The 50417-nt window shown below is 71.5% G+C and carries 40 protein-coding genes and 1 pseudogene (1 of these 41 only partly in view); 14 read left to right on the top strand and 27 right to left on the bottom strand.

Going from position 1 to position 50417, the window contains the following annotated elements; translation table 11 throughout:
* Nucleotides 1-62: 62 nt before the first annotated feature.
* Complete coding sequence (locus AB0D31_RS07230) at nt 63-551, bottom strand: hypothetical protein (RefSeq protein ID WP_362718226.1); 489 nt, start codon at nt 549-551, stop codon at nt 63-65.
* A 329-nt stretch (nt 552-880) separates the two neighbouring features.
* Between AB0D31_RS07230 and AB0D31_RS07225 the strand changes: the two genes are divergently transcribed.
* A complete protein-coding gene (locus AB0D31_RS07225) occupies nt 881-1540 on the top strand; it encodes a class F sortase (RefSeq protein ID WP_362718223.1) in 660 nt (219 codons plus the stop codon).
* 58 nt (nt 1541-1598) lie between these two features.
* Here AB0D31_RS07225 and AB0D31_RS07220 read toward each other — a convergent pair whose 3' ends face one another.
* Nucleotides 1599-2504 (bottom strand): polysaccharide deacetylase family protein, encoded by a 906-nt coding sequence (locus AB0D31_RS07220; protein WP_362718220.1) that lies wholly within the window; start codon nt 2502-2504, stop codon nt 1599-1601.
* Nucleotides 2505-2633: 129 nt separating this feature from the next.
* A complete protein-coding gene (gene lysX / locus AB0D31_RS07215; RefSeq protein ID WP_362718219.1) occupies nt 2634-5903 on the bottom strand; it encodes a bifunctional lysylphosphatidylglycerol synthetase/lysine--tRNA ligase LysX in 3270 nt (1089 codons plus the stop codon).
* Between the two features lie 71 nt (nt 5904-5974).
* Between lysX and AB0D31_RS07210 the strand changes: the two genes are divergently transcribed.
* Nucleotides 5975-6454, top strand: coding sequence for a universal stress protein (locus AB0D31_RS07210; RefSeq protein WP_362718217.1), 480 nt, complete (start codon nt 5975-5977; stop codon nt 6452-6454).
* A gap of 44 nt (nt 6455-6498) precedes the next feature.
* Here the strand turns inward: AB0D31_RS07210 and AB0D31_RS07205 are convergent, their stop codons facing one another.
* The gene (locus AB0D31_RS07205; RefSeq protein WP_362718214.1) at nt 6499-7692 is read right to left on the bottom strand and encodes a CapA family protein; all 1194 of its coding nucleotides are present in this window, start codon (nt 7690-7692) and stop codon (nt 6499-6501) included.
* Nucleotides 7693-8021: 329 nt separating this feature from the next.
* Between AB0D31_RS07205 and AB0D31_RS07200 the strand changes: the two genes are divergently transcribed.
* On the top strand, nt 8022-8645 hold the full coding sequence (locus AB0D31_RS07200) for a sigma-70 family RNA polymerase sigma factor (protein ID WP_362718211.1): 624 nt from the start codon (nt 8022-8024) through the stop codon (nt 8643-8645).
* Here the strand turns inward: AB0D31_RS07200 and AB0D31_RS07195 are convergent.
* Nucleotides 8546-8752 (bottom strand): zf-HC2 domain-containing protein, encoded by a 207-nt coding sequence (locus AB0D31_RS07195; RefSeq protein ID WP_362718208.1) that lies wholly within the window; start codon nt 8750-8752, stop codon nt 8546-8548. The two genes, AB0D31_RS07200 and AB0D31_RS07195, sit on opposite strands and share 100 nt — an antisense overlap.
* A 122-nt stretch (nt 8753-8874) precedes the next feature.
* Here AB0D31_RS07195 and AB0D31_RS07190 point away from each other — a divergent pair, with 122 nt between their 5' ends.
* A complete protein-coding gene (locus tag AB0D31_RS07190; RefSeq protein ID WP_362718205.1) occupies nt 8875-9369 on the top strand; it encodes a hypothetical protein in 495 nt (164 codons plus the stop codon).
* 19 nt (nt 9370-9388) lie between these two features.
* Here AB0D31_RS07190 and AB0D31_RS07185 read toward each other — a convergent pair whose 3' ends face one another.
* From AB0D31_RS07185 to AB0D31_RS07170, 4 genes are read right to left on the bottom strand one after another with little or no spacing between them, the layout of a single operon-like run.
* On the bottom strand, nt 9389-10615 hold the full coding sequence (locus tag AB0D31_RS07185; RefSeq protein ID WP_362718203.1) for a histidine kinase: 1227 nt from the start codon (nt 10613-10615) through the stop codon (nt 9389-9391).
* Nucleotides 10612-12288 (bottom strand): cation acetate symporter, encoded by a 1677-nt coding sequence (locus AB0D31_RS07180; RefSeq protein WP_362718200.1) that lies wholly within the window; start codon nt 12286-12288, stop codon nt 10612-10614. Before AB0D31_RS07180 ends, AB0D31_RS07185 begins: the two co-directional genes overlap by 4 nt.
* Nucleotides 12285-12707 (bottom strand): hypothetical protein, encoded by a 423-nt coding sequence (locus AB0D31_RS07175; protein ID WP_362718197.1) that lies wholly within the window; start codon nt 12705-12707, stop codon nt 12285-12287. Before AB0D31_RS07175 ends, AB0D31_RS07180 begins: the two co-directional genes overlap by 4 nt.
* Nucleotides 12708-12752: 45 nt before the next feature.
* Nucleotides 12753-13499, bottom strand: a complete 747-nt coding sequence (locus tag AB0D31_RS07170; protein ID WP_362718194.1) for a LytTR family DNA-binding domain-containing protein — start codon at nt 13497-13499, stop codon at nt 12753-12755.
* A 71-nt stretch (nt 13500-13570) separates the two neighbouring features.
* Here AB0D31_RS07170 and AB0D31_RS07165 point away from each other — a divergent pair, with 71 nt between their 5' ends.
* Complete coding sequence (locus AB0D31_RS07165) at nt 13571-14191, top strand: zf-HC2 domain-containing protein (protein ID WP_362718192.1); 621 nt, start codon at nt 13571-13573, stop codon at nt 14189-14191.
* Nucleotides 14192-14300: 109 nt separating this feature from the next.
* Here AB0D31_RS07165 and AB0D31_RS07160 read toward each other — a convergent pair whose 3' ends face one another.
* The 7 genes from AB0D31_RS07160 to AB0D31_RS07130 form a co-directional block, all read right to left on the bottom strand.
* Nucleotides 14301-15161 (bottom strand): DNA-formamidopyrimidine glycosylase family protein, encoded by an 861-nt coding sequence (locus tag AB0D31_RS07160; RefSeq protein WP_362718189.1) that lies wholly within the window; start codon nt 15159-15161, stop codon nt 14301-14303.
* 29 nt (nt 15162-15190) lie between these two features.
* Nucleotides 15191-16525 (bottom strand): wax ester/triacylglycerol synthase family O-acyltransferase, encoded by a 1335-nt coding sequence (locus tag AB0D31_RS07155; protein ID WP_362718186.1) that lies wholly within the window; start codon nt 16523-16525, stop codon nt 15191-15193.
* A gap of 265 nt (nt 16526-16790) precedes the next feature.
* Nucleotides 16791-18782 carry a SpoIIE family protein phosphatase gene (locus AB0D31_RS07150; protein ID WP_362718244.1) on the bottom strand — a complete coding sequence of 664 codons (1992 nt, stop codon included), beginning with the start codon at nt 18780-18782 and terminating at the stop codon, nt 16791-16793.
* Between the two features lie 175 nt (nt 18783-18957).
* Nucleotides 18958-19977 carry a hypothetical protein gene (locus AB0D31_RS07145; RefSeq protein WP_362718242.1) on the bottom strand — a complete coding sequence of 340 codons (1020 nt, stop codon included), beginning with the start codon at nt 19975-19977 and terminating at the stop codon, nt 18958-18960.
* Nucleotides 19978-20102: 125 nt separating this feature from the next.
* Nucleotides 20103-21281 (bottom strand): DUF6777 domain-containing protein, encoded by a 1179-nt coding sequence (locus AB0D31_RS07140; protein WP_362718183.1) that lies wholly within the window; start codon nt 21279-21281, stop codon nt 20103-20105.
* A 137-nt stretch (nt 21282-21418) separates the two neighbouring features.
* Nucleotides 21419-23467, bottom strand: coding sequence for a S9 family peptidase (locus tag AB0D31_RS07135; protein WP_362718181.1), 2049 nt, complete (start codon nt 23465-23467; stop codon nt 21419-21421).
* A gap of 174 nt (nt 23468-23641) precedes the next feature.
* Nucleotides 23642-23815, bottom strand: a complete 174-nt coding sequence (locus AB0D31_RS07130; RefSeq protein ID WP_362718178.1) for a hypothetical protein — start codon at nt 23813-23815, stop codon at nt 23642-23644.
* Nucleotides 23816-24158: 343 nt separating this feature from the next.
* Here AB0D31_RS07130 and AB0D31_RS07125 point away from each other — a divergent pair, with 343 nt between their 5' ends.
* On the top strand, nt 24159-24752 hold the full coding sequence (locus AB0D31_RS07125) for an inositol oxygenase family protein (protein ID WP_362718175.1): 594 nt from the start codon (nt 24159-24161) through the stop codon (nt 24750-24752).
* A gap of 93 nt (nt 24753-24845) precedes the next feature.
* Here the strand turns inward: AB0D31_RS07125 and AB0D31_RS07120 are convergent, their stop codons facing one another.
* The 3 genes from AB0D31_RS07120 to AB0D31_RS07110 form a co-directional block, all read right to left on the bottom strand.
* Entirely contained in the window at nt 24846-26372 is a 1527-nt protein-coding gene (locus tag AB0D31_RS07120) for an SDR family NAD(P)-dependent oxidoreductase (RefSeq protein WP_362718173.1), read from the bottom strand.
* 269 nt (nt 26373-26641) lie between these two features.
* Nucleotides 26642-26860: a Clp protease N-terminal domain-containing protein gene (locus AB0D31_RS07115; RefSeq protein WP_362718170.1), complete on the bottom strand. Its 219-nt coding sequence runs from the start codon at nt 26858-26860 to the stop codon at nt 26642-26644.
* Between the two features lies 1 nt (nt 26861).
* Nucleotides 26862-27104: a hypothetical protein gene (locus AB0D31_RS07110; RefSeq protein ID WP_362718168.1), complete on the bottom strand. Its 243-nt coding sequence runs from the start codon at nt 27102-27104 to the stop codon at nt 26862-26864.
* Nucleotides 27105-27422: 318 nt separating this feature from the next.
* On the opposite strand from AB0D31_RS07110, the gene AB0D31_RS07105 reads away from it, so the two are divergent.
* Nucleotides 27423-28598 (top strand): DMT family transporter, encoded by a 1176-nt coding sequence (locus AB0D31_RS07105; RefSeq protein ID WP_362718165.1) that lies wholly within the window; start codon nt 27423-27425, stop codon nt 28596-28598.
* On the opposite strand, the gene AB0D31_RS07100 is transcribed toward AB0D31_RS07105, so the two are convergent.
* Entirely contained in the window at nt 28568-29818 is a 1251-nt protein-coding gene (locus AB0D31_RS07100) for a transglycosylase family protein (protein WP_362718162.1), read from the bottom strand. The genes AB0D31_RS07105 and AB0D31_RS07100 overlap by 31 nt on opposite strands.
* 230 nt (nt 29819-30048) lie before the next feature.
* Here AB0D31_RS07100 and gndA point away from each other — a divergent pair, with 230 nt between their 5' ends.
* Nucleotides 30049-31491 (top strand): NADP-dependent phosphogluconate dehydrogenase, encoded by a 1443-nt coding sequence (gene gndA / locus AB0D31_RS07095; protein WP_362718159.1) that lies wholly within the window; start codon nt 30049-30051, stop codon nt 31489-31491.
* A 640-nt stretch (nt 31492-32131) separates the two neighbouring features.
* Here gndA and AB0D31_RS07090 read toward each other — a convergent pair.
* Genes AB0D31_RS07090 through panD form a run of 3 tightly spaced genes read right to left on the bottom strand, consistent with a single transcriptional unit; the run spans nt 32132 to nt 33759 of the window.
* Nucleotides 32132-32929, bottom strand: a complete 798-nt coding sequence (locus tag AB0D31_RS07090) for an arylsulfatase (RefSeq protein ID WP_362718156.1) — start codon at nt 32927-32929, stop codon at nt 32132-32134.
* Complete coding sequence (locus tag AB0D31_RS07085; RefSeq protein ID WP_362718240.1) at nt 32926-33255, bottom strand: GNAT family N-acetyltransferase; 330 nt, start codon at nt 33253-33255, stop codon at nt 32926-32928. Before AB0D31_RS07085 ends, AB0D31_RS07090 begins: the two co-directional genes overlap by 4 nt.
* Before the next feature lie 60 nt (nt 33256-33315).
* Entirely contained in the window at nt 33316-33759 is a 444-nt protein-coding gene (panD, locus tag AB0D31_RS07080; RefSeq protein ID WP_362718153.1) for an aspartate 1-decarboxylase, read from the bottom strand.
* 645 nt (nt 33760-34404) lie between these two features.
* Between panD and AB0D31_RS07075 the strand changes: the two genes are divergently transcribed.
* From AB0D31_RS07075 to AB0D31_RS07065, 3 genes are all read left to right on the top strand, one after another.
* Complete coding sequence (locus AB0D31_RS07075) at nt 34405-35097, top strand: AbiV family abortive infection protein (protein ID WP_362718150.1); 693 nt, start codon at nt 34405-34407, stop codon at nt 35095-35097.
* Between the two features lie 937 nt (nt 35098-36034).
* Nucleotides 36035-37447: a DNA-binding protein gene (locus AB0D31_RS07070; RefSeq protein ID WP_362718148.1), complete on the top strand. Its 1413-nt coding sequence runs from the start codon at nt 36035-36037 to the stop codon at nt 37445-37447.
* Between the two features lie 215 nt (nt 37448-37662).
* Complete coding sequence (locus tag AB0D31_RS07065; protein WP_362718145.1) at nt 37663-39177, top strand: PE-PGRS family protein; 1515 nt, start codon at nt 37663-37665, stop codon at nt 39175-39177.
* Here AB0D31_RS07065 and AB0D31_RS07060 read toward each other — a convergent pair.
* Complete coding sequence (locus AB0D31_RS07060) at nt 39107-39949, bottom strand: PE-PGRS family protein (RefSeq protein ID WP_362718142.1); 843 nt, start codon at nt 39947-39949, stop codon at nt 39107-39109. The genes AB0D31_RS07065 and AB0D31_RS07060 overlap by 71 nt on opposite strands.
* 62 nt (nt 39950-40011) lie before the next feature.
* Nucleotides 40012-40716, bottom strand: a complete 705-nt coding sequence (locus AB0D31_RS07055; protein ID WP_362718140.1) for a restriction endonuclease — start codon at nt 40714-40716, stop codon at nt 40012-40014.
* A gap of 204 nt (nt 40717-40920) precedes the next feature.
* Between AB0D31_RS07055 and AB0D31_RS07050 the strand changes: the two genes are divergently transcribed.
* A complete protein-coding gene (locus AB0D31_RS07050; RefSeq protein ID WP_362718137.1) occupies nt 40921-42273 on the top strand; it encodes a hypothetical protein in 1353 nt (450 codons plus the stop codon).
* A 129-nt stretch (nt 42274-42402) separates the two neighbouring features.
* Here AB0D31_RS07050 and AB0D31_RS07045 read toward each other — a convergent pair whose 3' ends face one another.
* Nucleotides 42403-42927: a hypothetical protein gene (locus AB0D31_RS07045; protein ID WP_362718134.1), complete on the bottom strand. Its 525-nt coding sequence runs from the start codon at nt 42925-42927 to the stop codon at nt 42403-42405.
* 1003 nt (nt 42928-43930) lie between these two features.
* Between AB0D31_RS07045 and AB0D31_RS07040 the strand changes: the two are divergent.
* Nucleotides 43931-44422 (top strand): annotated as a pseudogene (locus AB0D31_RS07040) (ABC transporter ATP-binding protein); the annotation flags it as partial.
* A gap of 475 nt (nt 44423-44897) precedes the next feature.
* Nucleotides 44898-47069, top strand: a complete 2172-nt coding sequence (locus AB0D31_RS07035; RefSeq protein WP_362718131.1) for a UvrD-helicase domain-containing protein — start codon at nt 44898-44900, stop codon at nt 47067-47069.
* 84 nt (nt 47070-47153) lie between these two features.
* Here the strand turns inward: AB0D31_RS07035 and AB0D31_RS07030 are convergent, their stop codons facing one another.
* Nucleotides 47154-50417, bottom strand: partial view of an AAA domain-containing protein gene (locus AB0D31_RS07030; protein WP_362718128.1) — the 3' portion only. 2553 nt of this gene lie beyond the right edge of the window; only the last 3264 of its 5817 coding nucleotides appear in the window; its start codon lies off the right edge, out of view; it ends in the stop codon at nt 47154-47156.

Here is a 50417-nt window from a genome sequence, read left to right as displayed (position 1 = left end):
CGAGTCCTGGCCAGGACTCGGGGGCGACGGATCGTTGGGGTCCTTCCGGGAGGTTCGTCCGGTCAGACCCGTACGCCTACGCGGCGACGGCGGGCGAGGAACAGCGCGCCGCCGATCGCGGCGGTGCCGGCGAGGCCGCCGCCGATCGCCATCTCGGTGTCGGTCGGGCCCGCGGCGCCGCCGAGGCCGCCGTCCGCGCCGCGCCCTTCGAGGACGCGGAAGCTGCGGGTCGCGACCCGGTCGTTGTCGTTGCACTTGACGGCCAGGCTGTAGTTGCCGGGCGTCGTGTGGTCGTGGATCCGGGCGGTCGCGTAGTTGATGTCGCCCGACGACAGGTGGACCTCGTCGAAGGCGTTCGAGCTGACTCTGCCGCCGTTCTGGCAGCCCCTGGCGGTGATCCTCAGGGTGGCGCCCTGGTGGACCGAGGAGGGGTCGACTTCGACACTGGTCGGCCCGCCGGACGGCGGGCCACCTGCGACGGCTGCCGGGGCGGCGAACCCGACCGCGGCCCCGACCGCCAGCGCCACCGTTAGAGCGCGTGAAGCACGCATCGTTGAACCTCCATGGGAGGACGCCCCGGAGCCGTGCCCCGGGATGATCGACGAGTACGCCTCCCACATCGAACCCTCACCGCCGCTCATACAAGCCGCATTTCGGCGCTCATCCACCCTGGTGAACCGCGCGCCCCGCAGTGGCTCCGGAATCTGACGGACCCGCAGGTCACAGACCGTCAGATCATTTTCGGGGCCGTATGACCCGGATGGGTCAGGCCCGCTGGACGGCACCCGTTCGCCGCCCTCCGATCGCCGAGTGGCCGCCCCGCCCTTACGGTGCTCGAAGGCGCGCTGAGGGTGGACGGCGAAGGAGTTGACGAAGAGACATGGCGCAGGACGAGTACGGCATGGAGCGTCGCAGGCGTTCCCCGTGGGGGGCTCTTGCCCTGGTGATGCTCACCGGCCTCGCGCTGATGCGCAATGGCGCGGATGTGACGATGGGCCCGCCGCAGCCGGCCGCGGCGGCGGCGCTGACCAGCGGCGCGGGGACCGCCTCCGCGCCGCCCGCGGCCGCGGCGGTGCAGCCGCTGCCCTTCGCCCCGGCCTCCCGCGTGCGGATCGAGGCGATCAACGTGGACGCGCCGGTCATGGACGTCGGCACCGACGCCCAGGGCTGGGTGCAGGCTCCCCCGCCCGAGGACCCGAACCTCGCGGGCTGGTATCAGAACGGTGTGGCCCCGGGCATGCCCGGTACGTCGGTGATCGTCGGCCACGTCGACAACATGAAGGGCCCGGCGGTCTTCTACGGCCTCGGCTCGCTCCAGAAGGGCAACCACATCGAGGTGCAGCGCTTCGACGGCCACACCGCGGTGTTCGAGGTGTACGGCGTCGAGGTCTTCTCCAAGGCCACCTTCCCGGGCGCCCGGGTGTACGGCGACACCGGGCACCCGGAGCTCCGGGTGATCACATGCGGCGGCGGCTTCTCCAGGGCCCGCGGGTACGACGGCAACGTGGTGGCCTTCGCCCGCCTCGTGTCGGTCAAGTAGCCCCGGCAGCCCCGAAGCCGCCGGGGCCGGACCGCCCGCGGGCCACCGTCGCCGGGGCTCATCTGCGGCGCGGCGGCACCTTCAACCGGTATCCCTGCGCGAGCAGTTCGGGCAGATAGGTGTGGAGCGCCGCCACGCTCTGCGAGCGGTCGCCGCCCGCGTCGTGCGAGAGCACCACGACGCCGGGCGCCGCACCGTCGAGGACCCGGCTGATGATGGTGGGGGTGCCGGGCGTGGTCCAGTCGAGGGTGTCGACGGTCCAGGCGAGCGGCTCCATGCCCATCTCGGCCTGGATCTCGAACACATTGCGGTTCCACGCCCCGTACGGCGCGCGGAACCACTGCGGCGGCTCGCCGAGGGTCTGCTCGATGACCTCGCTGGTGCGGCCGATCTCGTCGCGGATCCGGGCGGGGGGCGTCTTGTTGAGCTGGGGGTGGGTCCAGGTGTGGTTGCCGACGACGTGCCCGTCGTCCCGCATCTCGCGCAGCAGGTCCCGGTTGTCGGTGGCCATCTCGCCGCACAGGAAGAACACCGCGCGTACGTCGTGCTGGCGCAGGGTCTTCAGGATGCCGGGGGTGTAGCGCGGATCGGGTCCGTCGTCGAAGGTGAGCACCATGGAGTGCGCGCCCAGCTGGGGCATGCTCAGGAACGGTCTGGTCCGTACCGGCGGGAGCGCGGTGTGGTACCGCGGCGGGGTGTAGGCGGTCATGGGTTCCAGGCGGTACGCGCCGGCCCGTGGCCGGGCGGCCGCGGCCTGGGGCCCGGCGGCGTTGGATCCGGCCGCCTTGGATCCGGCCGCCTTGGATCCGGCCGCCTTGGGCCCCGCGGCCGGCGCGGCGTGCGGCGTGGGCGCGGGGGCGACGGTGTCCTCGGCGGTCAGCATGCGGACCGCGGCGGCGGCTCCGAGGCAGGCGGTGACACGGAGCAGTGTCCGCCGACTGGGGACCATCTGATCCCTTTTCATGACATGCGGCTTTTGTTCGTCATGGCGGCAGATTAGGACCTGCCCGCCGTGGCGGGGCCTGCGAAACGTCAGCACCCGCGCGTCACCAGCACGAATGGAGTCATCCGGCGGTACCGCTCCCGATCCGGCTCAGCTACGGCGGACCAGCGGGAAGGGCAGGGTCTCGCGAATGGTGAGGCCGGTGAGGAACATGACGAGCCGGTCCACGCCGATGCCGAGGCCACCGGTGGGCGGCATCGCGTATTCGAGCGCGTCGAGGAAGTCCTCGTCGATCTCCATCGCCTCCGGGTCACCGCCGGCCGCGAGCAGCGACTGCGCGGTGAGCCTGCGGCGCTGCTCGACCGGGTCGGTCAACTCCGAGTAGGCGGTGCCCAGTTCGGTGCCGAACGCGACGAGGTCCCAGCGTTCGGCGAGCCGCGGGTCGGTGCGGTGCTGGCGAGTCAGCGGGGAGACCTCGGTGGGGAAGTCCTTGTAGAAGGTGGGCAGCTGGGTCTTCTCCTCGACGAGCCGCTCATACATTTCCAGGACGACGTCACCGCGCGTGCTCTCCGGGGTGTGCGGCACCCCGGCCCGGTCGCAGAGCCGGCGCAGCGCCTGCTCGTCGGTGTCGGCGCCGATCTCCTCGCCGAGCGCGTCGGAGACCGCCCCGTACAGCGTCTTGACGGGCCAGGGCCCCGAGATGTCGTACTCGACGATCTTCCCGTCCGGGCCGGCCTTGCGGGCGAGCGGGGCGCCGAAGGCGGCGGTGGCGGCGCCCTGGATCAGTTCGCGGGTGAGGTCGAGCATCATGTCGTAGTCGGCGAAGGCCTGGTAGGCCTCCAACATCGTGAACTCGGGGTTGTGCTTGTAGGAGACGCCCTCGTTGCGGAAGGTGCGGCCCATCTCGAAGACCTTCTCCACGCCGCCGACGCAGAGCCGTTTGAGGTACAGCTCGGGCGCGATGCGCAGATAGAGGTCGAGGTCGTAGGCGTTGATGTGGGTGGTGAAGGGGCGGGCGTTGGCGCCGCCGTGGATCTGCTGGAGCATCGGCGTCTCGACCTCCAGGTAGCCCCGGTCCAACAGGCCCTGGCGCAGCGCCTGGACGGCGGTGGAGCGGTGCCGGACCACGTCGCGGGCCTCTGGGCTCGCCACGAGGTCGAGGTAGCGCCGGCGCACCCGGGCCTCGGGGTCGGCGAGGCCGCGCCGCTTGTCGGGCAGCGGGCGCAGACACTTCGCGGTCATCTGCCAGCCGGTGGCGAAGAGCGAGAACTCGCCCTTCTCGGTGGTGGCGGTGGTGCCGGTGGCGGTGATGTGGTCGCCGAGGTCGACGTCGTGGGTGAACCGGTCGAGGACGGGGGCGCCCGTGCCCTCGCGGGTGAGGACGACCTGGAGGTCGCCGGACCAGTCGCGCAGCACGGCGAAGACGACGCCGCCGAAGTCGCGTACGGCCATGACGCGCCCCGCGACCGTGGCCTCCAGGCCTTCGCCGGCGGCCCTGAGCCGGGCCAGGGTGTGGGTGCGGGCCGCGATGACGACGGGGTAGGGCTCGGCGCCGTCCGCGCGTAGCCGGTCGAGCTTGCGGTGGCGTACCCGTTCCTGGTCGGTGAGTTGACGTTCCGTCACTTCGGTGGCGCCGATGCCGGTGAGCCCGAGCGCCTCGATGGAGGGCAGGCCCGCGGTGGTGACGGGCTTGGTGACGCCTTTGGGGCGGCCCTTGCCCCAGAGCTTGCGCAGGCTCGGTACGGAGACGAAGCCCTCGGCGATGCCGGAGGCGAGGCCGACCCGGGCCAGCGAGCCCGCGTCGCCGTAGCACAGGAAGCGGGGGAACCACTGCGGGTGGTACTTCACATTGGAGCGGTAGAGGGCTTCGAGCTGCCACCACTTGGAGAAGAAGAGCAGCAGTCTGCGCCACAGCCGCAACACGGGTCCGGCGCCGATGCGGGCGCCCTCCTCGAAGGCCGAGCGGAACACCGCGAAGTTGAGGGAGATCCTGCGGACCCCCAACTTCGGTACGGCGGCGCACACTTCGGCGACCATGAACTCCATCACGCCGTTGGGTGCGCTGCGGTCGCGGCGCATCAGGTCGAGCGAGATGCCGTCGGGACCCCACGGCACGAAGGAGAGCAGCGCGATCAGTTCGCCGTCGGCGTCGAAGGCCTCGACGAGCAGACAGTCGCCGTCGGCGGGGTCGCCGAGCCGGTCGAGCGCCATCGAGAAGCCGCGCTCGGTCTCGGTGTCGCGCCAGGCGTCGGCGCGGTCGACGATGCGCTGCATCTCCTCGTCGCTGAGCGCCGAGTGGCGGCGGATGCGGGTGGTGGCACCGGTGCGCTCGACGCGGCGCACGGCCTGGCGCGTGACGCGCATGTCGCGGCCGTCGAGGTCGAACTTGGCGACGTTCAGGATGGCCTCGTCGCCGAGCTGGATGGCGCCGAGCCCGTGCCGCGCGTAGGCGGTCGCGCCCTCTTCGGAGGCGCCCATCACGGCGGGCGCCCAGGCGTACTGGCGGGCGATGTCGAGCCAGGCGTCGATGGCCGGGCCCCAGGCGCCCGCGTCGCCGACCGGGTCGCCGCTGGCGAGCGCCACGCCCGTCTCGACGCGGTAGGTGACGGCGGCCTTGCCGTTGGGCGAGAACACCACGGCCTTGTCGCGGCGGGTCGCGAAGTAGCCGAGCGAGTCCTGGCGGCCGTAGGCGCCGAGCAGGGCCCGGATGCGGGGCTCCTCGTCGCCGTGCAGGGCGGCTTCCATGCGCTGCGAGCGGAAGAGCGTGGAGGCCGCCGTCAGCAGGGCGATGGCGCCGAACAGACCGAGGAAGAAGTACAGGGGCCGGGGAGGGCTCCCGTCGAACTGGCCCGGGGAGACGAGACCGCCGAGGACGCGGTTGGAGGCCCACAGCAGGCGCTGGCCGCGCGGCAGGGTGTCGGGGAACAGCTCGACCAGGCCCCAGCCGACGAGGACACCGGCCACGAGCCCGAGACAGAGCACCCCCAGAGCCCGGCGGAAGGCGCCCCTGCGGGTCTCCGCGTAGAACTGCTTGCGGGCCACGACGAGGATCACCAGGGCCGCGCCGCAGAAGACGCCGTTGGGGATCCACGCCCATTCGGTGACGGAGACGAGCAGTACGTCGAGCAGGAACAGCAGGCCCAGGTAGATGACCACCAGCCACCAGGCGACCTTCTTGCGGGCCCCGATCGCGGCCGCGAGCAGCAGCAGGAAGACGGCGTAGGCGAGGTTGGCGCTGACCGGCACCGTGACCCGGTCGAAGAACCAGGAGATCGGATGGAGCCCTCTGCGCAGCGGGGGGATGAGCGCGATGACGGCGCAGAACAGCCCGAGCGCGCCGAAGAACATCGCGAAGCCTTCCGGAACCCGCCCCAGGAAGCCGGTCCTGGACGGGATCGGCGCCGCCTCGCTCACAGTCATGTCCAGCACTCTAGGGAGACCGGCGCCGGGCCGCCTGTCGGAGCGTCCACCCGGCCGGTTAGCCTCACAGTGTGACAGAGCAGCGGCCCCAGCCCCACCCCGAGTCCCAGCGCTTCGAACGCGGCACCGACGGTCCGAAGGTGATCGTCGCCGGCGTGGACGGCTCGGATTCCTCACTCAGAGCGGCGGCGTACGCCAGTGGTCTGGCCCGGCGCCAGAATGCGATGCTCGCCCTCGTGTACGTCCAGCCCGTGCTCCCGGCGGGTGCCGCGCTCGGCGCGCCCGTCGCCGACACCACCGAGGAGATCGCCGAGGGCCTGGTCGCCGAGATCAGGGCCGGGGCGGAGCGGGTGCGGGAGATCTGGGACGTCCGCTGGGAATTCCACACCTTCCGCGGCGACCCCTACTCCGGCCTGGTGACCGCGGCCGACGAGCTGACGGCGGACGCGGTGGTGGTGGGCGCGTCCGAGTCGGCGGGCCACCGCATCATAGGTTCGGTGGCCGTACGCCTGGTCAAGGCGGGCCGCTGGCCGGTCACCGTGGTGCCGTAGCGGGCCCGCCCGCCGGTGGCGGAGCATCTGCTCCGCCCGCCGGGTCAGCGCGACATCTTCAGGCCGTCCTTGGCCGCGCCGCGGCTCAGGACCGCCTCGCTGATCTGCTGCTGTGTCGCGGTGTAGGCCTCGCTGCCGGGCGCCTTCGCGAGGGCGTCGGGCAGGCTCATCACCCGGCCGCGGTCCACGTCGATCCACTGCGGGATGAACTCCGCCTTGCTGACCTCCCAGCGTGAGCCGGGCCTGGCCGGCGGGGCGAAGGTGAAGCGGGCGATGGAGCTCATGTTGCCGCGGTCGTCCCGCGCGCCCGTGTCGTTGAACATCTCGCCGGCGATCTGGTCGCCCTCCCCGTAGACGATCCAGGTCCCGTTGACCTTCTCGTAGGGCTGCGGGATGTGCGCGTGGGTGCCGAGGATCAGGTCGATGTCGGGGCGCCCGCCGGTCTTCGACGCCGTGAGCGCCTTGCCGAGGGAGAGCTGCTGCTCGTCGGGCTCGGTCTGCCATTCGGTGCCCCAGTGGAGGCTGACGACCACGACGTCGGCGCCGGCGGCGCGGGCCGCCCGGGCATCCGCGATGATCTTCTTCTGGTCGATGAGGTGGACCGCCCACGGCTGCCCGTCCGGCATCGGGTAGCCGTTGGTGTCGTAGGTGTACGCGAGCTGGGCGACCTTCGCGCCGCCGGCCGACATCAGCGCGGGCCGCGCCGACTCCTGGGCGGTGCGGCCGGAGCCTGTGTGCTTCAGGCCCGCCTTGTCGAAGGCCTTCAGGGTGCGGGCGAGCCCGTCGGCGCCGTCGTCCAGGGTGTGGTTGGACGCCGTCGAGCAGGAGTCGTACCCGGTGTCCTTCAGCGCGGCGGCCACCTGCGGCGGGGAGGTGAACGCCGGGTAGCCGGTGAAGGGGCCCTCGTCCGGGCCGTACACCGTCTCCATGTGACAGATCGCCAGGTCGGCCCGCGAGATGAGGGGCTTGACCCCGGAGAGCATCGGTCTGAAGTCGTAACTCCCGTCCTCCGCATCGGATTTGGCACGCTGGATCGTCGAGTCGTGCGGCAGGACGTCACCGGTGGCGACCAGGGTGAAGGGATGCTGGGCGGGTGCGGCGCCGGAGGCCGGGGAGCGCTGGGCGTGCGGGGGCTGCCGCGGGGCGTCGTGCCCACCGGAGCAGCCCGTGGTGGCCGCGAGCAGGAGGGCCGCGACGGCCGCCGCCCGATGTCGGGCGCGTGGGGTCGGCTGGTGCATCGGCTTCGGACTCCGTCGGTCGAGGGCAGACGAGGGGCGGGGCGAGCGGGCGCGTGATCGCGGAGCGGGTGCGATCGGGGCGGTGTGTGTCCGAAATCCACCCCGCGAGAACCGGCCGGTCAAGCCGAAAAGCCGTTGATACGACGAAAGACCGCTGGAATGGACGCACTGCGGTGGCGCCCGGACCGCGTGTCGGGGACCGCTCGCCGCACCACTCGCCGCTCGGTTCGACCGCTTGCCGCAGCGTGCGGTGCGAGCTCTGTCCACCCCCGCCCGTACGCGCTCGGATACGGATCGGTCGACGGGGTTCCGGGGAAAGGGCGTGCACGGTGACGACGGCGGTCGCGGAGATACGGCGCTACGCCCGCGAGCGGGATCTGGCCGAACTACAGCGTGCGCACGGCCCGGCGCTGCTGCGGTTCCTGCTCGGGCTGACCTACGGCGACCGCCAGCGCGCCGAGGATCTGGTGCAGGAGACACTGGTACGGGCCTGGCAGCACCCCGAGGCGTTCGATGCGCCGTACAGCTCGATGCGGCCCTGGCTCTTCACGGTCGCCCGGCGCCTCGCCATCGACGCGCGGCGCGGCCGGCTCGCGCGCCCCGCCGAGGTGGGCGACGAGGTACTGCTCGCGACGCCGGCGGAGGGCGGCGATCCCACCGAGCGGTGTACCGCCGCCCTCGACGTCCGTACGGCAGTGAGGTCGCTCACACCTGAACACCGCGCGGTCCTGGTGCAGTTGTATTTCCGCGGCCTCAGCGTGACCGAAGCGGCCGATGTGCTCGGTGTGCCGCCCGGGACGGTCAAGTCCCGTTCGTACTACGCGCTGCGTGCGCTCGGCCGGCTGCTGCCCGGCTATTCTGCGTCAGGCCCCGAAGGGCTCTCCTCGGTGGGTTCCAGGTCCGCCTCGGTGAGCAGGGCGAGCAGTGAGGGTGCTTCGGCGACCTCCAGATAGGCACGGCGGCACGGTGCGCACCGGCGCAGATGCGCGGCGACGGCGCGGTCCTCGCCGGGCGCGAGAGCGCCCAGTACATAGGCGCCGAGCAGCTGCCGCACATGCATGAGCACCTCGTGTCGTGTGACGGATCCTGCCCTTCTGGCCACGGCGGGCACGCGCCCCCGGTTCAATGCTCCCTGGAGCTCCCCGGGAGCGCCGGGACGGTCGATGAAAGAGGCGAGACAGGATGCGTCCGGAGGGAAGCAACGGGACCAGCGGTGGCGGGCTGGTGGTGCCGATGGCATGGATGTACGCGGAGTACATCGCGGATGAACTGCTGAGAACCGGCGACCTGATGCCGCCGACGACACTGGAGTTCCGGGCCGGGCGTCACGCTCTCGCCCTGACGATCTTCCTGTCGGACGGGGCGGTCGGCGGGGCGCGGGTGGTGGCCCGCCTGGAGGAGTGGAGTTCGCTCACCGCAGCCGGCCGGCCGTGGCGGCGCTGGGTCTGCGGGCGGCTGGGGCGGCTGGCCCGCGATCAGGACTCGGGACCCGATCTGGCGCTGGCCAGGGCTGCCTGGCGGTGGCTTGAGGAGACCGAGCTGCTGGCCGCGGATCTGGACGCGGTGGTGCCGGGCGGGGTGGATCCGCGTACGCGCGAGGAGGACGAGCCCCGGGTGTGGACACCGGCCTGGGAACTGGGCCTTCCGCTCGGCCACCTGGCCATCCACTTGTTCTGACGTTACGTCACATCAGCGCTCAACTGTGCACACCGGCACGGTACTTGGGGATGCGGGCCGTCACCTTCATGCCCGCGCCGACGCCGGTCTCGATGACCAGGCCGTACGCGTCGCCGTAGACCTGACGCAGCCGTTCGTCGACATTGAGCAGGCCGATGCCGCCCGAGGGCTCGCCGTCGCCGCGCAGGATGCGGCGCAGGCGTTCGGGGTCCATGCCCGCGCCGTCGTCCTCGATGACGACCTCGGCCTCGTTGCCCGCGTCCAGGGCGGTGATGGTGATGCGCAGCGGGGCGTTCTCCGCGCGTACGACGTCGAGGACGTCCGCCGGGTGCTGGACGACCGCGCCCTCTATGCCGTGCTTGACGGCGTTCTCGACCAGCGGCTGGAGGCAGAGGAACGGCAGGGCGACCGGCAGGACCTCGGGGGCGACTTGCAGGGTCACCCGGAGCCGGTCGCCGAAGCGTGCGCGTACCAGCTCCAGATACTGGTCGATGCAGTGGAGCTCCTCGGAGAGCGTGGTGAAGTCGCCGTGTCTGCGGAACGAGTAGCGCGTGAAGTCCGCGAATTCCAGCAGGAGTTCACGGGCGCGCTCGGGGTCGGTGCGGACGAACGAGGCGATCGCGGCGAGGGAGTTGAAGATGAAGTGCGGGGAGATCTGGGCCCGTAGCGCCTTGATCTCGGCTTCGATCAGGCGGGTGCGGGAGTGGTCGAGTTCGGCCAGTTCCAGCTGGACCGAGACCCAGCGGCCGACCTCGCCCGCGGCGCGCGCCAGGACGGCCGACTCGCGGGGCGCGTAGGCGACGAGGGCGCCGAGCACCCGGTCGTCCACGGTGAGCGGCACCGCCACCGCCCAGCGCAGGGGGCAGTCCAGGTCGTCGCAGGAGAGCGCGAACGCACTGTCGCGCCCGGTGTCGAGCAACGCCCTTACCTGCTCCATTACGTGGGCCCCGTGGTGCTGCTCCCCCGCGCCGTCCCAGGTGAGGATGGTGTCGCGGTCGGTGAGGCAGAGCGCGTCGGTGCCGAGGAGCGAGCGCAGTCCGCGGGCGGATTTGCGGGCCGCCTCCGCGGTGAGCCCGGCGCGCAGCGGGGGCGCGGCGAGCGAGGCGGTGTGCAGTGTCTTGAAGGTGGCGTGCTCGACGGGGGTGCCCACATCGCTGGTACGGGCCCGGCGTGCCGCGCGCCGGCCGAGCAGGAACCCCGCCGCGGCGAGGAGCGGGCCGAGGAAGAGCAGCGCGGCAAGCGTCATCGGGGACCTCCTCGGCGGACCGGCGCCTCCGGCAGGTGGAAACGGGCCATCGCGGCGTTGGTGCCGGACGGGATGCGCCCGGGGGTCGCAAGGGAAACCCCGGCCATGGTGAGGAAGGCGAGGGGCACCGACCACACCGCAGGCCAGGCGAGGAGAGCGCTCGCGAAACCGGGCGGCGCCGCCCCGAGTGCGGTGGCGGCGACGCAGACCAGCGCCGATCCGCCGCCCACGAGCAGTCCCGCGACCGCGCCCGGCGGGGTCAGCCGGCGCCACCAGATGCCGAGCACGAGCAGCGGGCAGAACGAGGAAGCCGACACCGCGAACGCCATGCCGACGGCGTCGGCCACCGGCACCGCGCTCACCAGGAGGGCGCCGCACAGCGGCACCAGGATGGCCGGCGGCACCGCGAGACGGAAGTGACGTACACCGCGCGAGGGGAACACGTCCTGCGTGAGGACGCCGGCGACCGCCATGGTCAGGCCGGAGGCGGTCGACAGGAACGCGGCGAAGGCGCCGCCCGCGACCAGCGCGCCGAGGAGTTCGCCGCCCGGGCCGCCGACCAGACGCTCCGGCAGGAGGAGCACGGCGGCGTCCGCGTCACCGGTGAGGGCGAGTTCGGGTGCGTACAGCCTCCCGAGCGCGCCGTAGACGGGCGGCAGCAGATAGAACGCGCCGATGAGGGCGAGCACGACGAGCGTGGCGCGGCGGGCCTCGCGGCCGCCGGGGCTGGTGTAGAAGCGCACCACGACGTGGGGCAGTCCCATGGTGCCGAGGGAGGTCGCCACGATGAGCCCGTACGTGGCGTACAGCGGGTGGGCGGTGCGCGTGGCGCTGTCGGGCACCCGGGTCGCGGCGGCCAGGTCGAGCCGGGTGCCGGCGCCGATGCGGTGCTCGCCGATGGCGAGCGTCAGCGGCCCGCCGTCGTAACTCCGGCCGTCCACGGTGCCGTTGGCGTGCACCGGCAGCGGCTCGGTCAGGCGCAGGGTCAGCGGGTCGGCGACGCGGACGGAGTGCTGGTGGCGCAGGGCGGCGGGTTCGTCGTAGACGGGGCGCGGGGCGCCGTCGCCGCGCCAGGCGATGACCAGGAAGAACACGGGGATGAGCAGCGCGGTCAGCTTCAGCCAGTACTGGAAGGCCTGCACGAAGGTGATGGAGCGCATGCCTCCGGCGGCGACCGCGAGGACCACGACTCCGGCGACGAGCACCGGCCCGAGCCAGCCCGGCGCTCCGGTGAGGATCTTCAACGTCAGCCCGGCGCCCTGGAGCTGGGGCACCAGGTACAGCCAGCCCGCGCCGACCACGAACACGCTGACCAGACGGCGTACGGCGCGCGATTGGAGCCGCCCCTCGGCGAAGTCGGGCAGGGTGTACGCGCCCGAGCGGCGCAGCGGGGCCGCGACGAACAGCAGCAGCACGAGGTAGCCGGCGGTGTAGCCGACCGGGTACCAGAGCATGTCCGGGCCCTGGACCAGGACGAGGCCCGCGATGCCGAGGAAGGAGGCGGCGGAGAGGTATTCGCCGCTGATGGCGGCCGCGTTGAGGGCGGGGCCGACCGTGCGGGAGGCGACGTAGAAGTCGGACGTGGTGCGGGACAGACGCAGGCCGAACCCGCCGACGAGGACGGTGGCGAGCACGACGGCGGCCACCGCCACCACGGCGTACGTCTGGCTCACGGGGCGGATCGGCCCTGCGTCGCACGGCCTACGGCGGGGCGGGCTACCGCCGGGCGGCCCTCCGTGGGTCGGTCCGCTATCAGGTGGGTGAAGTCCCGTTCGTTGCGCTCGGCGGTCCGTACGTACCACCAGGCGATGAGGCCGAGCGGTGGGTAGAGGGCAAAGCCGAGCACCCACCAGGTGACCGCGTCGTCGTCGAGGGCGCGGAGGGCCAGGGGCAGCGTCGCGACGGTCAGCGCGAGGACCGCGAACCCGCCGAGTGCCGCCCGGAGTTGACTGCGCATCAGAGAGCGTACGTACGCACCGCCGAGCGCGGTCTGCTCGTCGATCTCGGACTGGGCGCGGTGGCGCGGCAGCGGGCGGACCCTCCTCGGCTCCCCCGTGACCGTCTCGCGTCGCGCCGCCTGCTCCCCGGACATGGCGCGGAGTGTACGCAGCGTCCGGCCGATCGCGAAAGGGCCAGGTCAGTGGGGAGCGCGCCGCAGGAGGCGGTCGCGCACGGTGCGGGCGTGGCGGCGGCTGACGGGGAGTTCGGCGTCGCCGACCCGCACGCTCATGCCGCCCGCCTCCAGGCGGAGTTCGTCGATCCGGTCGAGCGCGACGAGATGACTGCGGTGGATCCGGACGAACCCCCGGCTGCGCCAGCGTTCCTCCAGGGTGGAGAGCGGGATCCGTACGAGATGGCTGCCGCGGGCGGTGTGCAGCCGGGCGTAGTCGCCCTGCGCCTCGGCGTACGCGATGTCGTCGATGGGCAGGAAGCGGGTGACGCCGCCGAGTTCGACGGGTATCTGGTCGGGTTCCTGCACCGGGGCGGCGCGGTCGCCGACGAGTTCGGCGACCCGGCGGACCGCTTCGGCCAGGCGTTCCCTGCGGACCGGTTTGAGGACGTAGTCGACGGCCTTCAGGTCGAAGGCCCGTACGGCGAAGCCCTCGTGCGCGGTGACGAAGACGATCAGGGGCGGCCGGGCGAACCCGGCGAGCAGGCGGGCGATGTCAAGGCCGGTGAGCCCGGCCATGTGGATGTCGAGGAAGACCACGTCCACGCCGCGCTCGCCCTCCTCCCCCGCGTCCAGGGCCGCGCCGATCAGCCGCAGGGCGTCGGTGGCTCCGGTGGCGCCTTCGGCGCGGTGGACGCGGGGGTCGGAGCGCAGGAGGTAGAGCAGCTCTTCGAGGGCGGGGGCTTCGTCGTCGACCGCCAGTACGCGCAGCATGGGGCCGGAGTTTAGGGGCCCGGCGCCGGTGTGTCTTGAGTGTTCGGCATGGTTTCTCCGTACCTGACGGCATGAGTTCGCCGCAGATCCACCGGGACGCCGGGGCCTACGCCCTCGGTGTGCTGGGCGCCGCCGACGCCTTCCGCTTCGAGGAGCACCTCGCCGGATGCGTCCCGTGCGGGGCGCTGCTCGCCGAGTTCGGCGGCGTGACGGCGCTGCTCGCCGCGTACGCGGCGCAGGAGGCGGCGCCGGCCGCTCCCGTCGACCCGGTGGTGCTGCACCGGATGCTGGGGGTGGTGGCGAGGCGGCGCCGGCGGGGGCGTGCGTTGCGGATCGGCCTGGTGGCCGCGGCGGCGGCGCTGATCGCGGGCGGGGTCGGCGCGGTGGTGGCGCCCTCGGCGCCGCGGTGGCGGGTGGTCTCGCATGCGCCCGGCGTGACGGCGTCCCTGCTGACCGGGGCTCATGAATGGGGCACGGATGTGGATCTCGCCCTCGCGGGCGCGGCGCCACAGACGTGCACGTTGGTCGCGGTGGGCCGGGACGGGACGGAGCAGACGGTGGCGACGTGGGCCGGGCGGGGCGACGGTCCGGTGCGGATGCGGGGCGCGGCGGCTCTCCCCCGGGAGGCGATCGCCCGGTTCGAGGTGCGGGCGGCGGGCGGGGCACGGCTCGCGACGCTCACCCCGGGGTGAGCGGCGCTCGGCCGGGCCTGTAGCCGTGCGGCCGCGCCGCTTGAGGAACTTCGCGTGCGGCGGTCGGCCGCGCTACTTCAGGAACTTCGCCGTGCGGCGGTCGGCCGCGCTACTTGAGGAATTTCGACGTGCGGCGGTCGGCGAGGATCTTGCCGTCGGTCTGGCAGGTGGCGCAGTACTGGAGCGAGGAGTCGGCGAACGACACCTCGCGCACGGTGTCCCCGCAGACCGGGCACGGCTCTCCCGTCCTGCCGTGTACGCGCAGCCCGCTCTTCTTCTCCGCCTTGAGGCGGCCCGCCGCCACGCCCTGGGAGCGCTCGACGGCCTCGGTGAGGGTGGCGCGCATCGCCTCGTACAGCGTGGTGATCTCGTCGTCGGTGAGGTGGGCGACCGGTTTGAAGGGCGACATCTTGGCGGCGTGCAGGATCTCGTCGCTGTACGCGTTACCGATCCCGGCGATGAGGGACTGGTCGCGCAGGGCACCCTTGAGCTGGCGCCGCTCCCCCGCGAACAGGGCGGCGAACTCCTCGCGGCCGAAGCCGGGGGCCAGGGGGTCGGGGCCGAGCCGGGCGATGCCGGGGACCTCGGACGGATCGTGGACCAGGTAGGCGGCGAGGCTCTTGCGGGTGCCCGCCTCGGTGAGGTCGAAGCCCGCGCCCCCGGTGAGCGTGACGCGCAGGGCGAGCGGGCCCTTGCCGGGCTTCGGCGGGGTGGTGGGCATGGTGTCGTGCCAGCGCAGCCACCCCGCGCGGGCGAGGTGGACGCACAGATGCAGACCCTCGGCGTCGATGTCGAGGAACTTGCCGTGCCGTGCGACCCCGGTGACGGTGCGCCCGGCAAGGTCGCTCCAGGGCGGGTCGTACGTCTTCAGGACGCTGATCGCGACGGGCAGGGCGCCCGCGATCTCCTGTCCGACCAGGTGGTCGGAGAGGAAGTCCCGCAGGGCCTCGACTTCGGGCAGTTCCGGCATACCTACCAGGGTGCCCCGGCCGGGCGCGCTCAGCGAGCCGCGCTCGCCCCGAGGAGCTCCGCCAGGTCCTGTCCGAAGGAGTCGGCGAGCCGGTCGAGGTCGGGCACGGCCTTGCCGTCGGCGACCAGACCGATGTGGACGCGGCCACCGTACGTGGACAGCGCGATCGCCAGGGACTGGCCGCGGGCGAGCGGCGCCATCGGGTAGAGCGCGCGCAGGGGGCAGCCGCCGAGCGAGAGCCGTGTGCGGGGCAGCGGCACGCTGATGACGAGGACGTCGAAGAGGATCCGGGCCGCGTTGCCGGCGAGGGGCGCCCCGAACCGGTGGGCCAGCGGCGGGAGTTGGTCGGCGAGCAGGGCAACGGCGCCCGCGCCGCGCCCCGGCCCCGCCGCCTTGTTGCGGTCCATCGCGGCGCGCACCGCGGCGAGCCGGGCCAGCGGGTCGGGCTCGGCGACCGGCAGCCCGAGCAGATAGGCGGAGAGCCGGTTGCCTGAGCCGGCCGGGGCGCCGGGGCGGCGGCGCGAGACGGGGACGAGGGCGCGCGGCTCGGCGCCGGGGAGTCGTGCGTCGCGCTCCAGAAGCCAGCGGCGCAGTCCGCCCGCGACGACGGCGAGGAGTACATCGTTGGCGGTGCCGCCCTCGGCCCTGCGGACGCGCTGCACGTCGTCATGGTCGAGGACCGCCGTGGCGAGGCGGCGGGTGCCGCTGGAGCGGGCGGTGAGCGCGGAGTCGGAGCCGAGGCCGAGCCGGCCGGCCCGGAGCACGGAGGCGCCGATGTCCACGGCGCGGGTGAGCTCGCCGACCCGGTCCCGGGCGAACCCGGCGACCTGGCGCGGGCCCGGCAGCCGGGAGCGGGGCGGCGCGGGGTGGCGGCGCCGGGCGGTGGGCGGGGCGAGCTGGTCGAGGATGCCCGCGCCGATGGCGACCGCGCGCATCCCGTCGGCGAGCGCGTGATGCAGCTTCACCAGGACCGCGAACTCCCCGTCCCGCTCGCCGGTCAGGACGTACATCCGCCAGGGCGGCAGCCCGCGCTCCAGGGGGCACTCCATCAACTCCCCTGCCGCGCGGGCGGCTTCGGCGGCGAAGTCGCCCGCGGGAAGCCGGACCGCTCCGACGTGCCGGTGTACGTCGAAGTCCTCGTCGGCGACCCAGGCCGCGCCCCCGACGGGCAGCCATACACCGCGTACCCGCATCCGGAGCCGCGGGATGGCCGCGGCGCGCACCGCGAGAAGGTCGAGGATCGCCTCGCCGCGGGTGCCGGGGAGCGGATCGAAGTGGGCCAGCGCCCCCAGATGCATGGGGTGTTCCGCCGATTCGAGGTGCCAGAACGCCAGATCGAGAGGGGCCAGCAGCTCACAGCTCAAGGGGTCCTCGTGTCACTCGGAGGCGGGTGGGGCGGCGACGGTGACGCCCGTACAGGATCAGCAGTCAAACCCTCGCGAACGGTTACGGTCAAGTAATCACTCGTTACGTTTGGTTACCGTCGCGTATTGATCGGTTTCCGCCGTCGGGTGTCCACCATCGGATTCCGCGGTTGCCGCCCGTCCAGCTCAGCGCCCGGCCCGCCCACGTGGAGCCGCCGCCCTCGCCGCCCCCCTGTCGGCCGATCGGGCCCCCGAGCGCCTCGGGTCAGCGGGAGCCGTGTTCCGGGACGACGAACTCGCACCACACGCACTTGCCGCTGCCGCGCGACTCCACGCCCCACACGTCGGCGAGTCGGTCCACCAGCATCAGGCCGCGCCCCGACACTCCGGACGCGCCGGCCTCGCGGCGTCGGGGCAGGGCGCTGGAGCGGTCCTCGACCTCGACGCGGAGCCTGCGTTCGGGACCCGACAGGGCCCGGATGGTGACGATCGCGCCGCCGTCGGTGTGCATGAGGGCGTTGGTGATGAGCTCGTCGGCGGCGAGTTCGATCTCGTCGGACCGCTCGCGGGCGCCCCAGGCGCGCACCGCCGCGCGGATCATGTGCCGGGAGGAACTGAGCGCCTCGGGATCGTTCTGCGCCACGTGCTGGCGCAGCCTGCCGCCGCCCTGCGGCACTTCCGTGACGTTGCGGCGCAGGAGCAGCAACGCCACGTCGTCGTCCCCCGCCCGCTCGTCGACCACGTCGCAGAGCCGGTCCGCGAGCGCCTCCAGCTCCTCGGGCCCCGTGCGGACCAGCGACGCCAGGAGCTGCATTCCGTCGTCGAGGTCGGTGCCCGGCTGCTCCACGAGGCCGTCGGTGTAGAGCAACAGGGTGTGGCCCGGGTCGAGTTCGACCGTCGAGACGGGGTACTCGAGCCGCCCGAACTCGGCCGAGAGCCCCAGCGGGAGGCCGCCCTCCACCGGCAGTCTGCGGCAGGTGCCGTCCGGCAGGCGCACCAGCGGGTCGACGTGCCCGGCGCGCACGATCTGGAGCACACCGGTGCCGAGGTCGGCCTCCGCGTACGTACAGGTCGCGAAGCGGTCGGTGTCCAGCTCGTGCAGGAAGACCGAGGCGCGTGCGATCACCGTGGCCGGGGAGTGGCCCTCGGCCGCGTACGCGCGCAGCACGATGCGCAGCTGGCCCATGACGGCCGCGGCGTGCGTGTCGTGTCCCTGGACGTCGCCGATGGCCACGCCGACCCGGCCGCCGGGCAGCGGCACCACGTCGTACCAGTCGCCGCCGATGTCCCGGCCGAGGCGGGCGGAGCGGTAGCGAACCGCGAGCCGGGCGCCCGGCACGTCGGGGATGCGGCGTGGCAGCATCGCCTGCTGGAGCCCCTCGGCGAGGTCGTGCTCCTGCTCGTACAGCATGGCGCGCTGGAGGGACTGGGCGATCGAACTGCCCAGCGCCACAAGGAGGTTGCGCTCCTCACTGCTGAACCCGCGCTTGTCGCCGTAGAGCAGGCCGATCGCGCCGATCGGGCGGGCCTGGGCGATCAGCGGCAGATAGGCGGCGGAGGTGATGCCGAGGCCGCTGATGTTGGGCCACAGGCCGGGATAGGACTCGGCGAAGTCCTGCGGCGACTCGATGAACCGGGGCGCGAGGGTCCGAACGACCTCGCTCATCGGGTATTGCTCGTCGACCCGGGTCCACCGTGTGCCCGGCACGAAGCTGTCCTCCGGGCCCTCCGCGATGAGATGGATGCGGCCCGCTTCGAGCAGCCCCATCACCAGGCTGGTGGCGCCCAGGTACTCGGGGCCGCGGGAGTCCTTCATGACGTCGATGACGTCCTTGACGGTCCTGGCGTGCGCGAGGGCGGCCGTGGTGGCCTCCACGACGCTGGTGGTGCGGCGCCGTTCGTCGTCGAGGCCGACCCGGGCGGTCGCGTCGGCGAGCTCCTGGGCGGCGTCACGGACGATGCCGATGATGCGCAGCGGACGACCGGTCTCGTCGCGGCGTACGAAGCCCTGGGTGTGGGTCCACTGCAGGCTGCCGTCGCGGCGGCGGACGCGGAAGTACACGCCGTAGTTGACACTGCCGTTCTTGAGCGCCTGCGACACCAGCGCGTCGAGCCTCAGGGCCTCGGCGGGCGGCACCCGGGCGGATAGCGTCTCGGGCCGGTTGTCGTATTCGTCGGGGCGCAGGTCGAACACGCCGAGCGCGGGTTCGTCCATGTGCATGAGGCCGCCGACCAGGTCCCAGTCGAAGCTGCCCATCCGCAGGTCTGGGCCGTACGAGTGAAGGAAGCGGCACTCCTCGCCGTCGGCCGGGCCACCGCAATGGCACAGCTCGGCCGCCCCTCCGCCCCCTTCAGCCACGTCCATGGGGCCACGCTAGGCGCAGCCGGGACCGTGCGCATGCGGGAGGCGGGGGCGGAGCGGCCGGCACGGGTCACTGCGTCGGGGACGCCTTGCGCAGGGCGGTGATGCAGGTGCCGATGGCCGTCTGGAGGGCTTCGAGGCGCTGGACCATGTCGTCCTCGTAGATGTCGTCGGCGTCGTCGAGGGTGAGCTCCTCGAACACCTTCGTCGCTTTCTGCAGGCTGCTGTAGAACTTGGTGCGGCGCTCCTGGACGCGCAGCTCGGGATCGGCCTCCACGGCCTCGGCGACCAGGCCCTTGACGGTGTCGTACGCCTCCGTGGCCCACTCGCCGGCCTCTTCGGACCCGTCGAGCTCGTCGAGGAGCGACAGGTGGCGCTCGGCCTCGGCGCGCAGCTCCGCGGGGGCGTCGACGGTCTGGCCCGCCGGCGTCCTGATCTGGCCGTTCTCGACGATCTGGCGTACATATCCGATGCGGTCGGCGGCCCTGGCCTCGCCGGCCACCGCCTTCTTCAGCTGGTCGGTGCGGACGATGTCGCGGGCCAGCTCGGTCTGGAGCGCGGGGTCTTCCCTGACGCGGTCCAGGAGCGCGGTACGGGCGGCCTGGGCGGTGCCGGGGTCGGCGAGGATCGCGGCCCGCAGCGCGGTGGGGTTCTCGGCGACTTCCAGGGCCTTGGTCGGCCGGATGCCCTCGGCCTCGGCGGCCGCGGTGATGGCGCTGCCCCGCTCGGAGGACGCGCTGGAGTGGGAGACGTAGTACGTCAACCACACGTCGGCGTCGGGCAGTTCGATGTCCTCGCCCGGCACGAGCGCCTCGAAGAGCGGGACGATACCGTCGTCGGATGCCTTGTCCCACGCCTTGTAGTAGCGCATGACGCGCTCGGCCGAGCAGCCGGCGAGCGCGCTGAACTCCTTCGCCGAAACCTTGGGCGTCTCGCCGGCCGCCTGCCCGCCGGGGCGTACGCTGCGCGCCACCTTCAGGGCGAACGCCCAGCCGCCGGTGCGGGCGTAGGCACCGAACTCGCGGGCGTCGCGCGCCACGCTCTCGTGCACTTCGCCGGCGGGCGGCGCGGACGGTTCGGGCAGGTCGATCGCGACGGTCACGGAGAACGCTCCTGGCTTTTCGGGGAGGACGACGAACGAGTCGGACAAGGGGTGCAGCCTATATGCACCCCTTGGTCCGGCTTTTCGTGCCTCCCCGGTGTCCAGCCGGCCGCTCAGACGTTCTCCGACTCGGGCGAGGGCCCGTAGATGTCGTAGTCGTCGGGCCCGCTCGGCTGGCCGCTCGGGACGTCACTGGGCCCCGAGGGCAGATCGCCGGGCGGGCTCGACTCCGGCGCGGGAGACGACGACGGCGGCGACGGGGAGAGCGAGGGCGGCGGCGCGGTCACGGTCGCGGTGGCCGTGGGGCAGCCGCTCGCGGACGGCGCCGGCGCGCTGGGCGGCGCGGGCGGCGACACTGGCGGCGTGGAGGGCGCCGACGGGCTCGGCGTCTCGGTGACCGTCACGGTCGGCGCCGGCGTCGGGCAGTCCGGGCTCGGCGGCGGGCTGGTGACCGGCGGCGAGGTGCTGGGGCTCGCGGGAGGCGACGGCGGTTCGGGGACCGGCGGCTTGACCGGGTCGATGTGGATGTCGGGGCGCCGGCGGTCGTGTTGCCCGTCGTCGCCGCTCTTGCGCTCGATCCAGGTGTTGTTGACGACGTTGACGATGATCAGGTTGTTGATGACGACCGTGGTGGGCCGCACCACGATGACGCGGTCACCCCGGTAGCCGGGCCAGGGCTTGCCCTTGTCGGTCCAGCTGCCCTGGTGGGCGTTGGGCGGCTTCAGGGGATTTCCGCAGGCGCAGCGGACCCGGGGCGCGCCGTGGTCGTCGACCAGGACCGCGGTGCCGGCCTGGAGCACCGACTGGAAGCTGGTGGCGGCGCCGGCGCGGAAGCCGTGGTTGGTGACGCGGGTGTCGGCGCGCAGCACCACGGGCGTCAGGCCGCGCAGGAACCCCGCGACCGAACCAGGGTCGACCCCGGCGGCGTCGGCGAAGGCCCGGTTCTTGGCCCGGTCGCCGCCGAGGAAGCGGATCTGCTTCTCGATGTCGCAGCTGGCGACCGACTGGGTGCCGCCGTACAGGCCCGGCGTGGAGCCGGAGACGGTACGCGTCGCGGAGAGCCCGGCCGTCGGGTTGCCGGTCTTGGCGCCGGGCGGCGGGGACGGGGTGGGGGTCGCCGTCGACTCGGCCGTGGACGGGGTGAACGGGTCCGGTCCCTGGGCCGCGATCGGCTGGAGGTTCAGGTCCTGCCGGCTGTCGGCGCCGTTGGCGCCGCCGCCGCATCCGGCGGCGAAGACGCCGACGGAGAGAACGGCGACGGCAGTGGCGATGGTGCGCGGGGTCGAGGGCACGTGGATCTCCCACCTGTACGCCCCGAGTTGACCCCTCATTGTGTGCGGCAGGCGCACCCTCCGCGCAAAGGGACTGGGCGAAACGGGTGAGCCACCCCGTCACGCGGTATGCGCGCTCCCGTCGCCTGCCGGGGCCGTCACAGCAGTTCGGGGCGGTGCCAGGGGGCGCCGAGCATGTGGTGGTCGAAGAAGTTGAGCAGCGCCGCGTACCAGAGCCGGGCGTGGCCCGGGCGGAGTATCCAGTGGCTCTCGTCGGGGAAGTACAGGAACTTCGCGGGGACACCGAGGCGCTGGAGGTCCTGGAAGAGGGCCATGCCCTGGCCGACGGGCACGCGGTAGTCCTTCGCGCCGTGCACCACGAGCATGGGTGTGCGGATGCGGTCGGCCGCGAGGGCGGGCGAGTCCGTCTCGTACCGTTCCGGCCTGGTCATCGGGTCCCCGAAGATCCGCCGGAAGTACACGGCGGCGTCCGAGTCGGACTGGAAGGACCGCAGGTCCCAGATCGAGGCGTGCGAGACGATCGCCTGGAAGCGGTCGGTGAGGGTGGCGATCCGGTTGGCCATGTAGCCGCCGTACGAGGCGCCCGCGAGGCCGGTGCGGCGCTCGTCGATGTCGGGGCGGGCCTCGGCGGTGTCGGTCATCGCCATCAGGTCCCGGTAGGGCCGGCCGCCCCACTGGCCCCAGCCCCGCTCGTGCATCAGCGGCCCGTAGCCGGGCGAGAGGGCGGGGTCGGGCAGCAGGACCGCGTAGCCGCGGGCCGCGAAGGGCCACGGGTTCCACCGCCAGGTCCAGGCGTTCCAGGAGGACTGGGGGCCGCCGTGCGGGAAGACGATCAGCGGCGCGGGCCGTTCCGCGCAGGCGCCTTCGGGGAGCACGAGCCAGGAGCGCAGCGGGAAGCCGTCGTCGCCCGTCGTGTGCACCTCGGTGAGGGTGCCCGGCAGCCGGCCCGCGCCGCCGGGCGCCTTGAGCACGACGGGTTCCTGGTCGGGCTCGGCGGCGTCGAGGCGGACCGGGGTGGGCGGCGCGTCGACGGCGCTGCGCAGCGCGTACAGCGTGCGGCCGTCGGGGGCCACACAGAGCGAGGTGTACGCGCCGGAGGCGGTGAGCCGGGTGACCGTGCCGTCGGGGTCGCGCCGGAACACCGGCGAGTGGCCCCGTTCGTCGGCGGTGAACCAGAGGGTCTCGTCGTCGGGGCGCGGCGAGACCACCACAGCGAGGGGCCAGTTCACGAAGTCCGCCAGAAGGTCGCTCTCGGCGCCGCCCGGCAGGTCGATACGGACCAGGGTGTAGGAGAACGACGTCTCGTACGTGGCGGTCAGCTCGCGGATGCACAGCAGGGCGGAGCCGTCGGCGGTGAACACCGGGGCGGCGTAATCGCATCCGTCCCGGTCGACGATGTGCAGCTCTTCACCGGTGGCGGTGTCGGCGACCACGACGACCGTACGGTTCTCGTCGGGCACCCGGCCGTGCACGAAGCGGGTGTAGGCGACCCGTGTGCCGTCGGGCGAGAGCGCCGTCTGCGCGTCACTCACGAAGCCCTGGCCGCCGGTGTCGATCGCGGAGCCGTCCGCCGCGTCGAGGACCGGGCCGCCACCGCCGGCGCCTCGCACGAAGGTGTGCGGCTCGTCGGGGCCGAGGTCGGAGTCCCAGAACCGGGTGATCCCGGACTCGTAGAGGATTGCGGTGACTTTGGCCTCGGCGCGGTCCTTGCGCAGCTTGCCGTGGGCCTCGGCGTCGGCCGCGCCGGGCAGCAGCCCGGCGGTGTAGACGAGGACGCCGGTGTCCCTGGCGAGTCCGAATCCGGCGACGCCTCCGGGGTGACGGACCGCCAGCCGCGCCTCGCCGCGCTCGGGCAACGCCCATACGCCGGAGCCCTCGTCGTCGCCCTTTGCCGCACCGGGGTCGTTGTCCTCGCGCCCGGAGAGGAAGTACAGGGTGCCGTCCGCGGAGAAGGCGGGCGCGGATTCGCCCGCGCGGGAGCGGGTCAGGCGGGTGGGTTCGCGCAGCGCGGCGGGGTCGATGTCCCACAGGCCCGACACGAAGCCGTTGCCTTCGGCGTTGGGGCTCTGCACGGCGGCCACCAGGCGCTGCCCGTCGGGCGAGAGGGCGAGGCGGTTGACGCGCGGCGTCGCGAGAAAGGCGGACAGGTCGTGGAAGGCGGTGGGCTCGCCTGCTGTGTCGGGCATGCGCGTCATCCTGCCCGCGGCGCACCCGGCCATCAAGGATGCCGCGAACCACCACATGCTGACGGCTCGTCATATGCCGTACCGGACGAGGACGTTCCGCCTGCCAGGAGACGAGGCACCCAACGACTCGTGCCCCCTGCGGAGAGGGGGCACGGGACCGGTGGAACGCGCGGGTCAGTCGATGCCGGGCAGGATGTGCGGTTCGGCGAGGTCCTCTTCGTAACCCGCCAGGCGGATCGGGGCCGACCTGGCCCAGACCTCGATGTTACGGAGCTTCTCGGGCCGGCCGGCGCACTCGCCGACGCGTTCCGGTGTCCGGCGTTCTCGCTCTGTCGTCTCTGGTGTCACCGCGCACTCCTCTGTGTCGCGTAACCCTGGGCGTCCCGGTTGCGTCGTCCCGCGACCCGGTGTCCGTCCACCCGAGGGCGGGGGCAAGGGCAGTTCTGACGCGGTGGCGCCGGCACTCTGTCCGCATCACGGCCACAGGTTGCGGGACGGATCCGGAACGGGCCTGGAGGGTTGGTGGACCCGCCGTGGCTACCGTGCGCACCAGAGTAACCAAATGAGCGCGGTCGCGCTCGATAGGGCCACTTCCTTTGCGTCAACTTTTCTTCGCCGGGCGTTCAGCCCGGCGTTCACCCCGCCATGATCTGCTGATCCGGTCGGCTGCCGCGCGCGGGGAGGAGAACACATGGAGCTGTCGAGCAGGCCCGGTGCACAGCGGTCGGTGGGCTCGGTCGAGGAGCTGATGGAGCTCCTCCACTCCTGCCGCGGCGCCTGGGACACCCCCGACCGCAGCGGCGATCCGGTCGACCTGCACGACCACGCGCTCCAGACCGCCCATCTGCTGCGGCGCTCCCACCCGGCCGACAAGGAACTGCAGGTCGCGGGGCTCGTGCACGATCTCGGCCATGTGCTCCGTCCGGGTGATGACGCCGGCCACGCCGACACCGCGGCGCGCGCGGTACGTCCACTGCTCGGGGAGCGGGTGGCCCGGCTGGTGCAGCTGCACGTCGCCGCGAAGCGCTATCTGTCGGCGGTCGAGCCGGACCGTACGCTGTCGCCGCAGAGTGCCCGCACACTGCAGGCACAGGGCGGGGTGATGGGGCCCGATGAGGTGGCCGCCTTCACCCGGGACCCTCAGGCCGAGGACGCGGTGGTCCTGCGACAGGCGGACGACGCGGGGAAGGTCGTCGGCCTCGACGCGGGTGTCATGGACGACTGGCGTCCGGTTCTGGAGCTCGTCGCGGACCGGGCGTGCCGGCCTTCGGGCCACGGCTGGTGACGGGGGCCGCAGGGGCCGGACTCTGATGGGTGAGGGGGCGTCACGCATGCGTGACGTCCCCTCACCCATCCCCATGGCCCGGAAGGCCCCTGCCTACCAGTTGGCGGGACGGTAGTCCTTGAGGAAGACGCTGTGCTGGTCCTCGCCGAGCTCCCCGCGGACGATCGGGTCGTAGACGCGGGCCGCGCCGTCGACCAGGTCGAGGGGGGCGTGGAAGCCCTCCTCGGCGAGGCGGAGCTTGTCGTGGTGCGGGCGCTCGTCGGTGATCCAGCCGGTGTCGACCGAGGTCATGAGGATCTTGTCGGTCTCGAACATCTCCTGGCCGCTGGTGCGCGTGACCATGTTCATGGCGGCCTTGGCGGCGTTGGTGTTGGGGTGCCCCGCGCCCTTGTAGCCGCGGCTGAACACGCCTTCCATCGCCGATACGTTCACCACGTAGGCGCGGCCGTTCGGCGCCTTGCGGGCGGCGTCGGCCATCGCCGGGCGGAGCATGCTGATCAGGATGAACGGCGCCGTGTAGTTGCACAGCTGGGTTTCCAGGAGCTCGACCGGTGAGATCTGGTCGATGGACTGCACCCAGGTGTTGGTGTCGACGACGTCCGGCAGGAGACCGCCCGCGTCGAGGGCGGTGCCGTCCTGGTACCGGGCGATGCTGGCATTGCCCGCGACGAGGGCGAGGTCGGCGACCCGCTGGGCGTCGAGCCCGGAGGTGCCCACGGGAAGCGCGGTCAGCCCGTCGACGGCACCGGAGTTGAAGGCCCCGATGACGTGGTGGGCGGGCAGCTCACCGGCGGGCAGCGCGGCGCTCTCGCCGTCGACCAGCGCCGCGTAGGCGGAGGGCAGCCGGCGCACGGTCTGGGTGGCGTTGTTGATCAGGATGTCCAGCGGGCCCTGCTGCGCGGTCTGCTCGGCGAGGGCGACGGCCTGCGCCGGGTCACGCAGGTCGATGCCGACGACTTCGAGGCGGTGCATCCACTCCGCGGAGTCCTCCATCGCCTTGAAGCGGCGGATCGCGTCCTTGGGGAAGCGCGTGGTGATGGTGGTGTGCGCGCCGTCGCGCAGCAGCCGCAGCGCGATGTACATGCCGATCTTCGCCCGGCCTCCGGTGAGCAGGGCGCGCTTGCCGGAGAGGTCGGTGCGGGCGTCGCGGCGGGCGCGGTTCAGGGCGGCGCACGGCTGGCAGAGCTGGTGGTAGAACGCGTCGACCTCGACGTACCGGCCCTTGCAGATGTAGCAGGAGCGGGGGCGCTGGAGTATGCCCGCGATCTCGCCGGTGACCGACGAGCTGGGCAGCAGGCCCTCGGTCTCGTCGTCGATGCGCTCGGCGGAGCCGGTGGCGGTCGCCTCGGTGACGGCCCGGTCGTGGGCGGTCTTGGCGGCCCGGCGCTCCTGGCGGCGGCGCTGCTTCACGGTGCGGTAGATGCCGGCGGTGGCTCGGCGCACGGCGATGGCGTCGGGGTGGTCGACGTCGATCATGTCGAGTTCGGCGAGCACGCTCAGGCAGAGCGCGAGCCGCTCGGGGTCGATACCGGGACCGAAGTCCTGGTCGACGCCCTCACCGGGCTGCTCGTCGACACCGGGACCGTGCTCCTGGTCCTGGAAGTCCTCTGTCACCGTCATGGCCGCCGCGTTCCTCGATCAGTTCGTGGATACCCACGCGAATATCCCCGTGGATGTCCAGCAGTCGTGCATATCAAGTTCCCAAAAGCGCCATGGTACGGAGCGATGCCCCTCCACACCAAACCGCTCGCCCCGGCACGAGCGGGGGCGAGCGGGGTGGTGGGGGTTGGCAGGTCGGGGCGGGTGGCCCGGGCGCCCGGGATGGCAAGGGCGGCCTGGTCGGTGCGGGCAGGGGCGGCCGGGGTGGTGGGGGCGGCCGCCCCGGTGACCTACGCGGTCTCGGGCGCGATGGCGGCCAGGACCGCCGCACGCAGCCGGGACCGGTCCGCGCCGAGAGCCGCGAGCACCTGCCCCGCGGTGCCGCCCTCCGTTCCGGCGAGCCCGAGCAGGAGGTGCTCGGTGCCGATGAAGTCATGGCCCAGGGCGATCGCCTCGTCCTGCGACGCCACGATCGCTTCCTTGGCACGCTCGGTGAAAAACTCGAACACCTCAGTCCTCCTTGCCGGTGGCTTTGCGCCTGCTCGCATGCTTCTCGTGCACCGACTGCCTGCTGACCTTCAGCGACGTGGCGATGGTCTGCCAGGACCAGCCCTGCTCGCGGGCGTTGTCGACGTGGACGCGCTCCAGTTCCTCCAGGAGGCGACGCAGGGCGACCACCGCCGCGAGTCCGACGGCCGGGTCCTTGTTGGTCACCTGTCCGGCCAGCGAGGCCGGTGTGTCCTCAGCTTCCATGAGTGTCAGGTTGCCCTGACGACGTACGGGTGTCAAGAAACCCTGACAAACATGGCAGGACGTGCCACCCCGGCACGACCTCGTCGTGGCCGGATCCGCCCCCGTGGACAGGCGCGTTACGTCAGGGCCTCACCGTCCCGCCGACACTCACGGAAGGTGATCTTCCGAACCTCTTGACGCCCTTTTTGAGCTGCGCTTCTACTGAAAGTCCGATATCTGGGACGACCTTGGTCGCATGTCCCTACTCCTCCTGGAGTACGGCGCATTCGGTGCTCAGGGACGACGACACGGGGTCCACAACGAGACATCGTGGGAGCCATGAGCGCCCTTGTCCTGGCCGTGCTGCTGTCCCTGGTCTCCGCCGTCGCGTACGCGGCGGCGGCGATCGTTCAGGAGCGCGTCGCCGCCTCCGCCCCGAGCAGCGCGTACGCCCCCGTGCGCCGTCCCGCGTGGTGGGGCTCGGTCGCTCTCAACGGGCTCGGTGCGACGTTGCACGTCGCCGCGCTGGCCTTCGGCCCGCTGACGCTGGTGCAGCCCATGGGCGCGCTCACCATCGTGTTCGCGCTGCCGATGTCGGCGGTGTTCGTGCGGCGCCGGGCGGGGGCCGCCGCATGGCGCGGGGCGGTCATGGCCACGGTCGGCCTCGCCGGTCTGCTCGTCCTCACGCACGGCGCGGACGCCGACGTACTGGCCCCGGCATCGCGCCTCGTGCTGGTCGCGGCCGGGTTCGGCGGAGTCGCGGCGCTGTTCCTCGCCTCAAGGGCGCTGCACCGGGCGGCCACCCGCAGCGTCCTGCTCGCGACGGCGGCGGGTGCCTCGTTCGGCCTCGCCTCGGTGTTCACCAAGTCCGTCGCCGAGGACTGGCACGCGGGGCTGCCCCTGCACGAGGTGCCCGTCCTGTGCGCGATAGCCGGCTTCGCCTGCGCGGGGCTGCTGCTCTCGCAGGCCGCCTACCGCGGTGCCGGCCTCGCGGCGCCGCTGGCGACGGTCACCGTCGTCAACCCGGTGGTCGCCGCGGCCATCGGCCTGACCCTGTTCGGCGAGTCCTTCCGGTACGGGGTCGCCGGCACGGCGGTCGCCCTCGGATTCGGTGCCGTGGCGGCGGGCGGCCTCGTCCTGCTCACCACGGAACGGCTCGCCGCCACCCGGCACGACAAACCCGACATGACATCCGGCGCACCCACGCGGCCCGACGGCTTCGACCACCGCGAGGACGCCCCGGGCCACCGGCGTCACGAGGCCGACCCCGCGGGCCGGCACGACGATCCGCCCGGCCGGCACGACGGCCCGCCGGGTCACTACGACGATCCAGCGGGCCGGCACGACGATCCGCCGGATCACCCCGACCGTCCGGCGGGTCGGCATGACAGTCCGCCGGATCACCCCGACCGTCCGGCGGCCCGGCATGACAGTCCGCCGGATCACCACGAGGACGCACCGGATCACCGCGGGGACACTCCGGATCAGACGGCGACGCCACCCGCCCTCAGATAGGCCAGCGGGTCGACGTCGGAGCCGTAACCGGGGCCGGTCCTGATCTCGAAGTGGAGGTGCGGCCCGGTCGCGTTGCCCGTGGCACCCGAACGCCCGATCCGCTGGCCGGTGTTGACCTTCTGGCCCGCCTTCACCGTGAGCGCGGAGAGGTGCGCGTACTGGCTGTACCGGCCGTCGGCGTGGTGGATCACCACCTCGTATCCGTACGCGCCGCCCCAGCCGGCCTCGACGACCGTGCCGGAGGTGACCGCCTTGACCGAGGTGCCGGTGGAGACGGGGAAGTCCACGCCGGTGTGATAGCCGCTCGCCCAGGACGAACCGGCCTTGTGGTACGGGGTGCTGGGGTGCGCGTCGACGGGCGCGGTGAACCCGGCGGACTTGGCGGGCGTCTTCGCCACGGGCTTGGCCGCCGGCGCCTTCGCAGGTGCCTTCACCGGCGCCTTAGCCACCGGCTTGGCGGCGGGCTTGGGCACGCCCTTCGGCGGGGCCGTCGGCTTCGCGGGAGCGCCGCCGGGCAGCGTCAGGTGTTGTCCCGGCCGGATGAGGTCCGGGTCGGCGCCGACGACCGTACGGTTTTCGGCGTACAGATGCGGCCAGCCGCCCTGGACGCGCTCGCGCTCGGCGATCAGGGAGAGCGAGTCGCCGTGCATCACGGTGTACGCATCGCGCACGCCCGGCACGTGGGTCGGGCTCGCCTGTTCGGCCTTCTTCGCGGCGGACGCCTTGGTGGCCTGCGGCTTCGCGGTGGACGGCTGCGCGGCACGCGGCTTGGCCGCCGGGGCTGCGGCCGGCTTGATCTCGGTGCGGTGCTGGGTCGTCGTGGTCAGTTGCGGGGCCGAGCCGCCCCGGGTGAGACCCGCCTCCCCCGAACAGACCGGCCAGGCTCCGGGGCCCTGTCCCTTGAGCACCTTCTCGGCGATCGCGATCTGCTGGTCGCGGGTGGCCAGGTCCGCGCGCGCCGCGTACTGGTGACCCCCGTACGCCGCCCAGGTGGACTGGGTGAACTGGAGCCCGCCGTAGAAGCCGTTGCCCGTGTTGATGTGCCAGTTGCTCGACGACTCGCAGGCCGCGACCTTGTTCCACACGTCCACGGAAGCGGCGTCCGCGGTGCCGGCCGCGATCAGCGGAAGGGCGATTCCCACCCCGCCCGCCGTGACCGTCAGGGACGCCTGGTTGATCCGGCTCGGCTGATACCGGCGGTGCCGGCCGCGTAAGGCCATGAGTCCCCCTCGAAGGCATCAAGAGCCGCCAAAGTAGGGGCTGCGAACTGGCCATGACAAGGGGTCGGACAAACGGAGGGAGGCGTTCAGGGAGAGCGGGACTTTCGGCCCCCGTGTCGGGCACCCGGTCCATCCCGTCTGACGTGGTGCGTTACGTAGGGTGGGCCGCAACCGCGCGTCGTGACGGTTGCTCGTGGCGCCGCGAACCCCGAGGATCCAGGAGCACACGCATGAGTGGAACAGCCCAGATCGGCGTCACCGGACTCGCGGTCATGGGCCGCAACCTCGCCCGTAACTTCGCGCGCAACGGTTTCACGGTCGCCGTGCACAACCGGACGGCGGCCAAGACCCGCGCGCTGGTCGAGGAGTTCGGTTCCGAGGGCAGCTTCGTCGCGGCCGAGTCGCCCGAGGACTTCGTGGCCGCCCTCGAACGGCCGCGCCGTCTCGTCATCATGGTCAAGGCGGGCGACCCGACGGACGCGGTCATCAAGGAGTTCGCGCCGCTCCTCGAAGAGGGCGACGTCATCATCGACGGCGGCAACGCCCACTTCGAGGACACCCGTCGGCGCGAGCGCGAACTGCGCGAGCGCGGCATCCACTTCGTGGGCGTCGGCATCTCGGGCGGCGAGGAGGGCGCGCTGAACGGGCCGAGCATCATGCCCGGCGGCTCTGCCGAGTCCTACGAGTCCCTCGGCCCGCTCCTGGAGCGGATCGCGGCGAAGGCCCCCGACGGCTCGCCGTGCGTCACACACGTGGGACCGGACGGCGCGGGCCACTTCGTGAAAATGGTGCACAACGGCATCGAGTACGCCGACATGCAGCTCATCGCGGAGGCGTACCACCTGCTGCGTACGGTCGCTGGCTACTCCCCCGAGAAGATCGCCGAGACGTTCCGCGGCTGGAACACCGGCCGACTCGACTCGTATCTGATCGAGATCACGGCCGAGGTGCTCGCCCATGTCGACGCCGCGACCGGCAAGCCGTTCATCGACGTGGTCGAGGACCAGGCGGAGCAGAAGGGCACCGGCCGCTGGACGGTGCAGATCGCGCTCGACCTCGGGGTCCCGGTGTCAGGCATCGCCGAGGCCGTATTCGCCCGCTCGCTCTCGGGCCACGCCGAACTGCGCGAGGCGGCGCGGGAGTTGAGCGGGCCCACGGTGACCCCGCTGGACGAGAAGGAGGCGGCGGCCTTCGCCGATCAGGTCGAGCAGGCGCTGTACGCGTCGAAGATCGTGTCGTACACGCAGGGCTTCCACCAGGTCCAGGCGGGCAGCCAGAACTACGACTGGGAGGTCGACCCCGGCACGGTGGCGGCGATCTGGCGCGCGGGCTGCATCATCAGGGCCGCGTTCCTCGACCGCATCCGGGCCGCCTACGACGCCGAGCCCGAGCTGCCGAGCCTGCTCTCGGACAAGCACTTCGCCGACGAGATCGGGGCGGCGCAGGACGACTGGCGCGCGGTGATCGTGGCGGCGACCCGCCAGGGCGTACCGGTGCCGGGCTTCTCGGCGGCGCTCGCCTACTACGACGCCTTGCGCGCCGAACGCCTCCCGGCTGCCCTCACCCAGGGCCAGCGCGACTTCTTCGGCGCGCACACGTACCGCCGCACCGGCCGCGAGGGCTCGTTCCACACGATGTGGGGCGGGGACCGGTCGGAGGTGGCCGCGGGCTGACGCCGTCCTCGCCGGGGCGCCGGGCTGGGGGCGGACCCGGCCTGGCGCCGAGACCGGGTTCGCTCGCCCTGCCGGGGCTGGGGGCCGGCGAGGCCGCTCGGCCGCACGGCCCCGGCTGCCGGACCGGTGCGAGGGCGCTCAGACCGCCGGCCCCGGCCCCGGCTCTGGCACTGGCACTGGTCTGGTTCTGGCTCAGTCGCAGCCGCAACCCCGGCTGCCGGACCCGGATGGCATCGCTCGCCCGTCCGGCTCCGGCTGCCGGACCGGTACGGGAACGCTCAGCCGGCCGGTTCCGGCTGGGGCGGGCCCGGTACGGGGTCGGGGCCGGGGGGCTGCGGGACGGGGTCCGGGACATCCGGGTCCGGGCCCGGCTGCGGCGGCCTGGGGTCGGGGCCCGGGCTCGGTGGCTGGGGATCGGGGCCGGGGCCGGGCCTCGGCGGGACCGGGTCGGGGCCGGGTCCCGGGCCAGGGTTGGGGATCGGTCCCGGTTCGGGGTCGGGCAGGGGTGTGGGCCACGGCGGGGTCGGTTCCGGATGCGGCACGGTCATGGTCGGCCTCCTCAAGGTTCGAGTTCAGCTTCACCCGCCCGCCTGCCCTGCGCCCGCCGGTTCAACCCGTCCGAGTCAGCCGACCCGCCGAGTCAGCCGACCCACCGAGTCAGTCGACCCACCGAGGCAGCCGCCGCCCGCAGCCCGAGCCGGGGACTGGCCAGGACGGGAACGCCGATCGCGGCCCGAGCGGCGGCGGGGGCCATCGAGGCCTGCGCGAGGACGACGACGTCGACGTGGCGCAGCGCGTCCACCGTGCGGACGATCGCCGCGGCGTACGCATCCATGTCGCCCGACTCGAAGTGCGCCCAGGCGTCGTCGGCAAGAACCATGCGCAGGTCGAGCGACCGGACGCCGACCACCTCACGGGCGCAGGCCTCCTCACCGGCGCGGGCCCCTTCACAGGCGCGGGCCTCCTCGCGAGCGCGGGCGCCTGCGATTGCGCGAGCCCCTTCACGGGCGCGAGCATCCTCGCGAGCGCAGGCATCCTCACGAGCGCGGGCCTCCTCGCGGATCAGCGCGGCGGTCGGCTCCAGGGTGGATGCGAGGGCCGCCACCACGACGATCCGAGGGCCGGCCGCCACCGCGGCCGCGGCCATCGGCCGGTCGACCCGGAGCACCGGTACGCCGAGCGAGGCCGCCTCCGCCTCGGCGACGGCGCCGATCGTGGAGCATGTACACAGGACCGCGCCCGCACCTCGGGCCACCGCGTCGGCCAGGACCGTACGCACGCCGCCGGCGACCGCGTCCGGCCCCGACTCCCGCGCCCTGTCCAGCAGTTGGGCGTGTACGAGGTGGCGCAGCTGGATGCCGGGTGCCTCGTCGTCGCGCAGGGCGTCGAAGACCGGAACGTGGACCGGCGAGGTGTGCAGGAGCGCGAGCGTCGTCACCAGCGCTCCGGTTCCGCCGCGAGCCGGGCCCGGGCCGCCTCGATCAGTGGGGCGGGTGCGGCCGGCGCCTCGTCGGGGTGGCGCGAGGCCCAGGTCGCGGCGTACGGACACAGCGGAACGACCGGGGCGCCTTCACGGGCCGCCATGGCGTAGAACTCCCGCACCAGGGCGCTCGCGATGCCCTTGCCCTCATGCGCGGGCTCCACCACGGTGTGCACCACGACCAGCACACCGGGCCGCGCGTCGAGCGTGAAGTAGTCGATGTGCCCGACCACTTCACCGTCCTCGGACGCGGTGAGCACTCCTCGCGCACGGTCGTCCCGCATCTGCGCCAAGGCGCGACTCCTCTCCAAGAAAGCGGCGCCGGCCGGGCCGCCCCCACCCCGTCAGCACTGCGGGGTGCCCTGCGGATGGGGAATCAGCGCGTGCGGGCTGCGCTCCTGGTCGCTGCCGGGTACGGGCGCGGAGGCGTCGGCGCCGATCTCCACGATCCGGTTGTCGGCGTCCACATGCACCACGCTCGGCTTGAACGCCCGTGCCTCGACGTCGTCGATCTGGGCGTAACTGATGAGGATCACCAGATCCCCGGGGTGCACGAGGTGGGCGGCGGCCCCGTTGATCCCGATGACACCGGAGCCGCGCTCGCCCTCGATGACGTACGTCTCCAGGCGGCTGCCGTTGTCGATGTCGACGATGTGGACCAGCTCGCCGGGCAGCAGGTCCGCCGCCTCCATGAGCTCGGCATCCACGGTCACCGAGCCCACGTAATGCAGGTCGGCCTGGGTCACGGTGGCCCGGTGGATCTTGGACTTGAACATGGTGCGCAGCATTTTGAACTCCTAGAAGACGGCTCCCTGCCAGCTTTCTGCAGGTCAAGGGCGGTTTTCACTTTACACCGACACGCGTCGGATCGAAGATTAAAAGGAACATCGATTCCCGCTGGCGAGAAGGCTCCTTGCCTGCACGTCCGTGCGAGCCAGGCTGTTGTGGCGCCGCCGAACAAGGTCGAATCGGACAGCCACGTCGGCATGTTCGGGGACCGATGCTGACCAGATGCTGACTTACCTGACGACACATCAGGCGTGTCAGGTGTGCAGGACGACTCACTGCGCGGACCGCGGCGCCGAAGGCAGAAACTTGATCGCCATGATTGCGGACCTCGTGAACCTGGGGGTCCCACTGAGGTAGTCCGGGACTTGGACGAGGCACGCCTGCTCAGGAACTGGAGCCTGCAAAAAGGGCTCGACTTCTCTCACGCCGAAGTCGCCGACGTCGCCCCTCTGATCAAAAAGGCCGCGTTCCTTCGCTATGTCCAGCCAGAACAGCGAGCAGCGTTGCGTGCAGCCCGTCGGGCGCGGGCGCGACGGACACCGGACGACAGCACCCTGGGATCACGCGCCTGGTATGCAGGCCCACGCCAAAAGCGACTGCGGGCTCGAACCGCAAGAGCCGAGCCCGCAGGGCACACTGATGCCATGCTCGAGATGAGCCCCGGGCAGGCACGCAAGTTTTGGAAGGCGTTGGTGGACAACGCCTCCGCGTTGATTGCCGACGCCCACACCCTGCTGGCCGCCGGCTCACACGGGCGGGCACGATCTCTCACCGTCCTGGCACAGGAAGAGCTCGGGAAAGCACTCTGGGTCTACGACGTCTTCCAGGGCGCCTGGAGTCAGGGGGATGAGGCGCCACGCAGGGTGGATGCGCTGGCCACGCACGGCCGCAGCCACACGAAGAAGTACCTCGAGGCTGTCGTCTTCGGCGATGAGCTCGCGGTATTCTGGGGTGGCTACAACCGCGTGCGCGCGATGGGATCCGACGTGTCGTGGAAGGAGGCCCATCAGCAGCGGCAGGTGGAAGCCGAGACCGCGGCGCGCGAGGCCAACCTCGCCAAGCAGCGGGGCTTCTACGTTGACCGCGATGACGACGAAGCCATCCTGTCTCCGTCGGCCATTCCGGCCGGGACGACGGCAGACGACCTGCAGGCTGCGGCCCAGGTGAGCGAGATGCTACTCATCCAGGATCACAGCCGTATAAAGTTCGACGCCGTGACTCCTTACGACAGCACCCACCAGCAGCAGTTCCGTCTGCTGCCGGTCTCCCATCCAGAAGACTGGGCCGCCGCCTCCGGAGCACTCGATCGGGAGGCGGAGCACGATGACTGCCAGTAGGACTCAACGGGTTCAGGGCGTCAGAGGTGACTCAACGGGACGCTCCGCCTGCCGAAGGTCCCCGAACGTCGCGCCGCCGACCTGCAGCCGTTCCTGCATGGCGGACGACGTGGCGGAGAGCTGGCTCTGGCTGCCCGACGCAGGTGGGCACGTCGTCTGGCATCAGCCGGCCTAAGCTCCACCGGCACCGCTGCAGGGGGCATCGGTACACGACATCCAGATCAGCAACACCGGCCAGCATTACGCTGCGGCCCGCGCCCCCATACACCCCCGACGGATCGCCTGCGCGTCGAACCGCTGCGTGCAAGGCGTCTAGAAGAGCGGTGAGCGAAGCGTCATCCGCGACCGGACTGCCCATTGCGGCTTCGACAGCATTCAAGGCGTCGGCGTCCTCGTCGAGCAGCGCGGCAAGTTCATCCCGATGCCCACATACGTACGACAGCGCCCTAGCGATCCTCAGGCCGACTACTTCCGCCTGGCTCGTCATGCCGAACTCCGCCCCCTGTGCCTCGGTGATCCACTAGGCGGCCATTCTCGCTCCAGATGTGCAGGTGCACGCCCGGTTTCGGCAAACTGCCTCAGGCAGGGGCGGAAGGCATCGAAGTCCCGGAAAGGGCGGTTCAGCCGATCTGCACCGCACGAGCAATGCGTGGGCGGACACCTTGGAGCAGATCTTCTCCCAAAACCCCCGCAAGACCACTCCGAACCGATCGACACCAACCTTTTGACCTGCGTAAACGTCAAGCCAGCAGGAACCGGACCTGCGTGCCCTTCTTCGGGCCGACGAGGCCGTGGGTTCAAATCCCGCCGCCCCGACTCGGCTCCCAAACCCTTCGGCGATCTACCGCAACGAACTGACCCGGGGAGCGACCCACACGTAGGCTCGGGACGGCCGGCGTGAGAGCGCCTGGCTGACGCATCGGGGCAGGGGGACAACGTGGATCATCTCTTCACCGTTGACGGGGGCTCGGCCACGCCGGTCCCACCGACCACGCTGGCAGCGGAAGGCCTCCTCGAACGGCAGCACCTTCAGGAGTGGCTGATCGCGCACCCTCAGATCCTCGGCGACTCGGTGCTTGTGATCACCTCCGAGTTCGATCGGTGGGCCGACACGGACGGGGTGCCGGCGCGCGACCGCTTGGATGTCCTGGGCCTGGATGCCACCGGGCGCCTCGTGGTGGTCGAGCTGAAGCGGGGTACCGCCGACCGCGACATCCACCTCCAGGCGATCACCTACGCCGCCCTGGTGTCCCGGTTCGACCTCGACACGCTGGCCCAGGCACACCGCGAGTTCCGCAAGAGTCGGGGCGAGATCCTCGAACTCGACACGTGCCGTCAGCGCCTCCTGGACCACGTGGACGGGGACTGGAGCCCTGAACTGCTCCAGCGCCCCAGGCAGGTGATCATCGCTGCCGACTTCCCCAAGCAGGTCACCCACACCGTGGTGTGGCTGTCGGAGATGAACCTCGATATCGACCTCATCCAGGTGGGGCTGTGGAAGGTGAAGGACCAGCTCGTCGCCGGCTTCACCAAGTTCTACCCCACCCCGGAGGTGGAGGAGTTCACTCTCGCTCCGGCCAGGATCGAGGCCAAGGCCGCGGCCCAGAAGCTGGAGGAACGTTCGCGGGCCCAGAACGCCGTGCACGTCATAGTCGGCGCCGGGCTGATCCCGGATGGGGCCCTGCTCCGGCTGACGCCGAGGCACGGAGTAACCGAAGGCATCCGCGAAGACATCCTGGCCTGGGCCGATGAGGACAGCAGCCGAGCAAGTGTCACGTGGAACAACAACACCGCCAAGCCGCTGACGTGGAAGAGCGACGGCAAGCCGTACACCCCGACCGGACTGGCCAACCACATCTTCACCAGCGTGACCGGCCGCAAAGCCGACGGCATACAGGGCACCACCTGGTGGGACATCGACACCGCCCACGTCCCGGACGCAGTCGACCCCGACGAGTGGGGAGCACTGGCCGGCACCCACCTCGCGAGCCTGGCCAAGCAGCTCAACGGCACCAGAAAGGACTGGACAGGCCTGCACACCCTCCTGAACGCCGTCCCCGCCGGACGGTGGACGACCTACGGGGACTTGGCGGCCGTGATCAGCCGCCACGCCGTCCCGGTCGGCACCCACTTGGCAACCTGCGGCCAGTGCCCCAATGCCTGGCGGGTCCTCAATGCGGCGGGCCGCGTCAGCCCCGGCTTCCGCTGGACCGACCCCACCCGCACAGACTCACCCGCCGACGTCCTGACGACCGAGGGCGTCCGTTTCGATGCGGGGGCAGCGGATCCGACTGCTCGCCTGTCCGTGGACGCCCTGAAGACCCTGGCGACTGACCCCGAACTGCCGTAGAAGCCGGCCGGGAACCAGCCCCGGAAAGCCCACCGCACAGCTTGTGCCCACCGGATCGCTGACGGTACGACGATCACATGCACCGTTGGACACCGCTCAACGATCGCCAACTCGCCCTCCTCACACGCATCGGGGAGGGAAGCGACCCGGTCACGTCAGATTCCCCGGGGCTCGCCCTTACTGCGCGTGCCCTGAAGGAACGGGGCCTCATCACCATGCCGAAGGAGGGCGGACGGTGGCAGGCGGAGGTCTCCGATGCCGGGCGCTTCTACCTCCAGCACGGCCACCACCCGGACCGTCCTGAACCCGCGCCTCGAAGATCCCGCACGACAGCGGCCGCCACCGCGGTGACCCAGGAGTCTGAGCCTCCCGAGCCCAAGAACCCAGCCGAACCGAAAACTCGTGTTCAGCGTGCGCCCAAGGTTTCACAGCCCTCCCCCGCCGATATCGGGGCGGCCTTGATCGCGGAAGTGCAGCAGGCTGGGCGTTTCCTGCGCATCCCGGATCCGGGTGAGGCGGAACGGGCCCAGTACCGGCGGGCCTTCGATGTGGCGAGGCAGTGTCCCCCTGCCGGGTACCACCTGAAGTACACCGGGCGGGCCAAGGGGGACATCTGCTTCGGGCTGCTGCGGGTGAGCGGCGAGGACGACACGGAGTGGAACCGCATCAGGCTGGCACGCAGCAGAACTCTGACCGACATCGACGATGTGATCGCGGCGGTCGAGAAGGACCACAGTGCCTTCGAGGTCTCGGAGGAGGTGCTCCCCCGCGTTCTGTCTCTGATCCGGCTGTTCGCCGAGCGCGCCTTCGCTCTCCATGGCGAGATCGCGGTGTCCAGGAAGCGCAAGCAGCCGCGACCGCTGCTCACCGTCCATGGCATCACCTACGAGATCAGCTTCCGTGAGCGGCAGAGGCAGGTCCGTTACGTGCCCAAGCAGCCGGGCCGGCGCACGTACGACTGGCAGCGGGTGACGCCGGCGCACCGGTTCGAGCCCTCCGGAGAGCTCGAGTTGCGCCTCGGCATCAACACGGAGTGGGCCGACACCGAGGGGAAGCGGCTGGAAGACCAGATCGACGTGGTCTTCAAGGTGCTGAAGGCACGTGCGCATGAGCAGGAGCGGGCCAGGCTGAAGTACGAGGCGGAACAGCCCCGCCTGAGGGAGGAACGCGAGGCGGAGCAGCGTCGGCTGCAGGAGGAGCGGGCGCGGCAGGAAGCCGAGCGCCAACAGCTGGAAGCGGAGAAGCAGCAGCGGCGTCAGGAGAAGTGGGAGGCCGCGGTCAGCGTGGCTTCGATCAAGGCGATGGACGCGGCTCGGGCCGAGCAGTTCGGGACGGCTCTGAACCAGTGGCGAGCCGCCGGTGAGATCCGGGCCTTCTGCGACGCACTGGACGACGCCGCTGACCAGGCAGAGGACCCTGTCGAGGCAGAGAGCCTTCGGGAGTGGTCGGCCTGGGGACGGTCAGAGGCAGACCGGCTCGATCCCGTCCTGGGCCGCAGAGGGCTCCGCGGCCGGAACTTCCACGCGGAGCCGACCGGTGACCAGCTTCGTCCGTTCCTCGACGGCTGGCACCCGCATCGTCCCGAGAAGGAGAAGCCACCGGCGAAGCCCGCCCCGGCCCAGCCCGAGACGCGTCCGGAGCCGGAGCGCTCGCGGGCGTTCAGCGACGAACGTCTGGACCAAGGCTGGAGATATGGACGCCCAGGTCGCGCTCAATGGTGGAGGCGATGACGCCGTGGCCCCGGTCGCGGAGCGCCTTCACGGCACGCTCGACCAGTTCCCCGAGTCGTAGCACCTCCGACCTCAGGGCCACCAGCTCGTCGTGGCGCTCTGCCTTTTCCTGCCCGCACCACTCGCGCACCGTGTGCAGGGCTTCCTTCTCTGCGTCCAGCATCCGGTCGTCCCGTCGCTGGTAGCCGTACCAAGAAGATCGATCACGTTCCTCTTCCATGGCTCGTATCCGCTGGTCGACCTCCGGCAGGATCTCCTCGGCCAGCAGCTGGGCGACCTGGCGTGCGATCCGCTCGGTGATCGGCCAGCCCACCAAGGAGCAGCCTCTGCGGTCCTCGTGGAGCATCGGGTCGTCGCGCAGCAGGGCAGCGTCCATGCCGACGAGTGGCGCGGTCTCCTCGAGGCACCCGAGCTCCAGGACGCCCGCGTCGGCCACCGCCTTACGCAGACGAAGCCGGCCCTTGGGCCGGACGAAGCCCAGGATCATCCTGGCCGCCTCAAATTCGGCACTTCCCCTCACTGCCCTCGATGCCTCGGCCAGGGCCAGCTCCGCCGCGTCGTCCACCCGGAAGGAGTCCACGTCAACCCAGAGGACGAGCAGACAGCTGGGGCTCACCCATTCCTGGAGGCCGGCCGCGTCGCCATCCAAGAAACGCACATGGACGCTCCCGGATCTGCCGGCGCCACCCACTCGGACGATCTCCACCCGGCGCAGTGCACCACCCAGTTCCTTCGGCCTTGCCCGATAGGCCCAGTGCTCCCCGATCTCCATGGGTCCATTGAGCCAGTCCGACGACTCCTGGAGGCCGTCAACGGCAGAATCCGGGTCTCCGGCTATCCGTACGTCTCCTTCCGGCGGGCGCGGTGTTGGCGGTCTCCCTGGCCGGAGCCGTTGACAGAGGCGAGGGCGGACAGTGCGGCACCGTTGTTCCACAGGCCGAGGTGGTCGCGGTGGACGGCCATGACGCCGTTCTGCACGGCGCAGCGCTCGGCAGGGCCGCTGAAGTAGGTGGTGGTCACGAAGATCGCGACGTCGGCGCCGAAGTGCACCTGGGAGCCGAGGAGGTTGCGGACCTCGCTGTTGGAGATCTTCCGCTTCGGGTTGTAGCGCTTGCACTGGATCACCATGGTCCGGCCGTCGGGCAGCTGTCCGCGGACGTCCGCGCCGTCGTCGTGCGAGCGACCGACCCGGCGCACGTCGGTGCATCCGTCCCGTCGGCACAGGCCGGCCACGAACTCCTCGAAGTCCGGTCCGTCCATCGCGTCGACTTCGGTGAGGGTCCGGTGGCCAGTGATGACCGCGTCCTCGTGGCGCCACCTCCGGTCACCGCTGCGGATGAGCCGGTCCGTCTTCCACAACCACCAGCCGCCCGCGGTCACCGCCCCGACTGCCAGAGTCCCGACCAGGTAGGGCCAGATCACCGCCCACGACGACGTGAGCACGCCGAGAACAGCGATACCTCCAACGGCTCCCGCAGCGAGCCGGTCGTCCCTGCGCTTACGCCGGAACAACCGGCGCTTCGGCTTACGAGCTGCCACCCGTTTCCTCCCCCTGGTGTCGGCCGCCAGTGTGGGTGAGGAACTCCGCAGGCGTAAGAGCGCCTGTTGGCCATGGCTCACTCTCCCAGCAGCAGGGCCCCAAAGCAGCGGCGTGCCCACGTACGCCCTGTGCGCGCCCCTGTCCTGGTGCATAGCTTGCGATGTTGGTCTGTCCCACCCGTGCGAGCCGTAAGGGGAAACAGGTTGAAGCCAGCCGCTGACGTACTGAAGGAGCTCGTCCAGCCGTCCAACATCTCCGCCCATTCCAGCACCGGGCTGGTCGGCAAGGTCGATGAGGCCTCCGCCGAGGACGACAAGGCCCGCGAGAAGAAGGAGCTCGAAGAGCTCCGGCGCAAGTCGGGTCTGAGCCCCATACCCGCAAAGGAGCTGGACCGGACCGTCCAGCTCACGCCCTGGGACGTCTTGCACACCCTCGGCCAGGCCATCGCCCTGTCCCGGCGAGGAGCCGGCCGCGGGCTCGCGGAACACTGGGGATGCCTGAAGTACAGCCAGGCTCTGACCGGCGGCGCCGAGTCCTTCATGACGCTCTCGGCAGAGGGCCGGGAGACCGCGGACTACTACAAGGCGATCCAGTCCGGGGAACTCGGCACCGGCTTCGCCCTGACTCTCGCCCGACAGCTCCTGGGCCGCCGGTACCCGGATCACTCGATCTCGATCATCCCCGCAGACGCCGCGCTGCGGGCCGGCTGGGCCCTCACCAGCCGTGACTCCGGGCCGCGATCCGGCTACCGCTACCGGCCGCAGTTCTTCGCCGAGGTCTGGAAGCCCGGCGAGCCGTCGTTGGCCATCCCGATCGCCTGCAAGGGCAACCACAGCAACGCCGCCACGTCGCACACCCAGCTGGCGTCCGCCTCCGCCCATGTCGAGGCAGTCCACATCGGCGCGTGGAACGAGACGCCGGTCCTGGTGTTCAGCACGGAGCTTCCGACCGAGGGCCCCCTAACGGTGCACGCCTTGCAGGCACGGGGAACCGGCGGCCTGCTGAACGGCCCGCACAAGACCCCCGACAAGTACCTCGATCAACCCGTCGACGACGAGAACATCTACCCGGGAATCCAGCGGCCTCACGAGGGCGAAGGCCCGCCAGCGCCCGAGCCGGGATTCCACGTCCGGCCCGAGCACTATCCGTGGTTTCGGCGGGTCCTTGCCCGGACCGCCGCCGCCGGCCTGACGGCCTTCGCCGGAGATGGCACGGCGACCGCGCAGTACCTGTCCAAGAGGCAGGGGCAGCGCCACTTCACGGGCCTGATCCATGCCGCCACCGACAGCGTCCAAGACGCGTACGTACGGCTCCACGGCATCGACTTCGTCGGCACCGATCACGTCTTCCGTCTCAACAGGACCCGGGTCGAGGCCTTCTCCGGAGTCGCGAAGGACCTCTTCCACCACCTCGAGAACGGTCAGCTGGTGCGGTACCGCACCGAGGTCCACGCCCACCGGAAGACATGGCCGCTGCTCGGATGGGACTCGAAGTGGGACGGCCCGGTCTCCATCCATCAGGACGGCTCCGTACTCGCGATGCGCGTACTGACCTGACCCTGCCCGGGCAGGTGTGATGGTGTCGCGCCCGGGTGCCCTCGGGCGCGACACCATCCAACGCCGCCCGTGTGAGTGGGAACGGAAGGGCTCCGATCCGGAAGAGGGCTGGCCGCTTACGAGGCCCGGCTATCGGCCGTCCCGTCGCTCCTCGTGCCCGGCCAGCTGCACTCGTAGCCGCTCAGCCCCGGCCTCGGCCCGACGCAGTCGGCGCTCCAAGACAGCGCGAGCGGGCGGCGGAATTTCGGGCTTCAGCGCCTCATTTCGTGGAATGAGCCAGCCCACGCGCTGATAGGCGACAATCGCGCGAGCGTGGGGACACGCATGGCAAGACCGTTCCGGCCTCGGACGCGGCCAGCCTGCCGCCAGCATCCGGCGGGTGTGCTCACGTTGGTGTTCGGATTGAAGCATCGGGTCTGAATCCCAGACCTGCTCGAATTCCTCGATCATCTGTTTCACCCTCGTGGCCTCGGCCAAGCGCGGCCCATCATCGGGTTTCCAGTCGAGGGCTGGCGCTACGACCTCTTCGACGTGTCCGCAGGCCAGCGTCACCTTCCAGAAGGCCGACGTGTGTGCTTCATCGTGGCGGATCACGGCCCACACGTCGGCATCGGCCCATTCGGGTGGCTCCACCGGGTCGGCGGGAAAGCTCACCTCCCGTCGATCTCCCCACTCAACGATGTCGCGGTAGGGGGCATCAGCGGAATCACCGTGTCGGCAGTACACCTGACCCGGCGGCAATGCTTCACCGTCCCCGAGGCCACGCCACTGCCTCTCGTTCGGCGGGGTGGAGTCGCCAGGTGTCAAGAGCTCCTTGATGCAAGCGCAATCCAGCTGAACCCGCCATCGGTAGTACCGGTCCGGGTCCGGTGCGAAGAACGGCCACAGCACTGGAGGAATCCCCCTGCGGCGATCAGAATTGAGTTCCTCATACTCACGCAGGACGTCTGTGCGCCGCTTCGCCCGACCGGGAAGTCGGCGCGCTACAGCGGGTGGGCGCACACCTACGGCGGGGTCGGCCACGTTCGATTCCTCTCGCCCGGCGAAACACTGCTGCCGACGCTAGGAACTTTGAAATCGGACTGCTGCGGAAATAGCGCTCCCTTCCCCTGAACGAAGGAGAGAAGGTCGCCACCGCCTTACCACACCCTCGCCATCCGGTGGATGACTGCACCCGTGTGCCTGGCGGATCGGGCCGGGCGACGGCCTCAAGGACGTCGGGCTCCACGTGGCAGAGGCTGTCACGGCGTACCGACAAGCCGCCTGTGTCAGCAGCATGCGCAACCGCCAGCTGGTGTGCCTCCATGAACAACCCAAGAGGCTGATGCTGACCGTTGCTGACCAAAGCCCCGTCGCCGCACCGCTGACCTGCGGAAACGTCCGGATGTCAGGTGTTGGACTTGAACATGGTACGTATCATCGAGACACTCCCGGACATAAGCTCCCTGCCTGCGTTTTCGCAGGTCAAGTGCGGTTTCCCTACCATACAGCGCGTCGCTTGGCGCTCGCTCTTCCGGGCCCCATCGCGACGATGGCACCAGCCTACGCAGCACGTCCGCCGAGCGTGACGGCGGAAACCGTGACGTCGGACATCGTGACGGCGGAGATCGTGCCGGCCGACACCGTGCCGGAAGTGAAGTGATTCGGCGAGAGCTGCGGCCGGCGTGACCCGCTCAGTCGGTTTCGGATGTCTGCTGCCGAGGATGGGTCGAGTAGACCTTGTGCCAGTGCTCGGCCGAGCGGACCAGGTCGTCAGCCCGCGGTGACGTACTCGGGCGGGATGCGCCGCCGCCTGGACCTCGCGATGACGCTCGTCGGCCGTCCCCAGGTGATCTTCCTCGACGAGCCGACCACCGGCCTCGATCCGCGCAGCAGGCGGACCATGTGGGACATCATCCGCCGCCTGGTGACCGACGACGGCGTCACGATCTTCCTCACCACCCAGTACCTCGACGAGGCCGACCACCTCGCCGACCGGATCGCTGTGCTGCACCAGGGAAAGATCGTCGCCCAGGGCACGGCGGAGGAGCTCAAGCAGCAGGTCGGCGGCCACATCAGCCTGCGGTTCGCGCATGCACGCGACCACGAGTACGCGGCCCGGACGTTGGACGGGGTGTCCCGCAACGATGAGGCACTCACGGTGCAGGTCGCCGGCCAGGGCGATGCGTCCCGGCCATCCTCGGACGGCTGGGACGCATCCCTTTCCCCGGCGAGAGGCAGGGTTCACGGACCCACAGGCCTACGGCCCACCGGCCCACCGGCCCACGGCCCACGGCCCACGGCCCACGGCCCACGGCCCACGGCCCCAGGAGATCCCTGCGGACATAGTGCACGAGTGCGTCGCGCACCGCGTAGGAGTTCCCGGCACGGAACGTCTGGGGTACTTCGTCGAGCCGGTGCGGAACAGCGACCTGGGCAGGCTGGGCCGGCATGTGGTGGGTCCTCACGGAAAGGGCCGTCGGAGCGCTGATGTGCACCGGGTGGTGCGACAGCACAAGAAAATAGATCCGTTGACTGAGTTCACACAGCGAATATCGGGGCTCTCTCACTCAGTGCGCTGTCGGTCTCTAGGCTGGTGGCCGCTCACCCCGCGCCAGCCGCCCGTTCGCGACCCGAGGACCTCCATGCCCCGCCTCGCTCTCTCCGACGACTTCGTCGCGGATCTGATCTCCCTGCAGAGACCTGTCCAGAAGGAAGTCAACGACACGATCCAGATGTTCCGCAGCCTGACCGTGCCTCAGCTGCACGCCAGCAAGGGAATGCATCTGGAGAAGCTCGAGCGGGCGCGCGACCCTCGCATCCGTACGATCCGGGTCACCCGGTTCTACCGCGGTGTTCTCCTGGCCCCTGACGACGGCAGCGAGTTGTTCACCCTTCTCAGGGTGGCACCCCACGACGAAGCGATCAACTGGGCCTGCAAGCGCGCCTATTCGGTCAACAGCGCCACCGGCGGCCTTGAGGTGCGCAACGTCGAGGCACTCGACCAGATGGAGACCTACTTCGAGACGAAGGCGGTCCGGACCCCCGCCCGGCTCTTCGCGCACCACTCCGACACGGTGCTGCGCGACCTCGGCGTCGACGAGCAGGTCCTGCGTCTGGCGCGCGTGTGCGTCACCGTCGACGACCTCTCGGTCATGGCGCCCCCCATGATGCCCACCGACCAGTACGAGGTACTGGAATACCTCGCGGCCGACTACGCGCCCCAGGAGGTCTGGGAGCAGTTGATCGCTCCCCGCGGGCAGACGGTGCGCACCGCCGAGGACAGGCCGGCCGTCACGCTCAGCGAGGCCATCCTCAACACGCCCAACCGCATCGTGGAGGTCACCGGCCCCGGTGAGCTGGAGCGGATCCTCACCGAGGACTTCATCCGCTGGCGCGTATTCCTGCACCCCGCGCAGCGCCGATACGCCTACCACGCGGGCTTCAACGGGCCGGCCCAGGTGACCGGGGGGCCCGGCACCGGCAAGACGGTCGTCGCCCTGCACCGGGTGAGGCATCTGCTGCGTACCGGACGCGAAGGCGACCGCATCCTGCTCACCACGTTCACCAACGCCATGGCGGCCGCCCTGCGGGACAGCCTGGCGCTCCTGCTCGGCGACGCGGACGCGCGGCTGCTCGATCGCGTGGACGTCACGACGGTGGATGCGCTGGCCGCCCGGGTCGTCCGGGAGGCCAGGGGCGGCTCGCCGAAACCGCTGTCGGCGGCGGCGGAGAAGAGCGCGTGGTCCCGTGCCGCCGCGCATGAGGACCTGCCCTGGTCGGAGCGGTTCCTGTCCCAGGAGTTCCGCAATGTCGTCCTGGCGCAGGGGCTGCGCACGCCGGAGGAGTATCTGCGATGTGTGCGCAGGGGGCGCGGCACACAAGTGGGACGAGTCCAAAGGGCCCGGCTGTGGCGGGTCATGGAACGGTTCACGGGAGACCTGGCCTCGCGCGACTGCGCGACGTACACGATGGTGTGCGACCAGGCCGCCCGGATTCTGGCCGAGCGTGTGCCCCGCTACCGCCACGTCGTGGTGGACGAGGCTCAGGACCTGCACCCGGCCCAGTGGCGGGTGTTGCGTGCCTGCGTGGCCGGTCAGGCGGATGACCTGTTCCTCGTCGGCGACCCCCATCAGCGCATCTACGACTCCCGGGTCTCCCTGCGGTCCCTGGGTGTCAACGTGCGGGGCCGGACGTCCCGGCTGCGCCTCAACTACCGCAGCACGGAGGAGATCCTGCGCTGGTCCGCGTCGCTCCTGGACGGTCAGCCGGTGGGACGACTCGGTGAGGACGACGAGGACGGCGCCGCTCCGGACTCGCTTCGGGGCTACCGCTCGGAGTTGCACGGCCGCGTTCCGGTGGCCCGCGGCCACGGCAGTCAGGACGACGAACTGCGCGCTCTGGTGGAGCAGATCCGCACCTGGATCGACCAGGACGGTGTGCACCCCTCCGACGTGGCGGTGTGCGCCCGCTTCAACACACTGGTCGACGCCGTCATCGTCCGTCTGCGCCGGGAGGGCGTCCCCGCCGTCGCGGTCAAGGACGATCCGGGAGCGTCGGTGTCAGGTGTGCGCGTGGCGACGATGCATGCCATGAAGGGGCTGGAGTTCCGTTGTGTGGCCGTCGTCGGCGTGACGGCCGGCGCGCTGCCGTTCGCTCCCCAGGTGACGCCGGCCGACGAGGACGCCGTGCAGCACCGCTCGGATCTGTTGGCCGAGCACTGTCTGCTCTTCGTGGCCTGCACCCGGGCGCGCGACGCGCTGGCGCTCTCCTGGAGCGGTGAGCGGAGCCGCATGCTGGACCCGGTGACCGGCTGAACCACCCCCCAACGGGCCCCGGCCGGGCGGGTCCACAGGGGGTCCGCCCGGCCGGGGACGTCCGATCACGGTGCTGTGGCGCGATCAGACGTGGATCTCCCGCACCACGACCGTGCGTGAGCTGTCCTGGGACGCGTCGTACGAGATCTCGCGCCCGGTCGGCTGCCAGGCCAGCGCGTGGCCGAGAGGTGAGGACGGGGAGACGATGTCGGCCTCCCCGGTGGGGAGTTCGGCGATCGTGTACAGCGTGTCCTCGTCCACCTGGCCGTTGAATTCCAGCCGGAGCAACGCGCCTGGAATCACGATGCCGGGCACCTCTCCTCCTGCGACGCCGACGGAGTCGAGGAAGGTCCGCAAGAAGGCGAGGCGCTTGGTGTACCTGTCGCGCCGCTCGGCCTGGGTCTTCTGGAGGAACACGAGTTGGGCCGCGTCCACTCCGTCCCGGTGCTCGGCGGGAGCGTTGGCCGCCGCCTGCAACTGCTGCACCTCACGCACCAGCCGCTGGAAGGCTCCGGCGGGGATGTCACGGACCGGCAGGGAACCCCGTGGGGCAGGCCCCGTCACCGCGGGCCCCGTCGCTGCGGGCCCCGTCACCGCAGGCCCCGTCACCGCGGGCCCCGTCGCGGCCTCGGATCCGAGTACGTGTCCTGCCGGGCGGGCCGTGTCCACCGGAAATGCGGCGGGCGCCTTTGACACCGCGGTCCCGGTCCCCCGTGCGGGAGCGGTCCCCCTGTCCGCGCTCGGCTCGCTCGCCGCGCCGTCACCGAGTGTGGCGGCGGCCCCGCCGACGACCGCTGCGGGGACCACCGGTGTCCGCCCGACTGCTGCGGGGACCACCGGTGTCCGCCCGACCGCTTCGATGCCCAGCCGTTCCAGCTCGGCCCAGAGCGGGGCCAGTGCCTGCTCGCGGTCGAGGTGGAAGCGACTGCCGCGGATCCGGACGAAGGTCCAGTCGACGCGCTCCAAGTCGCGCTGTCTGGCGGCCGCCGTGGAGGCGTCCTCGCCTTCGGCGAAGGCGTCACCGTCGCAGGCGACCGCGAGACGGCGCGTTCCGCCCTCGACGACCAGGTCGATCGTGTGGCGGCCCACCCGGTAACCCGGACGGACCCGGTGGCCCCGCGCCGTCAGTTCCAGGTACACCCTCTGCTGGAACAGGCTCTCGAACGCCTCGTGCCGGACGTCGGGCAGCACCTCCCTCTCGACCGTGACGACGTCCTCCTCCACGGGACGGGTGAGGTGATCGAGCCACCGTCGGCGCAGGTCGTTCTCGTGGAACTGCTCGACGCGTGCGCTGTGGAACACCCACACCTGGTCCTGGGCGCGCGAGGCCGCCACGTTGATGCGCTGTTCGTAGGTCTTGCCGTTGAAGCCGCCCGGCACCGCTCCCGCGGCGGTGGTCGCCGAGTTGACGAGCGAGATGAACATGACGTGCCGCTCATCGCCCTGGAAGTCCTCGGCGTCACCCACCCGGATGCGCCGCTCCTCGCGCTGCTCGTAGTCGAGCCGTTCGGCGAGCAGGTTCTCCAGCTCCGTCAGATGCCCCTTGCTCGCGCGCAGGCTGATGACGCCCATGGTCTTGCCCGCGTAGGCAGGGTCCGCGCAACAGCGCACGATCGCGTCGACGAGGGCGCGCGCCTCGGCGGTGTTGGCCAGCCGTGCGTTGGTACCGACGGCTTCGCCGGACTCCACGTACACCGTGCGGACCGGCGGCAGCCGATCGGCACCGTACTGCCGCAGTGGCAGCAGATCACGGTTGTAGCACAGGTCGTTGGAGAAGGAGATGATCTCCGGCATGCACCGGAAGTGCTCTTTCAGCATCAGCGTTCCTCGGCCGGCCGAGAGCGCTTCGGTGAGGTCGAAGAAGCTGGACTCGGGCCCGAACAGGCTGCGGACGTCCGGTTCCAGCGTGGTGAGCAGCCGGTCCCTGAGGTGGAAGTACTCGTCCTGCTTGAGGCCGACGGTGGACGGGCTGACCTGCTTGCTGTCGCCGACGACGACCATCCGGTCGGCGATCCAGCTCAACAGCATGGCCTCGAGGCCGGACTGGCTGGCCTCGTCCACGATGACGACGTCGAACAGTCCCGGCCGGTCCATGGGTACGGTCTCGGCGACCTGGTGCAGCGGCATGATCCAGGCGGGCACCGCCGTCTGTGCCTTGCTCAGGGCGGCCTGCGCGTCACGCCGATAGCGGTGCTGGTACTTGCCCTTGATCCGCCGTGCGGCCTGCTGATAGGCGCTGAGCGCCCGGGACTGGTCGCCGGTGAGCAGACCCAGACAGCGGTGCCAGGCACGGGCGGCGGCGAGCCGCGCGAGCATGATGCGGGCCTCGTCGTCCGCCTCCGTCAACCGTCGCCGCAGGGCGCGCTCGGCCTCCGGATCGGTCAACCGCTCCATGCGGTCGCGCCAGGCGGACCAGGCCCAGGCCTCGGTGAGCGAGGGCAGCCGGGCATCCCAGACCGGGTCCGTGTGCGTCGCGGTGATGCGGTCCGCGAGCGCCGGGAACACCGCGCGGACCCGCGCGAGGGCCCCATCCTGCTCTGCGCGCAACCGGGCCGCCTCGCGCACTTCGGCCATCTCCTCGCCGAACGCGCGGTAGCCGTCGACGTCACGGTCGCGCACGGCTCCGTGGGCCCGCACTACGGCGGGTGACACGCCGGGCCGGTCGCTCCAGGCACGCAGCAGTTCCTCGGCGTCCGCGATGACCTTGCGGGACTGTTCGGCGGCGCGCAGGGTGGACGAGGCGCGCAGCAGGGTGCGTACGGCGTTGTCCACCGACGGGTCGTGCCAGGTGGCGACGGCGAGGGCCGGGGAGGTGGCCGCGGCGGTCAGGACCTCCGTGCGGGCATTACCGACGGCGAGCAGCGCGTCGAGCACCTCCGCGTCCTGCCGCAGCCGCGCGAGACGCGGTCCGTGTCCCTGCCAGGCGTCGACGGGGGTGCCCCACTCGGACTCCACCTGCGCCAGACGCAGTTCCAGCTGAACGCGGGCGACGACGACGGCCGACGACGGAACGTCGTCCGGTGCGCGGCCGTCGACGCGTACGTTCTCCGCGAACGCACCGACGGTCTTCGCCAGCTTGGAGCGCATCCCCAGCGAGCCGCGCAGTTTCTGGCCCCTGCCGAGACCGTCGTGCAAGGCGGTGGCCTGGGCGAGCGCCGTAGCCGGGGCGTACTGCTCCAGACCGCTCACCATGGCCGTGCCCAGGATGGCGAGCGAGCTGTCGACGGCCGTCAGCGTGTCGGTGACGGCGGCGCGCCGACTGCGTGCCTGCCAGTCCTGTCCCTCGGTCACCTGCCCCAGGAGCGCCGCCGCCCAGTCACCGGCCGTGGCGGCGAGCGCCGCGGCGCG

Origin of the sequence: Streptomyces sp. NPDC048361, from assembly GCF_040651795.1 — a bacterium.
Lineage (GTDB): Bacteria > Actinomycetota > Actinomycetes > Streptomycetales > Streptomycetaceae > Streptomyces.
The sequence above is the reverse complement of the archived record's forward strand: the minus strand, read 5'-3'. Positions and strand labels throughout refer to the sequence as shown.

Coding starts and splice junctions, on each gene's coding strand:
- AB0D31_RS07190 (WP_362718205.1), top strand. CDS start 8,875: ATGCGTCCGGAGGGAAGCAACGGGACCAGCGGTGGCGGGCTGGTGGTG.
- AB0D31_RS07100 (WP_362718162.1), bottom strand. CDS start 29,818: ATGGCCTTACGCGGCCGGCACCGCCGGTATCAGCCGAGCCGGATCAAC.
- lysX (WP_362718219.1), bottom strand. CDS start 5,903: ATGACTGTGAGCGAGGCGGCGCCGATCCCGTCCAGGACCGGCTTCCTG.
- AB0D31_RS07185 (WP_362718203.1), bottom strand. CDS start 10,615: ATGACGCTTGCCGCGCTGCTCTTCCTCGGCCCGCTCCTCGCCGCGGCG.
- AB0D31_RS07230 (WP_362718226.1), bottom strand. CDS start 551: ATGCGTGCTTCACGCGCTCTAACGGTGGCGCTGGCGGTCGGGGCCGCG.
- AB0D31_RS07125 (WP_362718175.1), top strand. CDS start 24,159: ATGGAGCTGTCGAGCAGGCCCGGTGCACAGCGGTCGGTGGGCTCGGTC.
- AB0D31_RS07065 (WP_362718145.1), top strand. CDS start 37,663: ATGCCGAAGGAGGGCGGACGGTGGCAGGCGGAGGTCTCCGATGCCGGG.
- AB0D31_RS07085 (WP_362718240.1), bottom strand. CDS start 33,255: ATGCGGGACGACCGTGCGCGAGGAGTGCTCACCGCGTCCGAGGACGGT.
- AB0D31_RS07205 (WP_362718214.1), bottom strand. CDS start 7,692: ATGCACCAGCCGACCCCACGCGCCCGACATCGGGCGGCGGCCGTCGCG.
- AB0D31_RS07175 (WP_362718197.1), bottom strand. CDS start 12,707: ATGTCCGGGGAGCAGGCGGCGCGACGCGAGACGGTCACGGGGGAGCCG.
- AB0D31_RS07135 (WP_362718181.1), bottom strand. CDS start 23,467: ATGCCCGACACAGCAGGCGAGCCCACCGCCTTCCACGACCTGTCCGCC.
- AB0D31_RS07075 (WP_362718150.1), top strand. CDS start 34,405: ATGCTCGAGATGAGCCCCGGGCAGGCACGCAAGTTTTGGAAGGCGTTG.
- AB0D31_RS07195 (WP_362718208.1), bottom strand. CDS start 8,752: ATGCATGTGCGGCAGCTGCTCGGCGCCTATGTACTGGGCGCTCTCGCG.
- AB0D31_RS07120 (WP_362718173.1), bottom strand. CDS start 26,372: ATGACGGTGACAGAGGACTTCCAGGACCAGGAGCACGGTCCCGGTGTC.
- AB0D31_RS07105 (WP_362718165.1), top strand. CDS start 27,423: ATGAGCGCCCTTGTCCTGGCCGTGCTGCTGTCCCTGGTCTCCGCCGTC.
- AB0D31_RS07160 (WP_362718189.1), bottom strand. CDS start 15,161: ATGCCGGAACTGCCCGAAGTCGAGGCCCTGCGGGACTTCCTCTCCGAC.
- AB0D31_RS07110 (WP_362718168.1), bottom strand. CDS start 27,104: ATGGAAGCTGAGGACACACCGGCCTCGCTGGCCGGACAGGTGACCAAC.
- panD (WP_362718153.1), bottom strand. CDS start 33,759: ATGCTGCGCACCATGTTCAAGTCCAAGATCCACCGGGCCACCGTGACC.
- gndA (WP_362718159.1), top strand. CDS start 30,049: ATGAGTGGAACAGCCCAGATCGGCGTCACCGGACTCGCGGTCATGGGC.
- AB0D31_RS07220 (WP_362718220.1), bottom strand. CDS start 2,504: ATGAAAAGGGATCAGATGGTCCCCAGTCGGCGGACACTGCTCCGTGTC.
- AB0D31_RS07060 (WP_362718142.1), bottom strand. CDS start 39,949: ATGGAGATCGGGGAGCACTGGGCCTATCGGGCAAGGCCGAAGGAACTG.
- AB0D31_RS07165 (WP_362718192.1), top strand. CDS start 13,571: ATGAGTTCGCCGCAGATCCACCGGGACGCCGGGGCCTACGCCCTCGGT.
- AB0D31_RS07170 (WP_362718194.1), bottom strand. CDS start 13,499: ATGCTGCGCGTACTGGCGGTCGACGACGAAGCCCCCGCCCTCGAAGAG.
- AB0D31_RS07150 (WP_362718244.1), bottom strand. CDS start 18,782: ATGGGCAGCTTCGACTGGGACCTGGTCGGCGGCCTCATGCACATGGAC.
- AB0D31_RS07225 (WP_362718223.1), top strand. CDS start 881: ATGGCGCAGGACGAGTACGGCATGGAGCGTCGCAGGCGTTCCCCGTGG.
- AB0D31_RS07035 (WP_362718131.1), top strand. CDS start 44,898: ATGCCCCGCCTCGCTCTCTCCGACGACTTCGTCGCGGATCTGATCTCC.